Origin of the sequence: Sulfurimonas denitrificans DSM 1251 (genome assembly GCF_000012965.1) — a bacterium.
GTDB lineage: Bacteria > Campylobacterota > Campylobacteria > Campylobacterales > Sulfurimonadaceae > Sulfurimonas > Sulfurimonas denitrificans.
Genome location: NC_007575.1, coordinates 1,153,432 through 1,210,844, shown reverse-complemented (window position 1 = coordinate 1,210,844; position 57,413 = coordinate 1,153,432). Strand labels below are relative to the sequence as shown.

General features: G+C 34.3%; 63 protein-coding genes (2 of these 63 only partly in view). 35 read left to right on the top strand and 28 right to left on the bottom strand.

The genetic code is table 11. The features are described 5' to 3' along the window. Window positions 1-2,547: the 5' portion of an EAL domain-containing protein gene (locus tag SUDEN_RS11085; RefSeq protein ID WP_011372784.1), read on the bottom strand. Its footprint begins 24 nt before the window's first position; the window shows 2,547 of its 2,571 coding nt (coding positions 1-2,547); its start codon is at window positions 2,545-2,547; the stop codon falls past the left edge of the window. A 55-nt stretch (window positions 2,548-2,602) separates the two neighbouring features. Further along, on the bottom strand, window positions 2,603-3,109 hold the full coding sequence (locus tag SUDEN_RS06040; protein ID WP_011372783.1) for a flagellar basal body-associated FliL family protein: 507 nt from the start codon (window positions 3,107-3,109) through the stop codon (window positions 2,603-2,605). A 146-nt stretch (window positions 3,110-3,255) separates the two neighbouring features. Here SUDEN_RS06040 and SUDEN_RS06035 point away from each other — a divergent pair, with 146 nt between their 5' ends. From SUDEN_RS06035 to SUDEN_RS06010, 6 genes are read left to right on the top strand one after another with little or no spacing between them, the layout of a single operon-like run. Continuing rightward, on the top strand, window positions 3,256-3,504 hold the full coding sequence (locus tag SUDEN_RS06035; protein ID WP_011372782.1) for an RNA-binding S4 domain-containing protein: 249 nt from the start codon (window positions 3,256-3,258) through the stop codon (window positions 3,502-3,504). Further along, window positions 3,501-4,487: an anthranilate phosphoribosyltransferase gene (trpD, locus tag SUDEN_RS06030; protein ID WP_011372781.1), complete on the top strand. Its 987-nt coding sequence runs from the start codon at window positions 3,501-3,503 to the stop codon at window positions 4,485-4,487. Before SUDEN_RS06035 ends, trpD begins: the two co-directional genes overlap by 4 nt. Continuing rightward, window positions 4,484-4,897 carry a tRNA (adenosine(37)-N6)-threonylcarbamoyltransferase complex ATPase subunit type 1 TsaE gene (gene tsaE, locus SUDEN_RS06025; protein ID WP_011372780.1) on the top strand — a complete coding sequence of 138 codons (414 nt, stop codon included), beginning with the start codon at window positions 4,484-4,486 and terminating at the stop codon, window positions 4,895-4,897. Before trpD ends, tsaE begins: the two co-directional genes overlap by 4 nt. Continuing rightward, window positions 4,885-5,607, top strand: coding sequence for an LPS export ABC transporter ATP-binding protein (gene lptB / locus SUDEN_RS06020; RefSeq protein WP_011372779.1), 723 nt, complete (start codon window positions 4,885-4,887; stop codon window positions 5,605-5,607). The genes tsaE and lptB overlap by 13 nt, the downstream gene beginning before the upstream one ends. 15 nt (window positions 5,608-5,622) lie before the next feature. Further along, a complete protein-coding gene (locus SUDEN_RS06015) occupies window positions 5,623-6,891 on the top strand; it encodes an RNA polymerase factor sigma-54 (protein WP_011372778.1) in 1,269 nt (422 codons plus the stop codon). After that, the gene (locus SUDEN_RS06010) at window positions 6,860-7,630 is read left to right on the top strand and encodes a TIGR02757 family protein (protein ID WP_011372777.1); all 771 of its coding nucleotides are present in this window, start codon (window positions 6,860-6,862) and stop codon (window positions 7,628-7,630) included. Before SUDEN_RS06015 ends, SUDEN_RS06010 begins: the two co-directional genes overlap by 32 nt. 11 nt (window positions 7,631-7,641) lie before the next feature. On the opposite strand, the gene SUDEN_RS06005 is transcribed toward SUDEN_RS06010, so the two are convergent. Further along, window positions 7,642-8,289, bottom strand: a complete 648-nt coding sequence (locus SUDEN_RS06005) for a helicase-related protein (RefSeq protein ID WP_011372776.1) — start codon at window positions 8,287-8,289, stop codon at window positions 7,642-7,644. A gap of 224 nt (window positions 8,290-8,513) precedes the next feature. On the opposite strand from SUDEN_RS06005, the gene SUDEN_RS06000 reads away from it, so the two are divergent. From SUDEN_RS06000 to SUDEN_RS05950, 11 genes are all read left to right on the top strand, one after another. Further along, window positions 8,514-9,962 (top strand): SLC13 family permease, encoded by a 1,449-nt coding sequence (locus SUDEN_RS06000; RefSeq protein WP_011372775.1) that lies wholly within the window; start codon window positions 8,514-8,516, stop codon window positions 9,960-9,962. 66 nt (window positions 9,963-10,028) lie between these two features. Beyond that, the gene (locus SUDEN_RS05995; RefSeq protein WP_011372774.1) at window positions 10,029-10,457 is read left to right on the top strand and encodes a CoA-binding protein; all 429 of its coding nucleotides are present in this window, start codon (window positions 10,029-10,031) and stop codon (window positions 10,455-10,457) included. A 9-nt stretch (window positions 10,458-10,466) separates the two neighbouring features. After that, window positions 10,467-11,669, top strand: a complete 1,203-nt coding sequence (ilvA, locus tag SUDEN_RS05990) for a threonine ammonia-lyase (protein ID WP_011372773.1) — start codon at window positions 10,467-10,469, stop codon at window positions 11,667-11,669. 2 nt (window positions 11,670-11,671) lie between these two features. Then, window positions 11,672-13,795, top strand: coding sequence for a WD40 repeat domain-containing protein (locus SUDEN_RS05985; protein WP_011372772.1), 2,124 nt, complete (start codon window positions 11,672-11,674; stop codon window positions 13,793-13,795). A gap of 101 nt (window positions 13,796-13,896) precedes the next feature. Continuing rightward, window positions 13,897-15,594, top strand: coding sequence for an acetolactate synthase large subunit (locus tag SUDEN_RS05980; protein ID WP_011372771.1), 1,698 nt, complete (start codon window positions 13,897-13,899; stop codon window positions 15,592-15,594). After that, on the top strand, window positions 15,594-16,070 hold the full coding sequence (ilvN, locus tag SUDEN_RS05975; RefSeq protein WP_011372770.1) for an acetolactate synthase small subunit: 477 nt from the start codon (window positions 15,594-15,596) through the stop codon (window positions 16,068-16,070). The genes SUDEN_RS05980 and ilvN overlap by 1 nt, the downstream gene beginning before the upstream one ends. A 4-nt stretch (window positions 16,071-16,074) precedes the next feature. Next, window positions 16,075-17,025: a UDP-3-O-(3-hydroxymyristoyl)glucosamine N-acyltransferase gene (gene lpxD, locus SUDEN_RS05970; RefSeq protein ID WP_011372769.1), complete on the top strand. Its 951-nt coding sequence runs from the start codon at window positions 16,075-16,077 to the stop codon at window positions 17,023-17,025. Window positions 17,026-17,033: 8 nt separating this feature from the next. Then, on the top strand, window positions 17,034-17,990 hold the full coding sequence (gene lpxD, locus SUDEN_RS05965; RefSeq protein ID WP_011372768.1) for a UDP-3-O-(3-hydroxymyristoyl)glucosamine N-acyltransferase: 957 nt from the start codon (window positions 17,034-17,036) through the stop codon (window positions 17,988-17,990). 10 nt (window positions 17,991-18,000) lie between these two features. Then, complete coding sequence (locus SUDEN_RS05960) at window positions 18,001-18,204, top strand: hypothetical protein (RefSeq protein WP_011372767.1); 204 nt, start codon at window positions 18,001-18,003, stop codon at window positions 18,202-18,204. Window positions 18,205-18,227: 23 nt separating this feature from the next. Further along, a complete protein-coding gene (locus tag SUDEN_RS05955; protein WP_011372766.1) occupies window positions 18,228-19,922 on the top strand; it encodes an autotransporter assembly complex protein TamA in 1,695 nt (564 codons plus the stop codon). Continuing rightward, on the top strand, window positions 19,919-22,561 hold the full coding sequence (locus tag SUDEN_RS05950) for a translocation/assembly module TamB domain-containing protein (protein ID WP_041672258.1): 2,643 nt from the start codon (window positions 19,919-19,921) through the stop codon (window positions 22,559-22,561). The genes SUDEN_RS05955 and SUDEN_RS05950 overlap by 4 nt, the downstream gene beginning before the upstream one ends. Here SUDEN_RS05950 and SUDEN_RS05945 read toward each other — a convergent pair. Genes SUDEN_RS05945 through hisS form a run of 5 tightly spaced genes read right to left on the bottom strand, consistent with a single transcriptional unit; the run spans window position 22,558 to window position 29,260 of the window. Then, window positions 22,558-23,721: a pyridoxal phosphate-dependent aminotransferase gene (locus SUDEN_RS05945; protein WP_011372764.1), complete on the bottom strand. Its 1,164-nt coding sequence runs from the start codon at window positions 23,719-23,721 to the stop codon at window positions 22,558-22,560. The two genes, SUDEN_RS05950 and SUDEN_RS05945, sit on opposite strands and share 4 nt — an antisense overlap. Before the next feature lie 47 nt (window positions 23,722-23,768). Further along, the gene (cysE, locus tag SUDEN_RS05940; protein WP_011372763.1) at window positions 23,769-24,470 is read right to left on the bottom strand and encodes a serine O-acetyltransferase; all 702 of its coding nucleotides are present in this window, start codon (window positions 24,468-24,470) and stop codon (window positions 23,769-23,771) included. 9 nt (window positions 24,471-24,479) lie between these two features. After that, entirely contained in the window at window positions 24,480-26,309 is a 1,830-nt protein-coding gene (gene speA / locus SUDEN_RS05935; RefSeq protein ID WP_011372762.1) for a biosynthetic arginine decarboxylase, read from the bottom strand. A 9-nt stretch (window positions 26,310-26,318) separates the two neighbouring features. Continuing rightward, complete coding sequence (locus tag SUDEN_RS05930; protein WP_011372761.1) at window positions 26,319-28,046, bottom strand: FMN-binding glutamate synthase family protein; 1,728 nt, start codon at window positions 28,044-28,046, stop codon at window positions 26,319-26,321. 2 nt (window positions 28,047-28,048) lie between these two features. Further along, window positions 28,049-29,260: a histidine--tRNA ligase gene (gene hisS, locus SUDEN_RS05925; protein ID WP_011372760.1), complete on the bottom strand. Its 1,212-nt coding sequence runs from the start codon at window positions 29,258-29,260 to the stop codon at window positions 28,049-28,051. A gap of 148 nt (window positions 29,261-29,408) precedes the next feature. On the opposite strand from hisS, the gene SUDEN_RS05920 reads away from it, so the two are divergent. Continuing rightward, a complete protein-coding gene (locus SUDEN_RS05920) occupies window positions 29,409-30,086 on the top strand; it encodes a superoxide dismutase (protein WP_011372759.1) in 678 nt (225 codons plus the stop codon). 49 nt (window positions 30,087-30,135) lie between these two features. Next, window positions 30,136-31,038, top strand: coding sequence for a protoglobin domain-containing protein (locus SUDEN_RS05915; protein WP_011372758.1), 903 nt, complete (start codon window positions 30,136-30,138; stop codon window positions 31,036-31,038). On the opposite strand, the gene SUDEN_RS05910 is transcribed toward SUDEN_RS05915, so the two are convergent. The 15 genes from SUDEN_RS05910 to folD all read right to left on the bottom strand — a co-directional run bounded on the left by SUDEN_RS05910 (window position 31,035) and on the right by folD (window position 42,237). Next, complete coding sequence (locus SUDEN_RS05910; protein WP_011372757.1) at window positions 31,035-31,589, bottom strand: HPP family protein; 555 nt, start codon at window positions 31,587-31,589, stop codon at window positions 31,035-31,037. The two genes, SUDEN_RS05915 and SUDEN_RS05910, sit on opposite strands and share 4 nt — an antisense overlap. Window positions 31,590-31,681: 92 nt before the next feature. After that, entirely contained in the window at window positions 31,682-32,257 is a 576-nt protein-coding gene (gene tmk / locus SUDEN_RS05905) for a dTMP kinase (RefSeq protein WP_011372756.1), read from the bottom strand. Further along, window positions 32,242-32,733 carry a pantetheine-phosphate adenylyltransferase gene (gene coaD, locus SUDEN_RS05900; RefSeq protein ID WP_041672255.1) on the bottom strand — a complete coding sequence of 164 codons (492 nt, stop codon included), beginning with the start codon at window positions 32,731-32,733 and terminating at the stop codon, window positions 32,242-32,244. The genes tmk and coaD overlap by 16 nt, the downstream gene beginning before the upstream one ends. Further along, on the bottom strand, window positions 32,733-33,260 hold the full coding sequence (locus SUDEN_RS05895; RefSeq protein ID WP_011372754.1) for a UbiX family flavin prenyltransferase: 528 nt from the start codon (window positions 33,258-33,260) through the stop codon (window positions 32,733-32,735). The genes coaD and SUDEN_RS05895 overlap by 1 nt, the downstream gene beginning before the upstream one ends. Further along, window positions 33,257-34,126: a flagellar basal body P-ring formation chaperone FlgA gene (gene flgA, locus SUDEN_RS05890; RefSeq protein ID WP_011372753.1), complete on the bottom strand. Its 870-nt coding sequence runs from the start codon at window positions 34,124-34,126 to the stop codon at window positions 33,257-33,259. Before flgA ends, SUDEN_RS05895 begins: the two co-directional genes overlap by 4 nt. An 87-nt stretch (window positions 34,127-34,213) precedes the next feature. After that, window positions 34,214-35,314: a redox-regulated ATPase YchF gene (gene ychF / locus SUDEN_RS05885; protein ID WP_011372752.1), complete on the bottom strand. Its 1,101-nt coding sequence runs from the start codon at window positions 35,312-35,314 to the stop codon at window positions 34,214-34,216. A gap of 79 nt (window positions 35,315-35,393) precedes the next feature. Beyond that, window positions 35,394-35,912: an RNase H family protein gene (locus SUDEN_RS05880; protein ID WP_011372751.1), complete on the bottom strand. Its 519-nt coding sequence runs from the start codon at window positions 35,910-35,912 to the stop codon at window positions 35,394-35,396. A 7-nt stretch (window positions 35,913-35,919) separates the two neighbouring features. Further along, window positions 35,920-37,335: a leucyl aminopeptidase gene (locus SUDEN_RS05875; protein WP_011372750.1), complete on the bottom strand. Its 1,416-nt coding sequence runs from the start codon at window positions 37,333-37,335 to the stop codon at window positions 35,920-35,922. A 9-nt stretch (window positions 37,336-37,344) separates the two neighbouring features. Further along, window positions 37,345-38,544 carry a tryptophan synthase subunit beta gene (trpB, locus tag SUDEN_RS05870; protein WP_011372749.1) on the bottom strand — a complete coding sequence of 400 codons (1,200 nt, stop codon included), beginning with the start codon at window positions 38,542-38,544 and terminating at the stop codon, window positions 37,345-37,347. Further along, window positions 38,544-39,092 carry an adenine phosphoribosyltransferase gene (locus SUDEN_RS05865; RefSeq protein WP_011372748.1) on the bottom strand — a complete coding sequence of 183 codons (549 nt, stop codon included), beginning with the start codon at window positions 39,090-39,092 and terminating at the stop codon, window positions 38,544-38,546. The genes trpB and SUDEN_RS05865 overlap by 1 nt, the downstream gene beginning before the upstream one ends. A gap of 10 nt (window positions 39,093-39,102) precedes the next feature. Next, window positions 39,103-39,435, bottom strand: a complete 333-nt coding sequence (locus SUDEN_RS05860; RefSeq protein WP_011372747.1) for a hypothetical protein — start codon at window positions 39,433-39,435, stop codon at window positions 39,103-39,105. Window positions 39,436-39,458: 23 nt separating this feature from the next. Continuing rightward, entirely contained in the window at window positions 39,459-39,896 is a 438-nt protein-coding gene (gene rpiB, locus SUDEN_RS05855; protein WP_011372746.1) for a ribose 5-phosphate isomerase B, read from the bottom strand. Between the two features lie 13 nt (window positions 39,897-39,909). Further along, complete coding sequence (locus SUDEN_RS05850) at window positions 39,910-40,587, bottom strand: site-2 protease family protein (RefSeq protein WP_041672253.1); 678 nt, start codon at window positions 40,585-40,587, stop codon at window positions 39,910-39,912. Continuing rightward, entirely contained in the window at window positions 40,574-41,383 is an 810-nt protein-coding gene (gene lepB / locus SUDEN_RS05845) for a signal peptidase I (protein WP_011372744.1), read from the bottom strand. The genes SUDEN_RS05850 and lepB overlap by 14 nt, the downstream gene beginning before the upstream one ends. Continuing rightward, window positions 41,380-42,237 carry a bifunctional methylenetetrahydrofolate dehydrogenase/methenyltetrahydrofolate cyclohydrolase FolD gene (gene folD / locus SUDEN_RS05840; protein WP_011372743.1) on the bottom strand — a complete coding sequence of 286 codons (858 nt, stop codon included), beginning with the start codon at window positions 42,235-42,237 and terminating at the stop codon, window positions 41,380-41,382. The genes lepB and folD overlap by 4 nt, the downstream gene beginning before the upstream one ends. A 59-nt stretch (window positions 42,238-42,296) precedes the next feature. Here folD and SUDEN_RS05835 point away from each other — a divergent pair, with 59 nt between their 5' ends. Both SUDEN_RS05835 and SUDEN_RS05830 read left to right on the top strand, forming a co-directional pair. Further along, complete coding sequence (locus SUDEN_RS05835; protein WP_011372742.1) at window positions 42,297-42,629, top strand: c-type cytochrome; 333 nt, start codon at window positions 42,297-42,299, stop codon at window positions 42,627-42,629. Beyond that, entirely contained in the window at window positions 42,626-43,558 is a 933-nt protein-coding gene (locus tag SUDEN_RS05830) for an HpcH/HpaI aldolase/citrate lyase family protein (protein ID WP_011372741.1), read from the top strand. Before SUDEN_RS05835 ends, SUDEN_RS05830 begins: the two co-directional genes overlap by 4 nt. A gap of 8 nt (window positions 43,559-43,566) precedes the next feature. Here SUDEN_RS05830 and SUDEN_RS05825 read toward each other — a convergent pair whose 3' ends face one another. Then, window positions 43,567-44,451, bottom strand: coding sequence for an energy transducer TonB family protein (locus tag SUDEN_RS05825; protein ID WP_148153544.1), 885 nt, complete (start codon window positions 44,449-44,451; stop codon window positions 43,567-43,569). Window positions 44,452-44,544: 93 nt separating this feature from the next. Between SUDEN_RS05825 and hemL the strand changes: the two genes are divergently transcribed. The 3 genes from hemL to SUDEN_RS05810 are packed head-to-tail and all read left to right on the top strand — an operon-like array spanning window position 44,545 to window position 46,655. Then, complete coding sequence (hemL, locus tag SUDEN_RS05820; protein ID WP_011372739.1) at window positions 44,545-45,837, top strand: glutamate-1-semialdehyde 2,1-aminomutase; 1,293 nt, start codon at window positions 44,545-44,547, stop codon at window positions 45,835-45,837. After that, window positions 45,830-46,153 (top strand): AtpZ/AtpI family protein, encoded by a 324-nt coding sequence (locus tag SUDEN_RS05815; protein WP_011372738.1) that lies wholly within the window; start codon window positions 45,830-45,832, stop codon window positions 46,151-46,153. Before hemL ends, SUDEN_RS05815 begins: the two co-directional genes overlap by 8 nt. Then, entirely contained in the window at window positions 46,137-46,655 is a 519-nt protein-coding gene (locus SUDEN_RS05810) for a hypothetical protein (protein ID WP_238374791.1), read from the top strand. Before SUDEN_RS05815 ends, SUDEN_RS05810 begins: the two co-directional genes overlap by 17 nt. On the opposite strand, the gene SUDEN_RS05805 is transcribed toward SUDEN_RS05810, so the two are convergent. Together SUDEN_RS05805 and rpoD are read right to left on the bottom strand one after the other, a co-directional pair. Then, window positions 46,639-47,322, bottom strand: coding sequence for a hypothetical protein (locus SUDEN_RS05805; RefSeq protein WP_011372736.1), 684 nt, complete (start codon window positions 47,320-47,322; stop codon window positions 46,639-46,641). The genes SUDEN_RS05810 and SUDEN_RS05805 overlap by 17 nt on opposite strands. 11 nt (window positions 47,323-47,333) lie before the next feature. After that, the gene (gene rpoD / locus SUDEN_RS05800) at window positions 47,334-49,205 is read right to left on the bottom strand and encodes an RNA polymerase sigma factor RpoD (RefSeq protein ID WP_011372735.1); all 1,872 of its coding nucleotides are present in this window, start codon (window positions 49,203-49,205) and stop codon (window positions 47,334-47,336) included. Window positions 49,206-49,340: 135 nt separating this feature from the next. Here rpoD and SUDEN_RS05795 point away from each other — a divergent pair, with 135 nt between their 5' ends. From SUDEN_RS05795 to SUDEN_RS05750, 11 genes are all read left to right on the top strand, one after another. Beyond that, complete coding sequence (locus SUDEN_RS05795; protein WP_011372734.1) at window positions 49,341-50,171, top strand: flagellar hook-basal body protein; 831 nt, start codon at window positions 49,341-49,343, stop codon at window positions 50,169-50,171. Between the two features lie 12 nt (window positions 50,172-50,183). Then, window positions 50,184-50,972, top strand: a complete 789-nt coding sequence (gene flgG / locus SUDEN_RS05790; RefSeq protein ID WP_011372733.1) for a flagellar basal-body rod protein FlgG — start codon at window positions 50,184-50,186, stop codon at window positions 50,970-50,972. Window positions 50,973-51,119: 147 nt separating this feature from the next. Next, entirely contained in the window at window positions 51,120-51,623 is a 504-nt protein-coding gene (locus SUDEN_RS05785) for a 3-isopropylmalate dehydratase small subunit (RefSeq protein WP_011372732.1), read from the top strand. 2 nt (window positions 51,624-51,625) lie between these two features. Then, window positions 51,626-52,693 (top strand): 3-isopropylmalate dehydrogenase, encoded by a 1,068-nt coding sequence (leuB, locus tag SUDEN_RS05780; protein ID WP_011372731.1) that lies wholly within the window; start codon window positions 51,626-51,628, stop codon window positions 52,691-52,693. Continuing rightward, a complete protein-coding gene (locus SUDEN_RS05775; protein ID WP_011372730.1) occupies window positions 52,690-52,938 on the top strand; it encodes a hypothetical protein in 249 nt (82 codons plus the stop codon). The genes leuB and SUDEN_RS05775 overlap by 4 nt, the downstream gene beginning before the upstream one ends. Next, complete coding sequence (locus SUDEN_RS05770) at window positions 52,929-53,264, top strand: CiaD-like domain-containing protein (protein WP_011372729.1); 336 nt, start codon at window positions 52,929-52,931, stop codon at window positions 53,262-53,264. Before SUDEN_RS05775 ends, SUDEN_RS05770 begins: the two co-directional genes overlap by 10 nt. Next, the gene (purU, locus tag SUDEN_RS05765) at window positions 53,261-54,097 is read left to right on the top strand and encodes a formyltetrahydrofolate deformylase (protein WP_011372728.1); all 837 of its coding nucleotides are present in this window, start codon (window positions 53,261-53,263) and stop codon (window positions 54,095-54,097) included. The genes SUDEN_RS05770 and purU overlap by 4 nt, the downstream gene beginning before the upstream one ends. Beyond that, window positions 54,097-54,567, top strand: coding sequence for a tRNA (cytidine(34)-2'-O)-methyltransferase (locus SUDEN_RS05760; protein ID WP_011372727.1), 471 nt, complete (start codon window positions 54,097-54,099; stop codon window positions 54,565-54,567). Before purU ends, SUDEN_RS05760 begins: the two co-directional genes overlap by 1 nt. Beyond that, complete coding sequence (locus SUDEN_RS11370) at window positions 54,564-54,722, top strand: hypothetical protein (protein ID WP_169302053.1); 159 nt, start codon at window positions 54,564-54,566, stop codon at window positions 54,720-54,722. The genes SUDEN_RS05760 and SUDEN_RS11370 overlap by 4 nt, the downstream gene beginning before the upstream one ends. Before the next feature lie 226 nt (window positions 54,723-54,948). Continuing rightward, the gene (locus tag SUDEN_RS05755) at window positions 54,949-55,608 is read left to right on the top strand and encodes a LexA family transcriptional regulator (RefSeq protein WP_011372726.1); all 660 of its coding nucleotides are present in this window, start codon (window positions 54,949-54,951) and stop codon (window positions 55,606-55,608) included. A gap of 9 nt (window positions 55,609-55,617) precedes the next feature. Further along, a complete protein-coding gene (locus SUDEN_RS05750) occupies window positions 55,618-56,946 on the top strand; it encodes an NlpC/P60 family N-terminal domain-containing protein (RefSeq protein ID WP_011372725.1) in 1,329 nt (442 codons plus the stop codon). A gap of 107 nt (window positions 56,947-57,053) precedes the next feature. Here SUDEN_RS05750 and SUDEN_RS11485 read toward each other — a convergent pair whose 3' ends face one another. Further along, a complete protein-coding gene (locus tag SUDEN_RS11485; protein ID WP_011372724.1) occupies window positions 57,054-57,359 on the bottom strand; it encodes a hypothetical protein in 306 nt (101 codons plus the stop codon). 27 nt (window positions 57,360-57,386) lie between these two features. Then, window positions 57,387-57,413 carry the 3' end of a tetrahydrodipicolinate N-succinyltransferase N-terminal domain-containing protein gene (locus SUDEN_RS05740; protein WP_041672250.1) on the bottom strand. 1,170 nt of this gene lie beyond the right edge of the window, so 27 of the gene's 1,197 nt are visible here — the last part of the coding sequence; the start codon falls outside the window, past its right edge — the gene reads right to left on this strand; it ends in the stop codon at window positions 57,387-57,389.

The window sequence follows — 57,413 nt, the reverse complement described above, 5'->3', positions numbered from 1 at the left end:
TCTAGCCAATAGATAGCCTTGAAAGTAGTTACATCCAAGCTCTTTTAGGATTTCAAACTGCTCTATCGTCTCTACACCCTCAGCTATAACTTCAAAGTTGAACTCTTCACCAAGCATTATTATGCTATTTACTATTGCTCTGTCTGAGCTGTTTTGACCCAATCCAAAAACAAATGACTGGTCTATTTTAAGCTCATCAATCTGTAGATTTTTTAAATATGATAGATTTGAATAACCTGTTCCAAAATCATCTATCGAAGTTGAGATTCCAAAGTTTTTAAGGTCTCTAATCTTATCTATGGCTTTCTCCTTGTTCTCTATCAAAACGCCCTCCGTGAGTTCAATTCTTAATTTTGAAGGGTCTAAATTCTTAGAAGTTATCAACTTATTTATTGTATCTACAAAACTGCTTTCTTTAAATTGAAGCGGGCTTACATTTACAGAGATTCGCCACTCTTTTTTTATTCTATCACTCTTCCAAAGAAGAAGCTCTGATGTTGCACTCTCTAGCACAAAAGCGCCTATCTCTTTTATGATTCCAGACTCCTCTGCAAGAGGTATAAACTCCGCAGGAGAAACTAGTCCAAGGGTAGGGTGATTCCATCTTACAAGAGCTTCAACACCTACAACATTCTTATCTTTATCGAACTGTTTTTGGTAGTTTAGGAAAAGCTCATTTTTCAAGATAGACTCTTTTAGATATTGAATCATTTGAAATCTCTGTTTTGTCATATCTTGAAGAGATTCATTATAGAAACGGACAGTATTTTTTCCGTCTCTCTTTGCTGTTCTCATAGCGTACTCTGCTTGATTTAAGAGCTTGTTTGCGGATGTATTATCTAAAAAAAGAGCAACACCAATACTACATGTAAGGTACATAGAGTTTTCATCTACAATAAATGGCTCTTTTGTTATCTCTTGAATTTCAATAACACTTTTTTTAACTATCATGGCGCTTTGATTTTCATCTTTTGAGATATTTTCTAAAAGAATTAAAAATTTATCACCGCCATGTCTTGCAATAAGGGAGGCAGTTTTAGCTTTTTTTATTAACCTTTGAGAGATTTCTTTTAAAACAGTATCGCCTGCACCTTTGTTAATTAGGTCATTTACATCTTTAAAGTTATCAAAATCTATAAACAAAACAGCACCATATTTTAGATATTTTTCACTATCCATAAGTGACTGCTCTAAATGATTTTCAAATAATTTTTGATTTGCAAGATATGTGAGTGAATCATAAAAAGAGAGTTGGTTAATTGCCTCTTTTTGATGGAATGAGTTCATGGCAAAACCTATATCGCCCGAGAGTTCATTTATCATATCCTGTTCTTCTTTACTTAAGCCATCTATTTTTGTAGTGCTGATACTAAGAACACCAATAGCCTCTTTAGAGTGGCTGTTTTTTCTAAGAGGTGTTATATATGTCTCACTTATACTGTTTTGTTGCATCTCATCTCTGCACTCCTTAGAGAGAGTATCATCAAAGGCATTTAATTTCAAAGGGGCATTCTCTTTTAACACAACTCTTTCATAGGGAAGGACTATAGGCTCCACATCTACTCCCATAGACGCCTTTACAACAAGTTCGCTATTTTCAATAACCAATATTTTTACAGCTTTAAAAGTGCTATTTGAGTGTATAGACGCTGTTGTATCTTGAATAAGCTCATTAATATCTCTTGCTGTTATGAGTATCTGATTACAGTCAGCAACCGTTCTTAATATTGAAAATAGCTCTTTTTGATTTTTGTTTGCAGCTTCAAGCTGATTTTTTTGCTCTTGTAAAATAGCTGTTTTTTTTCTAACTTCATTTTGTAAAAATATCTTTTGCTTTACTTCTTGAGTTGTCATTTTTTTAATAGTAAAGTAAATTATCAAAAGAAGTATAAATATAATAGACCAATTAAAAACAGTAGTTCTATAAAAGTTATTTATTGCCACCTTTTCTAAATTTTCTATAGGAATTTTAATACTTGTAACTCCCCTTACATCACCAATCTTATAGTCATAAGCAGAGTCATATCTACTCTTTATAAATGGCAATACATCCTCTTTTTTTCCATGGCATGCTATACAATAACCCTCTATAATAAGTGGGACTGTGTAGTGAAAAACCTCTTTATTGTTCTCTATAATTTTTTCTACTTTTGATTCTGCTTTTGGATTATTTTTGAAATACTCCATCGCCCTTAATTCAAAATTATCAGCCATATTTTTAGGGTTTCTTGGTCTATCCGTAACATTTCTAATGGTAATTTTGTCTTTTGAAATTTCTGAGAATTTATTGCTTATGAATGTGGAAGCATGGGCTGGGAGGAAACCTACAGTTGAGTCATTTAAGTCTATGTTGCTATTAATAAATTGTTTATGATAAACATAGCGCATAGCGACAAAATAGTCTTTTAGTGACTCAGCTCTCTCCAAAGCTCTTATTTGGATGCGCTCATTAGTCTTCTGATATGTATAGAGAGTTAAAATTGTATTTGAAATTATGATGAGAAAAGAGACTATCCAGAAGATTTTTTTATTAAGATGAATTGCCATCAATAGCTACCCTTAGTTTGCATTGTTTCAATATTATAGCAAAATTTTTTACCTATTATTGAATAATAAATTTATTGAAATATACCTCTTCTACACTACTGTTTTGAAGATTTTTATTTAGTCTGTTTTTAATCGCATCTTTTATTTTGTTATTGTTAACACTCATATCAAAATTTTGACTATCTAGCATGGCATTAATGGTGGCATCTCTAAGAATAGCCCCTTTTTCTATAAATTCATCTCCTGAATTATCCATAAAAGTTTTACCGTTTTTTGGTTTATGAATAATAGAGATATTAGCTATTAATTTTTTATCTCCCAAAACATTAAAAACAAAGTCTCCTAAATTAACCTCACTTTTGTTAACTATACTAACCTCCATAGAGTCGCTTTTAGAACTACTGACTTGTTGTAAAAAACCATTTGATGATTTACCAAAATCATATTTTTTAATTTTTGAAAAATCAGAACTTTGTACTCCCAAAATTAATAATAAAACAATAATAATCAAAATAACAGTGACTACTATATTCTTAAGCACATCTCTTTTGGTATGTTTCATTTTTGCCTCAATTATAGAAATTTTATATTATTTAATTATACACAAAAAATAAAAAAAGTACTTCTACGCAAAAAATGTTCCACTTCTTACATTATTTTCAGTTTTATTACTCTACAATATACGAAAAAATTCAGGGTATATCTTAAATGAGAATAGATAAATTTTTAAATGCGGTAAATATTACCAAAAGACGCTCAGTTTCACAAGACATGATAGCAAATGGAGTAGTTTTAATTGGTGGAATAGTTGCAAAAGCTAGTAAAAATATTGAAGCTGGTTCAATAATTACAATTAACTACTTAGAGTCTTCAAAAAAGTACAAAGTTCTAAAAATTCCAACTACTAAATCAACACCAAAAAGTTTACAAAGTGAGTATATCGAGGAGATAGTATGAGTTATGAGGAGGCAAAAAAAGTTTTCAACGCACTTTTTATGCATGAAATGAGTGATGATGAGATGCTTAGGTTTTTGTTAAGCATTAAACTAGATGAGGAGACTCAAACAGAGGTTATCGCTGCTGCTGCTGAAGTTATGCGCTCTTTTGCCATAAAACTTCCAATCTCTGATGAACTTTGTTCTGAGGTAATAGATGTGGTAGGAACAGGCGGAGATAAGATAGGAAGTTTTAATATCTCATCAACCGTTGCAATACTTTGCGCATCATGTGGAAGTATGGTTGCAAAACATGGAAGCAGATCTGTTACTTCAAAATCTGGAAGTGCAGATATGTTTGAAGAGCTAGGAGTTAGACTTGATTTGAGCCTCAAAGATAGCGCAAAACTCTTAGAAGAGAGTGGTTTTACTTTTATGTTTGCACAAGCACATCATCCAGCTATGAAATTTATTATGCCAATTAGAAAAAAAATACCGCAAAAGACAATATTTAACATACTAGGACCTCTTACAAATCCAGCAGAGAGCAAAAAATCTCTTCTTGGGGTTTTTCATAAATCGTTTGTTTCAAAAATAGCAGAAGCTCTTCGCATAAACGGGGCAACTTCAACAATGGTTGTAAGCTCTATTGAGGGAATGGATGAGATAAGCATAAGTGATATTACATACGCTTCACAATTAAAGGGCGGAGCCGTGCATGAATTTATAATTGACCCACAAGAGTACGGTATAAAAAAAGTCCCATTAAAAGCAATTATTGGCGGAGATGCAAAAGAGAACTCTCTCATACTACATAATATCTTTAATGGCAGAGCAACAGATGCTCAAAGAGATATTGTTATGATAAATACAGCTTCAGCTTTAATGGTTGATGGCTTGGCTCGTGATATTCAAGATGGATTGGAGATGGCACAAAGTGCTATAAAAACAGGAAAAGCCAAAGAAAAGCTAAAACAAATCATTGAAATATCAAATAAATTATGAAAATATATACTTTAGCCCTTGATGAAATAGATACTATTGTTAAAGATATTGCAAAAGAGTTTAAGAGTGGAGTAATTGTTTTGCGAGGTGATTTAGCAGCTGGAAAGACAACATTTGTAAAAAAAATGGCTATATATTTGGGAAGTGATGAAGAGGTGACTTCTCCCACTTTTTCTCTGCAACAAGCATACTCCAAAAATATATTTCATTATGACATGTATAATCATGGGCTTGATCATTTTATCTCTTTGGGAATGTTAGAAGAGCTTGAGAGAGATGGACTTCACTTTATAGAGTGGGGTGATGAGAGACTTATTGAAATTTTAAGAGAAGCTGAGATTGATGTGATGAGTATAGATATAGAAAAAATTTCTAATAATAAAAGAGAGTATAAAGTATGCATATATTAAAAGCTGTAAATTTACAAAAAAGAATAAAAGATTTAGAGATAGTAAAAGGGATGAGCCTAGAGGTAAAGAGTGGTGAAGTTGTAGGACTCTTAGGACCAAATGGAGCTGGTAAAACAACTACTTTTTATATGATTTGCGGACTTGTAGAATCAAGCGGAGGAGAGGTGTTTTTTGATGATGAAAACCTCTCTGGAATGCCTTTGCATCAAAGAGCTCTAAAGGGCATAGGCTACCTTCCTCAAGAGGCATCAATCTTTAAGGATTTAAGCGTTGAAGAGAATCTTTTAATAGCCGCAGAGGTAAAGATAAAAGATAAAGATGCACAAGAGAAAAGGATTTTAGAGCTTTTAGATATGTTTAACATTGAGCCGATTCGTTATCGTAAGGGTGTAAGTTTAAGTGGTGGAGAGCGCCGTCGTGTTGAGATAGCACGCGCACTTGTAAATGAGCCGAAATTTTTGCTTCTTGATGAGCCTTTTGCTGGAGTTGACCCAATAGCTGTTATGGATATCCAAACAGTTATAAAACAGCTTGTATCGTACGGTATAGGAGTTTTAATAACTGATCACAATGTTCGTGAAACGCTTAGTGTTTGCGATAGAGCTTATGTTATAAAAGCTGGCTCACTTCTAGCAAGTGGAACAAGTGATGAGATAGGGCAGAATGCTGATGTTAGAACGCACTATTTGGGTCAGGAGTTTAAGCTCTAAGAGGCTTATAAAATCATGGCTCAACTAAGGCAGACGCAAAGCGTAGAAAACAGACATAAATTATCAAATACTCTACGTAACTGGTTGCCTATTTTACACTCAAGTCTAAGCGATTTAGGTGAGGCTATGTCTCCTTTCATTGATGCAAATCCAATCATAGAGATAAGCTCTGGATTTGAGGATAGTTTTGAGAAATTAATTCCAAAAAAGATAGGAAATAGCTCAGTTGCCAATACAAGAACTGAGCAGATAGAAGCACTTACTTTTGTTAAAAAATCACTCTATGATGTTTTGGATGAGCAGATAGAAGCACCACTTTTTCCAACTCCAATTTCGCAAAAAATCGCCTCTTTTGTGGTTTGCAACCTTGATGAGAATGGCTATTATGAGGGAGATAGTGAAGAGTTTTGTAAAAATAACGCTATTACTATAGAAGAGTTTGAAAAGGTGCGTTTACGTTTTGCACACGTTGAACCAGTTGGAGTATGTGCTAAGAATCTCTTAGAGTCATTTCTGTTTCAGTTAGACAGTTCAGATATAAGTGATAAAGTCTATCCACTCGCCATAAAGGTGATAAAAGATTTAGAAAATATTTATGATTATTCAAATGAGGCTGGATTTTCTGAGGTTATGCGGGTGCTTACAACATTTAAAAACCCTCCTGCTATTGAGTATCTTGAAGAGTCTGCACAGGTTATTCCTGATTTGATGATTTTTTTTAATGACAATGACTCAATTGAAGTAAAACTAAATGATGCGTTTTATCCGATTATAAATATAGATACAAGCTACTCAATAGAACATGACTATGTCTCACAAAAAATAAAAGAGGCAAAGAGCTTAGTTGATGCCCTTGATATGAGAAAAGCGACACTTTACAAAGTAGGGCTTATGATAGTTGAGTATCAGTATGAGTTTTTTACAGGTGGCGCTATTATGCCACTCACGTTAAAGACATTGGCGGATGAGTTTGGACATAATCCATCAACCATATCAAGAGCTATTGCAAACAAGTATATCGCCTGTGATAGAGGTGTTTACGCTATGAAAGAGTTTTTCACAACTGCTATTGATGAAGATGTGTCAAATGCAGCAATAAAAGAGTTTGTAATAGGTGTAATAAAAAGTGAAAATAGAAAAAAGCCACTAAGCGATATGAAGCTCTTAGAACTTATCCAAGATAAATTCAAAGTCCAAATGGTACGCCGTACTATTGCAAAATATAGAAAACAATTAAACATAGCAGGTTCAAGTGAGCGAAAAAAACTCTATCATTTACATTAAAGAAAAACTAGACGCAGAGGTTATAAAACGCAACTGCGAGGGCGAGATATGCGAAGAGCGACTAGACCCCATTATGGTTGCACACAAGTATAAAGACCCAACTATATCGCTTATTTGCGCACTCTTTGCGTATGGAAATGTTAAGCAGATTGTGAAATTTTTAAACTCTCTTGATTTTGAACTGCTTAAAAAAAGTGACGAAGAGATAAATGAGGCTCTAAAAAACCATTATTACAGGTTTCAAAAAAGTGAGGATGTTATAGCTCTTTTTATAGCGCTTAAGAGAGTAGAAGAGAAAAGTACACTAAGAGATATTTTTAAGAGTGGTTACGACAACAATAGAGATGTTGTAGAGGGGATAAATGCACTTATAAAAGCTCTCCAAGAGATATATCCACATTCATCTATGGGATATAATTTTTTAATTTCGCAAATTACGTTAAAGACAAAAGGTTCAGGTGCTCTAAAGCGCTGGATGATGTATCTTAGATGGATGGTAAGAGAGGACAATATTGACATGGGGTTGTGGAGTGGAGTTGATAAAAGTGACCTTATTATCCCACTAGACACACACACTTTTAATGTCTCAAAAAAGCTAGGATTACTAAATAGAAAAAGTTATGACTTAGAAGCCGCAATCGAGCTAACTGCTAAGCTTAGAGAGTTTGATGAGAGCGACCCTCTAAAGTATGATTTTGCACTTTATCGAATCGGGCAAGAAAAACTTTTGATAGATTAGATAGGATTGCTTTATTTGCTTGGCACCCATTTAGACTTTATTTCAGCCTTTTTCTTTGCTCGTTGCTCTACTTTTTTGTGACGAGGTTTGTTTATTCTCTCTTTTGGAGTTGTTGTTTCACGGGCTGTATGCTCAAAATGTTTCATCTCAACTTCAGCCATTTCACACTTCATCATTAGCTCAATTGTAGCTAGCATTCCCTCATCTTCTGGGTCTATTAGTGATATTGATTGACCAATTTCATCAACTAAAAGCAGAGCTTTAAAGTAATCAGATGCCTCTAGTGGAAGGTCATAATTTACAACTACATGTACTTCCATAGGTGTTAGTTTTTCCAAGATTCTATCTGTAGTTATTAATATTTTTGTCTCTTTAGAATTAAACGATTTTTGTGCATCTTCTATTTGAGCAACTCTGTGGTTTCCATGAACTGATATAGATTTGATTTCTTTGGTATTTAGATATCTCATGATCTCATCAGCATTTCGCTTACTCTTTACAAGAACAATAATTTGCATGTTTTGTAGAGTTTTTAGTAACTCTTCAAACATTCTGTTTTTGTCATGTTGTTGTACAAAATATGCCATTTGCGCAGTTCGGTTACCAACACTCACATAGTCATAATATTTTTTAGTTGTTTTAATGCTTTTTTCGCTCATTTGTAATTGTATCCTTAAATATAGAAGCGAATTATAGCTAAAGTCTATTTTGTATAACTCCATTAAATTTTACATCTAAAATAATCTTATCTTAGCAGAGCGTTACTCCTTTTTGGGGAGTAATAAAATTGATAATTTTTATCTATGATATAATTCTCAAATAGTACTACAATAGCTAAATAAGGCTCTTGAGAGCCATTTTTTGTTTAAAATAGAGAGAATACATGTTAGATACAAGAAGACATCTTGAAAGATTTATAAATGGTGAATATAAAATAGCGCTTCCTTATGTTTTTATAGCATTTTTGTTATCGTTTTTATTTGCTTACTTCGTGGCTTTTTTGCCAACATATCAGCTATCACAAAAGGGTGTTTTTACTCTATTTATACTTTTATTTGCAGCAGCATTATGGGCTAGCGAAGCGATTCCCGCATTTGCTGTTTCGCTACTTGTCATTGCACTAGAGATTATTCTGCTTGGCTTTGATGATTTTAACTTCTCCTCAAACTCAAAAGAGTGGCAGTACTACTTAGAGCCTTGGTCATCTCCGTTGATATTTCTTTTTTTAGCTGGATTTATTATGGCAGAGGCTGCTTCAAAAACTAAACTTGATCTTTGGTTTGCAAAGAGAGTGCTTTTTTTCGCAGGAGAGGAGCCCAAAAATATTATAACAGCAATTATGTCGATAACATTTATTCTCTCCATGTTTGTCTCAAATACAGCTACAGCAGCTATGATGATGAGCGTCCTCTCGCCACTTCTTCTAAGTATAAAAAGTAACAATCCTTTGAGAAAAGCTCTTTTGCTAAGTGTTGTTATTGGTGCAAATATAGGTGGAATGGCGACAATTATTGGGACTCCTCCAAATGCCATAGCAGTTGGTATGTTAAAAGATAACGCTCCATCTTTTATGGAATGGATAATAATAGCGATGCCACCAGCGGTGATGATGGTTTTTTTGATGCGCCTGTTGATAATAAAATTTTACCCATCAAATCAGACATATATAAATCTTGATGCACTCGATGGTATCGAAGATGATGATGGCACTGCAAAAGAGAGCGCTAAAGATTTACTACCAAGCTGGAAAAAACAGATTGTAATCTTGATATTTTTTATCACAATTTCTCTTTGGCTTACATCTGCTCTTCATCATATTCCAACAACTGTAGTATCGCTTTTGCCTATTGTGGCATTTACTCTTTTTGGAATTATCGACGCTGATGATATTCGCTCAATTAGATGGGATGTAATCATTCTCATAATTGGAGGTTTGAGCCTTGGTTTGGGAGTATCAAAATATGGTCTTGATGTTTGGTTTGCTTCTTTGATAAGCAGTGATGGACTCTCTGTGTTAATGGTTTTAGGAGTTTTTAGTTATATAGTTGTAGTTATTTCAAACTTTATGAGCAATACAGCAGCAACAAATATTATGCTCCCTATTGTTATAGCTATAGTCACAACACTCTCAAGTGATAGTTCTCAAATTGCAGCTATAGCAGTTGCACTTAGCGCCTCTTTTGCAATGAGCCTTCCTGTTTCGACTCCACCAAATGCCATTATTTACGCAAGTGGTATAGTAAAATCAAAAGATTTTCTTTTTATTGGAGTAGTAACTGCGCTCATTGGACCTATTTTTGTGCTTGGATGGCTTAGTATCTATTTTGGGTAGCAAATCATTTATATCCGATAAGCTCTTTTTTGCTATAATCGCTATCAAAAAGTAAAAAGGTCTTGCATGGAGTGCGAATTTCCAACAATCAATTCAAATAAGAACGAGATACAAGAGATATTTAAGATGGCTAAAACTATAGCAGTTATTGGACTCTCTCCTGATGAGACTAAGGCAAGTCATAGAGTTGCAAAGTATCTTCAAGAGCAGGGTTTTAAGATAGTTCCTATCTATCCAAAAGAGGAGACTATTTTGGGCGAGAAAGTTTATCGCTCACTTCTTGAGATTCCTTTTGAAGTTGATATGGTGGATATTTTTAGAAAGCCAAAAGAGCTTGAAAATGTTGCAAATGACTGCATAACTCGCGGTGATGTAAAAATATTTTGGGCGCAAAAAGAGATAGTAAATAATGAAGCTGCTGCAAAAGCAAAAGAGCATGGAATGAGAGTTGTACAAAATATGTGTACGATGGTAGAACATCGCGCTCTTAGTTAGGAGTTCTTTTTGTTTGATGTAAAAAAAATCTATGAAGCAAGAGAGCGTATTAAAGGCGTTGTTGTTGATACTCCGCTCTCTTATGCACCGCATCTTAGTAAAGAGAGCGGATGTGAAGTCTATCTCAAAAAAGAGAATCTTCAAGTCACTGGTGCCTTTAAAATTAGAGGTGCATACAACAAGATAGCAACTCTAAGTGACGCTCAAAGAGAGTGTGGAGTAATTGCTGCAAGTGCAGGAAATCATGCTCAAGGAGTTGCATTATCGGCTTCAATCTTTGAGATAAAAGCGGTTATAGTTATGCCAGAAGCGACACCGCTTACAAAGGTAAATGGTGTTAGAAATTATGGAGCAGAAGTTATTTTACATGGTGCAAATTATGATGAAGCGTATGCTCACGCACTAGAATATGCAAAGAAAAACTCACTTACTTTTGTTCATCCATTTGAAGATGAAGAGGTAATTGCAGGACAAGGTACGGTAGCGCTTGATATTTTAGATAAGTGCCAAGACCTTGACGCTGTTGTAATACCAGCGGGTGGAGGCGGACTTATCTCTGGAATGGCATGTGCGATTAAGAGTGTAAACCCTAATATCGAGGTAATTGCAGTAAGTGCGAAGGGCGCACCTGCTCTTAAGAACTCTTATGATTTAAAATCACCAATAGATAGCCTTAGTGTAAGAACTATCGCCGATGGTATAGCTGTTCGTGATACTTCCGCTATCACTTTAGCCTACATGCTAGAGAGTGTTGATAGATATATCAGCGTTGATGATGAAGAGATTGCAAGTGCTATTTTATTTTTACTTGAGAAACAAAAACTTGTAGTTGAGGGTGCTGGAGCTGTTGGAGTCGCTGCACTTTTACATGATAGGCTCTCTCACTTAAAGGGTAAAAAAGTAGCCATTGTTTTAAGTGGCGGAAATATGGACGTAACGCTTCTCTCTGTAATTATAGAAAAAGGACTTCTAAAGTCTGGCAGAAAGATGAAGCTAACCGTTACACTTGTAGATAAACCAGGCTCACTTATGCGCTTTACTCAGATACTCCAAGAGCTAAATGCAAACATAGTTCATATCGCTTATGACAGGACTTCTATCTCTTTAGATTATGGTGATGCAAATGTTATGGTACATGTAGAGACAAAAGGTGAAGAGCATCAGCAACAGATATATAGAGTGCTAAGAGAAGAAAACTACATAAGAGATTAAAAATGGTACCTACTAAAAAAAGCAGTTTTGAAGAAGCAATAATATATTTACAAATGCTAGATTCAAAAACTCTTCTTAGTGTAGATGCTTTTACTACAATAAGAGGCTTGAATATAACAACTCTAGGTGTTGAAGATGAGCATAGAATGTCTATCTTACATCAAAGATACTCCACAAAAATTCTCTCATTAAGCTCAGATGGCTTCTATTTAGCTTATATTACCCAAGATGCAAAAGAGTCAAAACTTTATGATTTAAAAAATAAAAAAACTCTAGCATCTATAGATAGACATCAAGGTAATGTCTCATGTGTTAGTATTGATCCCAAAGATAGATACATGTTCTCTTGTGGTGATGATGGGGGCATATTTGGAGTAGATATTAAAACCGCAGAGTTATCGCTTACCCTTCCAAGGCACTTAGACATAGTCAATGATATAGCATTTAGTAGCGATGGCAATTTAGTAGCAACTGCTAGTTATGATAGAAATATATCTATCTTTAATTTAGTTATGAAGTCACCAAAGGCGAAGTTAAAAGTTCATCCAGCTCCTGTTCTTAAAGTAGAGTTTATAGATAATAACAGACTCTTTAGCTTTGATAAAAATAATAATGCTTATATATCTGATATAAACACGCTAAGAGTTATCACTAAATTCTCAGAAGTACATGATGATATTACTCAAATCGTAATTGGCTATAAAAATAATTTCATCTTTTTTGGTACAAAGCTTGGTTATATTTTAGTATATGATTTGAATACGTATGGGCTTATCTCAAGAAGATACATAAAGCTAGAACACTCTATAACAGCACTCTGTTTTAATGAGGAGACAAATGAGTTAATCATAGCGGCAGAAAATGGAGAGCTTCTTTTTTACAATATCTTTGATGATGAAGAGAGTTTTAGTAAAATTATCAGAGATAAAAAATATGACCTTATGCTCTTACATGTAGATAAAAATCCTATATTAAAATATACAAAAGCTTACATCGCCTTTGAAGCTTTATGGAAAAAAACACTAAAGGGTGCCAAAGAATTTCTTGAGAGAAATGACAAAGTAGGTGCAGCAAAGTTATTTGAACTATTTAATACAATACCTTCAAAGCGAGCATTTGCTCAAAAATTTATTCAAGAGTACTCAGAGTATGATAAATTTTTAATGCTTATAAAGCATAATAAACTCGCCCTTGCATATAGTTTGGCAAATGCACATCCTATCTACAAAGAGTCAAAAGCCTATAAAAACATGGAGATGGAGTGGGAGAAAACATTGGCACTAGCAAAAAAATATCTACTTGATTCAAAATTAAGTTACAAAGCGCAAGAGATATTAATGCCATATAGAGGAATAAGTGAAAAAACAGCGCCTATTCAAGAGTTAGTTTTAAATATGAGAGTCTATACAAGATTTAAAGCTTCAATTATTCAAAAAGAGTTTAAAGTATCTTTTGAACTTATAAAACAAAACCCGTTTTTAAAAAATTATTCGGAGTATAACGCATTGATTCAATACTCTGATTCGCTATATATCAGAGCACAAATGCTTCTCAATAGCGGTGATACGCATGGAGCTATAAAAATATTTCGTATTTTACTAGATTTTGATGATTTTAAAAATGAGGTAAAAGATATCATACTTGATTTAGAGAGCAGACATAGGTTTTTTAATGCCATTGAGGCAGAAAATTTACCCTTAGCTTATAATATTTTAGATATATCTCCCTCACTTAAAGATACAGAAGATGGAGTAAAACTCCAACAACAGTGGGATAATGACTTTGCTCAGGCAGAAATATATGCAAAAGAGGGTAATGTAGAAAATATTAGAAAAATTTTGGCTCTATATATGAAAACAAGAAGTAAAAATGGTTATATAGCAGAGATTTTCTCTACTTTGCATTTGACACAAATTAAAAATGCAATAAATGAAAAAATAGATCAAAAAATACTAGAAAATGGATTAAAAAATTATCTATTATATTACGGAATAACAGAGCCGATAAAAGAGCTTTTTATACTATTTCAAGCAGAGTATCCAGAGTCAAAACTAAACATAGATTCGCAAGTGTATGGCGTTATGAGTAGATGGAGACCATCTATGGCTGTTGATGCGATTTTGTGATTAAATGAACACTTGGTAAAATCTTTTATATACCATTTTTAAACTCCGATATAGTTCATTTTTTATATAATTGGCGAATTTTTTAATATAGGAGACTTTTCATGCAGATAAGTGGCGCACAGATAGTCATTGAAGCTTTAATTGCAGAGGGTGTAGATACAGTTTTTGGCTACCCTGGCGGAGCAATTATGAATGTCTACGACGAGATTTATAAACAAAATAACTTTAAACATATATTGACTAGACATGAGCAAGCGGCTGTTCATGCTGCGGAGGGCTACTCAAAAGCGAGTGGAAAAGTTGGTGTTGCTATGATAACGAGTGGTCCAGGTTTTACAAATGCTGTAACTGGACTTGCAGACGCTTATATGGACTCAATTCCATTAGTTGTAATCAGTGGTCAAGTTCCTATGAGTTTAATCGGAACGGATGCATTTCAAGAGATAGATGCGGTTGGAATAAGTCGTTCATGTACAAAACATAACTATTTAGTTACTGACGCTAAAGATTTGGCACGTGTCTTAAAAGAGGCGTTTTACATAGCTTCAAGCGGTCGTCCCGGTCCAGTTCATGTTGATATTCCAAAAGATGTGACTGCTCAACTAGCTGAGTTTGACTACTCAATAGAGCTTGATTTAGAGACTTATAAACCTCATACAAAGGGAAATCCACGTCAGATTAAAAAAGCAATGGAAGCAATCTCTAAGGCAAGAAGACCTATCTTTTATCTAGGTGGAGGAATTATAAACTCAAATGCAGCTTATGAAGTGAGAGAACTTGTAAAAAAAACAGGTATTCCAGCGGTTGAGACATTTATGGCAAGAGGTACTTTAAGCCACGATGATGAGCTGCTTATCTCCATGCTTGGAATGCACGGGAGTTACGCAGCGAATATGGCTATGAGTGAAACTGATTTAGTAATCGGGCTTGGTGCTAGATTTGATGACAGGGTGACTGGAAAGCTATCAGAATTTGCAAAAAATGCTGGAGTTATACATGTAGATATTGACCCAGCAAGTATCTCAAAGCTTGTTATTGCAGATTATCCAATAGTTGGTGATGTAAAAAATGTTGTAAATGAGATGATTGAACTCTCATCTTCTATAAATCCAGCAAAATATGCTTCATGGAGAGAGACTATTAGAAATTTTGATGAGCTTCATCCTCTCACGTATCATGAAGATACTGATAGATTGAAACCCCAGTGGGTTATACAAAGAGTTGGAGAACTTCTTGGGGATAGTGCAAATATCTCAACAGACGTAGGGCAACATCAGATGTGGAGCGCACAGTTTTATCCATTTACTCGTCCTCGCCAGTTTATTAGTTCAGGCGGTCTTGGAACTATGGGCTTTGGTTTTCCAGCTGCTATGGGTGTAAAAGTTGCTTCACCAGATAAAATCAGCATAAATTTTACGGGAGATGGTTCAATTTTAATGAATTGTCAAGAGCTTATGACAGCGGTTGAGAAGAAGTTGCCAGTTATAAATATTATTTTAAATAACAACTATCTTGGAATGGTTAGACAGTGGCAGACACTTTTTTATGACAAGCGCCATAGCGAAACTGATTTAAGTGTTCAACCAGATTTTGTAAAACTAGCAGAAGCTTTTGGCGGAATAGGTTTTAGAGTAACAACAAAAGAGGAGTTTGATGCGGCATTAAAAGAGGCAGTTGAGAAAAATATTGTTACTTTTATTGATGTTGTTGTTGAGAGACTAGAAAACGTTATGCCAATGGTTCCAGCTGGTGGAAGTTTATTTAACATGATGCTATTAGAGAAAAAGGAGAAAAAATAATGCAAGATGAAAACGCAAGAAGAGTTATCTCTGTTATCGTGGTAAATGAAGCTAGTGTGCTATCTCGCATAACAGATCTCTTCTCTGGACGTGGATACAATATTACGTCTCTAACAGTTGCTCCTATACCTGAGAGCAAATACTCAAGACTTACAATTGTAACGTCTGGATCAATTAGAGTGATAGAGCAGATAACAAAACAGCTCCACAAACTCATACCAGTTTTAAGAGTTTATGAACATGCGGATTTGGTAGAAAAAGAGATGGCTTTGATGAAGTTTCCAGTCTCTGAGAATATTACGGAGATAGCAACTCTTTGTGCTGCATACAATGGCAAAATAGTTAATGTCGGCGATAACGTTATTATTGCCATGGTTGCGGATGAGCCAAAGAGAGTTGATAATCTTTTAAAAATCATAAGCAGATATAATCCAAAAGAGATTGTAAGAAGCGGTGCTGTAGCACTAGAGAGATAAGGCGATGCTCCTTAGCAGTATTGCACAACACTTAAAACTTCCATTTTTTGGCGAAGATTTAGAGCTTGATTCTATGAACGAATTAGCCCTATCTTTGCCTTCACAACTTACTTTTGCGATAAATAAAAAATACTCCCAAGAGCTAGAATCTTCAAAATCAAAAGCTTTTTTAATAATAGATACATTAGTAGAGAACCTTCCAAAAGAGTCTTCGTACATAATCTGTCCAGATGTCTCTATATCAATGGCACAAGCGACAAAACTCTTTAATAAAAGACCAATAGAGCCACAACTACCATCTGCTACTATTGGAGAGGGCTCTATGATTGATTCCATGGTAAGAGTAGAAAATGGTACATGTATTGGCTCAAACGTTATAGTTATGGCTGGTGCTTATATCGGTGCTAATTGTGTTATTGGAGATGATACTACCATATATCCAAATGTAACTATTTACAGAGATACTATAATAGGAAAAGAGTGCATTATACATGCAGGAGTTGTAATAGGAGCGGATGGTTTTGGTTTTTCTCATACAAAAGAGGGTGAGCATATTAAAATATATCAAAATGGAAATGTTATCATAGAAGATTGTGTAGAAATTGGTGCCAATTGTGCTATTGATAGAGCAGTTTTTAACTCTACTATAATTAGACGTGGTACAAAACTTGATAACTTTATACATATTGCACATAATTGTGATATTGGCGAGCACTCTATCTTTGTGGCTCAAACTGGAGTAGGTGGTTCAACAAAATTAGGGCGAAATTGTGTTGTCAGTGGGCAGAGTGCTTTTAGCGACCATCTAAACATTGCACCATTTTCGACCTTTAGCGCAAGAAGTGGTGTTACAAAAAGCATAGAAAAAAGTGGTGGAGTTTATAGTGGCTTTCCACTAATGAATCATAAAGAGTGGAAAAGGCTTCAAGTAAAGATAGCAAGGCTAAACGATTAGGAGTGAATATGAATTTAAAAGATATTGCAAAAATAATAAATAGTGATTTTAGTGGTGAATATTTTGAGATAACAAAGATGAATACGCTCCGTGATGCAACAAAGAGTGAAATATCTTTTGTAGCAAATGCAAAATATATCAAAGAGATACAAAACTCAAATGCAGGTGCAATAATAGTAAGCAAAGATACTAAAGAGTTCGTTCCTTCTGGATGTGTGGCATTAGTAGTTGAGAATCCATACTGGGAAATGGCCACACTATCGAAATATTTTGCACCAAGCATTGAAGATGAAACTTTGCCAGAGCCAAAAATAGGCGAAGGTACAACTATCTCGCCAAGAGCAGAGATAGCTCGTGGTGCAATAATTGGTAAAGGTTGTACAATCATGGCACATGTATATATTGGAACAAACGCTGTAATCGGAGATAATACCATAATATATCCAAGTGTAACAGTCTATAGAGATTGCAGAGTTGGAAGTGAGTGTATAATACATGCAAACACGACAATTGGAAGTGATGGCTTTGGTTTTGCTACAAACAAACAGGGCGAACATAGAAAAATTTATCAAAATGGTAATGTTGAGATAGAGGATAATGTAGAAATTGGCAGCTCAACTACAATAGATAGAGCGGTATTTGGTACAACACTCATAAAATATGGTGTAAGAATTGATAATCTTGTTCAAGTTGGACATAACTGTGTTATAGGAGAACACTCTGTTTTAGTTGCTCAAGCTGGAATCTCAGGCTCTACTACAATGGGTAGAAATGTTGTTATGGGCGGACAGAGTGCAACGGCTGGACATCTCAGCATCGCTCCATTTACTACAATGGCTGCTAGAAGCGGAGTTACAAAGAGTATTGATAAGAGCGGCTTAACATTCGCTGGTTTTCCACTGCTTGAACACAGATTATGGCTGAAACTTCAGGCTAAAATAGCTAGACTAATAAAACAAAACTAAAAGGAAAAATATGTCAAAAACAATCGCATTAAATGGAACAAAAAAAGGTGTTATTTCAGTAACTAAGATAGATGAGCCTTATGGAGCTGGCAGTCATAGCGTTGCTAGCATAGGTATTTCACTTGCTGGAAATGCAAATGAACCTGAGTGGAAAGTTCATATTCCATTAGAGAATTTAGATGAAGTTATTGAGGCATTAAAGAGTTTAAAATAGTAAGTTCTTAGATTGGAGTAAGTTTGAGAGGAAAGTTTTTTTTATCTCTTTTAGTCTCAACTCTCCTTTTTGGGCAAAAGCTAGAGCTCCATTTTGATGGAAACAAACATATAACATCTAGTGAACTTTACTCTTCGCTAGATTTGCAAGAACCGCATTTTTATGAATTTTACAAACTACCTTCTTCCATTGATTCAAAAATTGTTGATTTAAGCATACAAACGCTCAAAGACTATTATAAAACTAGAGGTTTTTTTAATGCTGTAATTGAATCAAAAATAGATAAAGAGAGCCTATTTTTAAACATACAAGAAAATAATCCAATTATTATAAAAGATATATCAAATATCTCAGATTTTAAAATTGATGAGGCTGTTTTTTTTAAAATTGGTGATATTTTTGATTCGCAAAGATTTACGCAAAGCAAAAAAGATATAAAACTCTTTTATGCAAACAACCATTTTTGTAATCCTATAGTTGATGCAAAAGCGTGGATAGATACAGATAGTAATGCAGCATATCTAACTTATGAATCGAGCAAAAATAAAAAGTGTTATTTTAGAAATATAGAGATAAAAACCTCAAAAAATATAGATGAAAAAACAGTGCGCTCTGTCTTATATCTCCAAGATGGCATGGAGTTCTCTTTAGGTGCAATTACTAAGAGTTATGAGGAGCTATACGCATATGAGGGCATTTCAAAAGCAATAATAGATACAGAGATATATCAAGATGAGTTTGTAGATGTAAGCGTTAGTGTAGTTCAAAATGAGAAACCGCTGCGCTTTGAATCTGGTATTGGGATAAGCAGTGATGAGGGTGTTATGGCTTCAGTTGGACTCTTGAATAGAAACTTTTTAGGAAATCTAAAGACACTTAGCCTAAAGAGTAGAGTCGCTCAAATCAAACAAAACGTAAAGCTAAATTTTGATATGCCACTCTTAAATAGAAACTTTACAGGTTTTGAAATCGGTTTTGAAAATGAAGAATTTTTAGGATTTAGTGAGTCTAAATTTTATCTAGATGGATATTTAAAGCAAAGACGAGATAAACATACTTTTAAAGAGAGTCTTATTTTTGATAAAGTAAATACATACAGAAGCAATGACAGAGAGCTTTTTCCCATAAATCAACTATTTGTTTTATCTTCAAAACTAGAATATAGCTATGATACAAGAGATAAAATATTAGACCCAAGTAGTGGTTATTTTGTTAAAAGTGAGCTTATGGGCTCAATAAAATCAAGCGTCTCTGATGCAACCTACTATAAGTTTAAGACAACTATAGGGAGTATTAAGAGTGTAGAAAAAGTTACTCTTGGCTTAAAGGCTGATTATGGATTCTTAAAGCTTCTTGATGGAGAGCTCCCAACTTCTTATGGATTTTTCTCTGGAGGAATGTATAGCAACCGTGGATATAGCTATAGAAAACTAGGTCCACAAAATAGCATGGGTGATCCAATCGGTTTTAACTCTATTTTTGAAACAACTGCTGAACTTCGTTTTAAGATTTATGGTGATTTTAAAGGAGTGATTTTTAGTGATAATAGTTTTCTCTCACAAGATAGCACTCCGAATTTTAGTAGTGGTTATTACAGTGTCGGTTTTGGTTTTCGTTATCTAACTCCAATTGGACCTATTGCTATTGATATTGGTTTTGATACAAAAAATCCAAAAGAGCACTATGCTATACATTTTCACATAGGAGAGCTATTTTGATAAAGAAACTTCTCTCATTTGTGCAAATAACAGTTCTAATTTTAATAGTGACTCTATTATTGGCTCTGTTTGTTTTTTTTCAAAAAGATATAGCTCCTGCGTTGGCTGAAAAATATTTAAAAGAGTTTAACATCGAGTATAAAGAGCTAAGAGGAACTCTATTTAGCGGGGTTGAAATTTACGGGTTTATTTATGAAGACAGTTTACATGTAGATAAATTGAGTATAAAATACAATTTTTTATCTCTTTTAAACCCAACACCAAGAGTTGATTATATAGCTGCATCTGGAGTTAAAATAGATTTAGATAAGCTACTTTTATCACTGAAAAATAGCGATGAATCATCACATATAGCATTTAATATCTCAAAAATAGAAGTTAATAATGGAGTTTTAAATTATCAAAAAGAGAAGGTTCTATTTGATTTAAGTGCAGATGAACTTAGCTTTAGAGATGCACTTGATATAGAAAAAATATCCTTACATGTAAAGACAAAATATGCAGACGCAGAATTTTTGGGTTATTTTAAAGATGAAACTCTAAGAGGAGCTCTCTCTTTTACTCTAGTGGATTTTATAGAAAAAAAATATATTTCTACTTTAGCTTATAAGCCAAAAAAAATAGAAGCTGACATTTGGATAAACTCTCAAGAGATAAATCTCGTAACTACTCTAAAAGAAGCAACTCCAAAATATCTCCCAGATTTTTTGATAAAAGATATAAAACTTAAGCTCAGATACCTCTTTGAGAGTAAAGATTTGACGCTCAAAGCAGACTATAGCGCCACATATAAAGAGTTTGAAGTGGCAATTATACAAGATGCTAAGATGGATAAAAACCTACATGTAAGCTCTCAAATAGCAGCAGAGATAATTACCAAAGATATTGATATTGCATTTGATAGATTTGTGATAGATTTAGAGCACAATCCAGATGAGAGCTATGCAAAGTTTAGTGCAAAAGATATTGAAGCTGACTTTAAAACGCTTGATTTTATAAAATATACAATTAACGCAGATACAGCCTATGCTAAATTTGATGCGAATCTCTCACTTGAAAACAATGAGACTTTGCTAGAATCAAACATATATCCAAAAAAAGAGTTTTTACATTACAAAGAGTACGATTTAAAGAGATTCTCAAAAGTAACTCTTATGGCACGTGAAAAAAATTCTAACATCTCTATGTTTGTAAAATCAGATATTGCTTCTATTTCGATGTTGGCAAATGAAGAGGGGGCAGATGGTTATGTATATATTGGTTCAGCTATTTTTGATTATAGAGTTGATTTGAAAAACAAGATAGCTGTAGTAGAGAGTAAAATTAACTCCATAGATAAATTTCTAAAAGAGCTCCAAATTCCTCCATTCAAAGCTTTTTTTGATGCTAAAGTAGAAGCAAAGTCTATTATAAATTTTAAAGACTCCCTAGAAGTAACTTCTAGTGTAAAAATTCCATTTTATACTTTAATACTTGATTCAAAAAGAGACTACTCTGGCAAAGATAATAGTTTTAATTTTGTATATAAAGATAAAGAGCTGATTTTAAATAGATATGACGTAAGTGTAGAAAATCAAAGAGTAACATCAAGCAAACCATCTAAAATTAGCTTCAATGATGATTTTGATATTGAGTTTAAAGAGTTTTGGATATATGAGAATATTCTTCTTAGGGGAGTTTTAAAAAGTAGTGATATGAGTGGAGATTTTTCTCTCTTTAGTGAGAGTTACCATTACAAATCAAAAGAGGCTGATGTCATGTTAAAACTTGATTTACATGCAATAATTGATGCACAAGGAAGAGAAAATATTAGTGGAGATATTGAGATAAAGAGTGGTTCTATTATGTACAAACTTAAAAAAGATTATGCCATCAGCGATAAAGACATCATAATCATTCAAGATATGAAAGAGTCAAAAAATGAGGATGCAAGAGCTATAAACATAGCAATAACATCATCAAAACCTATAAAATATGAGGTAGAAGATATCTCTTTGCTAATTGAGCCATCTTTGATTCTATATAAAGATATGGATTCCAACTTAGAAATTTTTGGTGCTTTAAGTATTAAGAGTGGAGTGGTAAATCTTGAAGATAGAGTATTTGAGTTTGATGAGAGTGAGATATATTTTTATGGAGGTGATGAGATAGATCCATACCTTAATCTAAACCTGCACTACTATACGACTGATTATATAGATATAGAGATATATGTTACAAACAGAGTTAGCTCTCCAGTTGTGCTTTTCTCCTCAAAACCAGCTATGAGCCAAAACGACATACTCTCTTACATACTCTTTGATTCAAGCGCATCTTCTCTCTTTGATACAACCTCAGAGTCAAAAACATCTCTAAACACGCTTCTTCTGGGGAGTGGAATTAAAAAAATAGTAAATAGTTCAGGAGTTCTAAGGGTTGATACCCTCAATATTTTGACAAATAAGGAGGGAACGCTTGGTTATGAAGTTGGAGCCAGATTTAACAAAAATATTCGTATAGTCTATAAAAATGATGAGATTTCAAGTTTGATACTACAGTACTCTTTGAGTAAATCACTAAGAGTTGATGTTGACGTAAAAGAGACGGGGCAGGGGGTTAGTATTATCTATATAAAAGATTTTGATATCCACACACCTTAGCGTGCAGATACAAACTCTTCGATTCTTTTGATGCCTTTGCGGATACTCTCTATATCAGTTGCAAAACTAAATCTTGCATAACCTTCGCTTCCAAAGCCAACGCCTGGAACTAAAGCTACACCCTTTTCTTCTAATAGCTCTTTACAAAATTTCATGGAGTCCTTAGATACTTTTTTGATGTTTATAAAGAGATAAAATGCACCATCAGGCTTATAAACACTAAGTCCATCAATCGCATTTATAAGCTTTACAGCCTCATCTCTGCGCTCTTTAAAAGCTATTCTCATCTTCTCGATATCAGCATCAGCTTCACCATTTAAGCCAACAATCGCTGCTTTTTGAGTAATAGAGTTAATGTTTGAAGTACTTTGGCTCTGAAGTTTTTTAGTTGCTTGGATAATCTCTGTTTGGTGCGCAGCCATATAACCAAATCTCCAACCTGTCATTGCCACTGATTTGCTAAGACCATTGATAGTTATGGTTCTTTTATACATGTCATCACTAACTGCTGCAGCAGACGTGAACTCCCCATCATAAATTAGCTTTTCATACATCTCATCACTTGCAACTAAAACATCAGTTCCTTCTAAAACTTTACCAAGTGCAGTTAATTCATCTTTTGAGTAAACTGAACCAGTTGGGTTTGATGGGGAAGTTAAAACTATCATCTTAGTCTTTGGAGTAAGAGCATTTTTTAACTGCTGTGGTGTAATTTTAAATGAACTTTCATCATTTGTTTCAATCTCGACAACCGTTCCGCCATGATAGAGAACAAGCTCAGGGTATGTAACCCAATATGGAGCTGGGATAATTACCTCGTCACCTTTTTGAATAACTGCTGCAAAAAGATTAAAAAGAGAGTGCTTTGCACCGTTATTTGTAATGATTTGGTTTGGCGCATAAGTTAAACCATTATCTCTTTTTAGTTTATTTGCGATTGCAGCTTTAAGTGTAGGAATCCCCTCAACAGCTGTGTATTTTGTGAAACCTTCATTAATCGCAGCTATTGCAGCATCTTTAATAACTTGAGGAGTGTCAAAATCAGGCTCGCCAGCTGAGAAGCTAAGAATGTCTTTACCAGAAGCTTTTAATTCTCCTGCGAGTGTTGAAATTGCAATTGTAATTGATTCAGATAGTGTATTTACGCGATCACTAAGCATGAAGAACCCTTTATTGAAAATATTGGGCGAATTATACTGAAATATATTTAATTTTTCATTGCTCTGATGAATGATTCATAAATATTTTCTAAGTGTAAATCTTGCTCTAGAAGTTCTTTGTTGTCTTCAACTAAAATATGCTCCAAAACTGCAACACGTTTTAGTAGATACTCAAACATCTCTTTGTTTATATCTGGAAGAAGGTTGTGCATAAGAGGGTCTTTGCATCGCCCTTTTTCTATTACATGTGCTGGGATTCCAATTGCAGTAGCGTTGTCTGGAACAGCTTTTACTACAACAGAGTTGGCACCTATTTTTGCATACTCTCCGATTACTATATTTCCAAGTATTTTTGATCCTGCGCCTAAAACTGCACCTTTTTTTACTGTTGGATGTCTCTTCCCTTGAGTAAGTGAGACTCCGCCAAGAGTTACACCTTGATAGATAAGTACATCATCTTCTATTACTGCAGTTTGACCAATCACAACACCAGTTCCATGATCTATAAAAACTCTCTTTCCAATAACAGCGCCAGGGTGAATATCTATATTTGTTAAAATTTGAGTTAAACCCATTATGATTCTAGCTAAGCTTTTAAAATTAGACATGTAGAGTTTGTGTGCTACTCTATACCATGCAACAGCCCAGACTCCTGGGTAGTTAAACAAAAAATCCAATTTAGAATTTAAAGCAGGATCATTTTTGTATGCGTTTGAAAAGTCCTCTTTTATTTCAGCAAAAAGTCCCAAAGGTAACTCCTAGTTCGTGGTTCTTAAATAACCGTTTTGTTGTAAAAATAGTTCTAATTTTGCAAGTGTATCACTTTTTTCTTTCTCTGTAATAAAGCTAGAGTTTGATAAATCATTTTTAAGCTTTTTTGATAACTCTACTGCATCGTAGCCAAGAGAGTCTAAAATATCTAAAATACTCTTTGATTCAACAGCATTTTTAATCTCATAATCATTTTCACCTATGATAATTGTATATTCACTTGGATGGGTAAAGAGGTTGTGATTCATCCCCAATGTCTCTTGATATGCACCAACATTAAAAAAGCCTAAGAAATAATCCTCTTCATCAAGATTTACATCATGAAGATATAGAGGTTTATCTGGATTAAAACCAATTTCACCATCACTATCACATGTAATATCCCAAAGTGATGCTGCTCTAAGAGGTGTTGTATTTAGATGATGCAGTGGCATAACTGGAAAGTGCTGATTTAAACCCCAGTAATCTGGCAAACTTTGAAATATTGAAGCATTTATAAGGTAGCGCTCTTGAAGCTTTACTTGAAGTTGCGCTAACTCATCTGTTGGATTAGATGATTTTAAATAGAGTGCTCTTTTGATAATATTGTGAACTAAAATTTCTGCATTTGAGCGGTCTTGAAGATCAATGTAACCTAAATCAAAAAGTGTAAGAATAGACTCTAAATGGTCTAGAGCATCGTGAAGGTACTCTATACAGTTTGTGTTGTTTAAGAGTTTGTTTAGCTCTATTAACTCCTCTATTAGAGGTGGATTTACAGCTTTAAAATTGAGGAGTTTTTCTTGAAAATCTTGTGTAAAAAGTTCTAAAACAGGTGTAATTAAAACTGCATGAGAAGCGACAATAAATCTGCCCGATTCTGTAAAAATATCTGGATGAGAAACATTTTTTGCATTCATAATTTCTCCAAGCAAGAAGACAACACTGCTTGAGAACTCGTCTATTGAGTAGTTGCGAGAGTTTGAGTGTGTGTGTTGGTCGTACTCAACTGCAAGCCCTCCACCGATATTTATGCTGTTTAGTTTTGTTGCACCCATTTTTTTCAGCTCAGCATAGATGTTTCCAGCTTCACGAAGAGCTTTTTTAAGCGGAGCAATATCAGACATTTGAGAGCCTATATGAAAGTGAATCATGCTCAAATAGTCTAAGAGATCTGCTTCTCTAAGTAGCGTAATTGCTTCAATAATTTCTGTGGAAGTTAGTCCAAATTTTGCATCCATTCCACCGCTTTTAGCCCAGATGCCGCTTCCTGCGCTGTGAAGCCTTACTCTTATACCAATATTTGGGACTTTTAATTTACACTCCTTTGCTACTTCTATGATTGTCTCAAGCTCACCTAAACCTTCAATAGTGATAGTAATATTATGTCCGCTTTGAGCTGCTATAAAACCAAGAGTTATCATCTCTTTGTCTTTAAAACCATTAACGGTAATATTTGCGCCGCTTGGAGTCTTACTCATAGCAAGAATCAACTCAGCTTTACTTCCTGCTTCAAGTCCATAGTTAAATTGAGCTCCTTGAGATGTTATAGCTGCAATTGCATGTGGAAACTGATTTACCTTTAGTGGAAATACAGCATTAAAAGAGCCTTGATAATTATTTTGTTGTATAGCTTTGTCAAAATAGTTATAGAGCGTTCTTATTTGACTCTTGATTAGATGTGGAAACCTAAGAAGTATTGGTCCTCTAACATCGTCTGAACGAATCTCCTCAACAATCTGAAGAAGTGAAGGCATACATTTGTAGTTTAATCTGATTTGTCCATCTTCTATTATAAAGTTATTATTTGACCAGATAGCAAGACCAAAGTTATTCATTTATCCATCCTATATATTTAATTTTTTATGAAAATATTTATCTATATCAAAATATATCTCACCACTTCTATTTTTAAAAGTAAGATGCGCTTTACTTAATTTGCTAATATGGTTAATTCCCATAACTGCAAGAACAACTTTCATCCCTTTTATTAAATTGACATGATAGTTTCCTATCTCTTTTCCCTCTTTTATAACGAGGTAAGATGCTCTTTTCTTCTCATCTTGAGTTGCCATTCCAACAGGACATACATGTGAGCCAAAACCAGAACACATTCTAGCTCGTATGCATCCTCCACTCATCATAAAACCTCTTGCAATTCCAACTGCATCAGCGCCCATGCACATAGTGATAATAATATCATCAGGCGTTAATATTTTTCCACTTGCAACTATTTTTATCTCATCTCTTAGATTATATTTTCTAAGCATTGTATCTAAGATATAAAGGGCGTTATTTGTAGTTAATCCAACTGATTCCATTAGCTCTAATGGTGCAGTAGCGCTTCCGCCTTCACCGCTATCTATTGATATAAAATCTGGAATGTTCTCACCCCTTGATTTTTTCTGAACTATCTCTCTTACTAGATCTTCAACGCTATTTAAATCAGATATTACTATTTTAAAGCCAACTGGTTTTAGGGATAGTTTTTGGAGTGTTTCAACAAAGTCAAGCAGATGAGACGTAGTGTCTGCATAAGGAAATCTATTTGGCGAAAAAACATCTTTGCCCTCAGGAACACCTCTATAATATGCGATATCTGCAGTAACTTTAGCACCTGCTAGTTTTCCACCTGTCTGTTTTGCACCTTGAGCGATTTTTATCTCAGTCATACGACAAAAAGTCATCACTTTTTTATACTTTTGGGCATCAAATGCTCCAAATTCGTCTCTAACGCCATAAAGACCTGAACTCATCTGAAATATCATATTTGGTATATCTTCTGGAGGTTTTTTTGGAAAACTCTCTAAGGGTGCACTCCAATTTACACGAAAGAGAACATGTGATGTTTTGTCATAAATATATGTATTTTGTGTCTTTTTATTTAGAAGTATGGTTCTGTATAATTTTGTAGCTAAAGAGCCATTAAATACTTTTTTTACAATTTTAAATACAACTTCTGCAAAAAAAGAGCTTTTAACTATCTCTAAATAACCACAATCTTTTAAATTAGGACTATGTGTAAAGAGATGGTTTGATGTAAGTGAGCCTTCTCCTGTATTTATGGTTAAGTTTGTAGTAGCACCTGCAATTGAAAAAGCACGAATTGCTTCAGGACTAAGTGCTCCATCACTCATAGCAGAGCGAATAATAGGCGTATGAGAAATAAAAGGAAACTCTCTGTCTTTTCCAAATACAACTGAAGTATCTTGACTTACCTCGTTGTCATTTAGTACGCTTGATGAGTGCTTTATGATAAATCTTGAGCCTGAAAATGGTTGTGAAACAGAAAATGATTTATAGTTTGGCACATCTTTTGCCGCTTTATAAACCCAATCAACTTTATCTTTTGATTCATAAAAAGTCTCATCCGCAAAGTATTGACGAAGAGGTTCTCTTAGAGCCTCAAAAAAGTATCTAAATCTTCCTATTACTGGGTAGTTTATAAGAAGGGCATGTTTGCGTTGAATATATTTGTCATATATGTATAAAAATATAATACCAGAGACTATGAGTATAATAAAAAACTCAATAAAATCTATGAAAATACTCCAAATAAAATGTAATGTATCCATATTTAAAATAGCTCGCTTAAGATGGTTTTTTCTGTTTTGTCTTCTAAATTCTTTACCCAGATAGTTCCATCTTTAATCTCATTTGAGCCTATAACTGCGCAATATTTCGCATTTGATTTATCAGCAGCCTTTAGATGATTTTTAAGGTTTTTTGTTTTGTACTCAAGTATGACAATATCACTTTTTCTCTTTTTTTGTGCGATTTTTACAATCATATCAAGAGCTTCATCGTCCATTGCGCCTAAATAATAGCCATCTTTTTTCGCTTCAGGCATTATTATTAGTTCCATCAATCTCTCAATTCCCATAGCAAAACCAACAGCTGGGGTAGGGCGACCATCTAAAAATTCTACAAGTCTGTCATATCTTCCGCCACCAGCTATCGCACTTTGGCTTCCTATGTTGTCACTTACAAACTCAAAAGCTGTTTTGGAGTAGTAGTCAAGTCCACGAACTAGATTTGTATCTATTTCAAAATCGATTTCGTTTTGTTTAAGAATCATCTTAAGTGTAGTAAAATCACTCTCACATGTAGAACATAAACAGTTCAAGAGTTTTGGTGCTTCTGTGTAAATGCTTTGACACTTCTCATTTTTACAATCAAGCACTCTAATAGGGTTTGTTTCTACTCTTCTAGTGCAATCTTCACAAATCTCATCTTTGTGTTTTGTAACAAAGTTAATCAACTTCTCTCTATATGGTGGCATACACTCATTGCATCCAAGAGAGTTTAACTGAAGTCTGTAACCAATGCCAAGCTCTTTTAAAATATCACTCGCCATCATAATCATAGAGGCATCTTCATAAACACTTGATTCACCAAAACTCTCAACGCCAAACTGATGAAACTGTCTTAAGCGTCCCTTTTGAGGTCTCTCGTATCTAAACATAGCTCCATGATAAAAAAAGCGGTGAATTCCGCCAGCACGGTCAAGCTTTTTTTGTACAAAAGCACGCACAACTCCAGCTGTTCCCTCTGGACGAAGGCAGACATCATTCTCACCTTTATCTACAAACTGATACATCTCTTTGCCAACAATATCGCTAGATTCGCCAACAGAGCGTTTAAAAAGAGCAGTCTCTTCCAAAAGAGGAGTCTCAATAAAATGAAACCCATATCTCTGAGCAATCTTTGTAGCGACAGTTATGAAATGAGTAAATCTCTCATAATCCTCACTTAAAATATCATTCATCCCTCTTAGTGAACTGATCATCTAATTCCTTTACATGTAACATAGTTTTTAAGTTTGAAAGAATACCATTTTTTTATTCTATATATAGAATTTTATTTTAAATAAACTTTAAAAATAGTATCTTGTTGCTGTACAAAAATTGTAAATTGAAAAAAGTGAGGATATGACCATGATAGAGTTAACAAAGTTGCCTTTTACGCACGATGCGTTAGAGCCGTTTATTTCAAAAGAGACAATAGAGTACCATTATGGTAAGCATCATACTGGTTACGTAAATAAGCTCAATGAGCTTATAAAAGATAGTGAGTTTGATAAGATGTCTCTATCTGCAATCATACGTGATTCTGATGGGGCGGTTTTTAATAATGCGGCGCAGGTGTTTAACCACTCATTTTACTGGAATTCACTTGCTTCTTCAAAGTCAAAACCTAGTAAAAAACTACAAGAGAAGATAGACAACGATTTTGGCTCTTTGGATAAGTTGAGAGAAGAGTTTATAAAAGCTGGAGTGACGCTGTTTGGTTCAGGGTGGGTGTGGTTATGTAGAGAACCAAAGGGGATGTTGGTGCTAAAGCAGACAAGCAATGCACATACGCCACTTGCTTCAAATTTGATTCCTATTTTTGTTTGTGATGTGTGGGAACACGCCTATTATTTGGATTATAAAAATCTGCGTCAAAAGTATTTAGAAGAGTTTTGGGAGCATATAAACTGGGAGTTTGCAACACAAGCGTATGAGAAAACAGACAATAATGTTTTTATAGGCATAGAGCCTTGTAACGACATCCACGACCCATTTTGCCAAGTTTTAGATGAGCTTCAAAATCAAGATAGAGTGACTAGTTAAAATAGATTTTTTTGCGTATAATTACAAAATATGAACAAAAAGGTTTATGATGCAACAACATGATAGTTTAAAAGCAGACTATAAATTTAGTGAAGAAGAAGCTCGTATTTTAGCGACTCTTCAACCAAAAATGAGTGAGCTTTCAGATAAGTTTATAAATGAGTTTTATGATTATATTTGGGGCTTTGGCTCAACTGCAAAATTTCTTAAAAATCAGAAAATTATCGATTATCACAGAACTAAGATAAAAGCTTGGTTCATAAACCTATTTTGCGGAAAATATGATTTACAGTACTTTATGTATCTATATAAAATTGGTGAAATACATGTAAGAATAGGACTTCCTACCCACTATGTTAACTCAGCTTTTACTTTTGTAAGAACGTTTATAATCAAGAATATACAAGAGAGCATAGAAGATGAAGAGAGTCGTTTAAAGGCGATTCAAGCAGCTGAAAAAATTGTAGATATAAACCTTGATACGCTTACTAGTTCATACAGAGAAGAGGAGTTAAGTAAGTTTTTATCACTCTCTAAATTTGAAAAGACAATTTTAGGCGGGCTTAAAAAATTTAACTCATATATAAACTTCTTTTTAGCAGGTTCACTCGCTCTTGTCGCTTTTTTTGCTATTGGACTTTTTGTATATGATATTTATCTACTCTTTTTCTCAGACATAGGAATAGAGAAGGGGATTTTGACAGTTCTTGGAAGTTTGCTTGTTTTATGGGCAGCTATAGAGCTTATTCATGAAGAGATAAATCATCTTCAAGGCAAAGGTTTTGCGATAGGCGCTTTTATAATGCTTGCCATGGCAGCACTTATCAGAAAAGTACTTATCTACTCGCTCTCTTCGGAGAAAGGCAATGACCTTTTAGTTATAGGTGTAGTAATCGTTGCATTGGCTTTTTCATACTGGTTGGTTAATGTAAAAAACAAAGCACCTCTTTAATACCAATAAAGAGGATAGTGTCTTTTTGAATTATTTGACATATTGTTAACTACAAGAGCTATCACAAGCATCATAAGCGTTCCTAACCCAATCGGAGTAAAAGGGTATAGCCATCCAAGTGATTGAATATGCTCACTTCCAATTACATATAAAAGAGCGGTCGCCCCTCCTGGAGGATGCATAGTGAGAGTGAGATGCATAGCTAAAACAGAAAGAGCCACACTAAGTGAACATAAAATTTCCAGACTTAATACATCTCCTAACATCTTGACCAAAAATACTGATATAAAAGCAGAGATTATATGTCCGCCTATTAAGTTTCTAGGTTGTGAAAAATGTACTTCTGGAGCACCATATACCAAAACCGCAGATGCTCCAAATGAGCCAAGAAGAAAAAAACTATCTTTTGCCGAAAATAGGTTACTAAAAATTGACATTACATATATACCGATAAATGCGCCTACAACAGACCATATTATCTTAGTTAATGGTTTGCGAGAAGGGCGAATATCTTTTGTTTTCATTCTATTAAAGTAGTTTCTAAGACGCATAAAATCTCCATCTGTTATATAACAATGACGAATAATAGAGACTTTTTAAAGAGGAGGTGTTGATATAAATCAACATTATAAAAAAAGACAAGTTAGATATTTATATTGTTTAATATCTCTTGCGTGATAGAGTCAATATTTTTTGTTGCATCAATAAGTACAAGTTCTATATTTAAGAGGTTTGACGCTTTTATGAGTGCGTCTTGAATTTTTAGAAGGTATTCAATGCCTCTTAACTCAATTCCATCTAATTTTTTTTGCGAAAGCCTAAGAGAGAGCTCCTCATTTGTTAGTTGAAGTAGAAAAATCTTTTGTGGATATATTCCACCAGTTGCAAATCTATTTAAGTGTAGTATTGCCGTTTCACTGATTTCACCTTGAACTAAAGCATAAGCTACACCACTCACTACACTTCTATCAGAGATAATCATCTTAGATAGATTTGGTTCAATAACCTCTTGTATATGCTCTGCACGATCAGCTAAAAATAGTAAAAATTCTGCTTTTTTACTCTTTATTTTTGCGTTTAAAACTATCTCTCTTATCTCTTTACCAGCTTCTGTTCCACCAGGCTCTTTAGTGATTATTGCATCACTAAAATGCTCTTGGAGCTTTGCTATCTGTGTACTTTTCCCAGCAGTATCAATCCCCTCTATTGCAATATACATGATTTTTTCTCCGCTATAATTTTTTGAACCTCTTTTGGAACTAAATGCTCTGTTTTTGCATTAAATTTGAGAAGATTTCTAACAATAGAAGAGCTTATAAAAGCGTGTTGAAGTTTTGGCATAAGATAGACAGTCTCAATTTCCTCGTCTAAAGAGTTATTTAGGTATCCAAGTTGAAGCTCATACTCAAAGTCGCTAACAGCACGAAGACCACGAATTAAAACAGTAGCATTATTTGATTTTGCTAACTCTACAGTTAAGTTGTCAAAACCTACAACGGTTACGTTTTTTAGTCCCATTAGGGCAGCTTTTACCATCACTATACGCTCATCAAGCATGTACATGGGCTTTTTATCAGCAGAGAGTGCAACTGCTACTATCACTTCATCAAAAAGATTCAATGCTCGCTCTATAATGTCAAAATGTCCGTTTGTAATGGGGTCAAAAGTCCCTGGATAGAGCGCTATTTTCTTCATTATTCCCATCTTTTATATAGACTATTTTCAATTCCAAGCAGATCAAACCACTTTCCAATAATAAAGTTTTCCATATCATCTAAAGTCTGCTGTTTTGAGTAGTAAGCCATAACAGGAGGAGCTATTATAACTCCTAACATTGAGAGTTTATGCATATTTTCTAGCGCTATGGCAGAAAAAGGCATCTCACGTGGAGCTAAGATAAGCTGTTTGCGCTCTTTGATCATGACACTTGCACAACGTGTGACTAGATTATCAGCAATCCCGCATGCAATCTTAGCAAGCGTATTCATACTGCATGGCGCAATTATCATAGCATCAACACCAAACGAGCCAGAAGCTATACTTGAGGCTATGTTTTCATTTTCATGAATTGTAATATGCAGCTCTTTATCTAAAACAACCTCCGCATGTTGTGTCATTATAAAATGTTTCTCTATCTCTTGCGGAAGAAGTTCAAGTATTTTTATACCCAAATTTACTCCACTAGCACCGCTTGATGCTACTACGATTTTTCTCTCTTTCACTCTATCTCCGCTGAGTTACTACCTGTAACTTTTACTTTTAAAATTTTTCCACTGCTGTTTTGAACATTTATTATATCATTTACTTTAGCGTCTTTTTGAGCTTTTGCACTAAAAGTAATATCCATTCCATCTCTGTGCATGGTTACGTTGATGTTAGAGTCTCTCTTTACCACATCTGCGATTTCTACGTCTCTTATCGTTAAAATTGCATCTTTTTGAATATGTCGCTTTACTTGAAGGGATGTTTTATAGATATTTTGAAGAGGTTTATCTCTAAATCTATCTAGTCTAACGCTCTTTTTGAATGTGTTTGATGGAGAGAGATTTGTATCTTTTTTTAAACTATCTTTGCTTTTGTAAACTTCAACGTTGGCAATTATATTGTAGTCAAAAAAAAGCTTTTTATTATCATCTGTTTTTATGCTTATTACGCCTCTGTCTGATAAAAAATCATCATCTCTTAGCTGTATAGTATAAACTTCAGGAAGCGAGGATAAATACCCACGTGGCTCTACATGTATAGATTTTATATCTATATTTTCATAACTTTTTTTATAATACTCTTCTAATCTCTGCTCTAATTTGGATGTGTTGATTGGACTCTTTAGGATAAAATTTATATAACTGCTCTTTGAGGTGTAATTTTTATATCCATGCTTTGATAAAAGTTCAATAAACTCTTTTGATTTGATTCTTTGCGAATATCTATTCTCTTCTATAGTAAGAATTGAAAAATCACTTTTTACATGTGGAATCACTGTTGATATTTTTACATCTTTACTATCAACATAATAGACACCCTCAAGTGCATTATTTGCGTAAAGATTTAATAAAATTAGAGGTAAAAACAGTATTTTGATAAACATAAAATAGACTCTTTAGTAGTTAAGTTTTTATATTTTAGCATAAATATTGCTTTAACATATTGGCACAATAGATAACAATAACTTTAATTATAAATTAAACCTAAAGTGCATAATGTCGCCATCTTGAACTATATACTCTTTGCCTTCTAGGCGCATTTTTCCAGCCTCTTTTGCCTTATTTTCGCCACCACATGTAACAAAATCACTATAAGCAATAACTTCTGCTCGGATAAAACCTTTTTCAAAGTCATTATGGATAACTGCTGCTGCTTTTGGTGCTGTTGTGTTTTTGCGAATAGTCCATGCACGAACCTCTTTTACTCCAGCTGTAAAGTAGCTCATAAGACCTAACTTGTCAAACCCTTTTTGTATGATTTGGCTAAGTCCTGACTCTTCTACTCCGAGTGAAGATAAAAACTCCTCAGCTTCATCATCGCTAAGTCCGATTAACTCCTCTTCAATTTTTGCACAAAGTTTTATAAGTTCACAGCTGTTTTTTGCAGCATGTTCTTTTAGTTTGATAACAAAATCGCTATCTTCTAGCAGACCATCTTCATCAACATTTGCTCCATACATTATCTCTTTACCTGTTAAAAGTCTTACTTCGTGGTTTAGCTGTTTGTACTCTTCGCTATCACATTTGTGAAAGTTTCTAGCTAAATTTCCATCTGCTAAATACTCTAAAAGTTCCTCTGCTAGAGCTAAAAGAGCAGCCGCAGTTTTATCTGTTTTTGCCTGTTTTTTTAGTCTGTCTGCTCTGTTTTGTAAAACTTCTATATCAGCTAAAATAAGTTCGCCCTCGATTATTTCAACGTCTCTTAAGGGGTCGATACTAGCTTCTGTATGAACTATATTATCATCCTCAAAACATCTAACTATATGTAGAATAACTTCTGTCTCACGAATATTTGATAAAAATTTATTTCCTAAACCCTCACCCTTGCTAGCACCTTTTACTAAACCTGCGATATCGACAAAATCTAGTGTTGAGTACTGTATTCTCTCTGGATTTACTATCTTTGCAAGAGCTTGAAGTCTGCTATCTGGAACAGGAACTACTGCTTTGTTTGGCTCGATTGTACAAAACGGGTAGTTTGCCGCTTCTGCATTTTGCGCTTTTGTGAGTGCGTTGAAAGTTGTTGATTTACCTACGTTTGGAAGTCCTACAAGACCGATGCTTAAACCCATAATTGACCTTTTTATATTATTAATTAGTTTGTATTTTAGCCAAAATTAGCATAGAGAGTGATAAGGTGGGATTTGGCTTCTATATTTTATGAGATTTTTTTCGTAATTCTGCTCTTAGTGCGTCTCTTGAGGCTCTATCTACGAGTGTAAAAAGTTTATCAATACTATCTTTATCTTCGCTCTTTTTATGACCTTTTACTTTTATAAGATCACAATCATTACATGTAAGGAGTTTATAAAATCTTTTGTATAGTTTGTGGTTTTTGAGGAGTTCTTCTTTTTTGTTCATGAAGCCATTTTTGATAAGCTTCTCTTTTCTAGCAAGAAGTGAGATGATATTTTGAGAATCTGTATAGATTATAATCTTGCGTTTTTTAAACTTTATCTTGCCAAGCGCCCATATTAAACTTTGCAGTTCGAGTTTTGATGAAGTTGTATTTATAAATCTTCTTATTAGGATTTTATCTTGAGGGTATGGAGTGTTAAACTCATACTCGGCTAAGAGCAGATACGCTCCATAACCGATATTTGTTTGCGGATTTGCACTTGCATCGGTAAATAGAAAAAATGTTGGTTTTATTCTATCTACATAAAGCATTAATAATTTATTTTATCTCTTTTATAAACTCACACATAAGACGCACTCCAGCGCCAGTTCCACCATAAACGTTACAATCCCACGCAGCTTCTGTATAAGCAGTTCCAGCTATGTCAAAGTGCATCCATTTGTTCTTGTTCTCATCCCTTATAAATTTATCTAAAAACATACCCGCTGTAATTGCTCCACCGTAAGGTTTTGAAGCCGTATTGCTGATATCTGCTATTTCGCTCTTTAGAAGTTTTTTAAGATGCTTGTTAAATGGAAGTGAACTTATCATCTCTCCTGCATCGCTTCCTGCGCGAGAGATATCATGCTTTAGTTTATGAGAGTGCCCCATTAAACCTGTTGTGTATTGACCAAGAGCTATCATACATGCACCCGTAAGTGTGGCAAAATCAAAGATATAATCTGATTTAACTGCATCTTGTGCATAATCAAGAACGTCTGCTAAGACCAAACGACCCTCAGCATCAGTGTTTCTAATCTCAATTGTAGTTTTACTTCTTGAGACTAAAACATCATCAGGCTTGTAAGCATTTCCACCTATCATATTTTCAACTGCGCCAATAAATGCATGAACTTCAACATCAAGCTTTAACTCGCTTACCGCTTTAATGATTCCTAAAACTGCACATGCACCAGCCTTGTCCATTTTCATAGTTACCATAGAAGTAGCAGGTTTTAGACTAAGCCCGCCGCTATCGTATGTTAGACCTTTTCCAACAAGTGTGATGATTTTTTTAGGGTTTTGTGGTTTGTATGCTAAATGAATCAGTGCACTCTCATGAACAGAAGCACGACCAACTGCAAGCATTGCACCCATTTTTTCTTTCTCCAATGCGCTCTCATCTAAGATAGTACACTCTAGATTGTTCTGTTTTGCCAGCTCTTTTGCAACACCGCTCAGCGTTTGAGGGTTAATCTCTTGCGGCGCTTTGTTTACTATGTCACGAGTAAAATTTGTAGCATTTGCTACTATTAGAGCTTCAGCAAAACTCTCTTCTACTTTAGTGTAATCCAAATCATTAGAGACTAGAAAAATATCTTCAAATACTGATAGCTTAGGCTCTGATTTATAATCATTAAACTCATATCCGCCAAGAACAACACCCTCGACAAGAGCACTTATAACTGATTTGCTTAAGATTGAAATTTTTGCTGATTTGAAGTTTGAACTCTTTAATGTTTTTATAACAACAGAAGTTGCAGCTCTTATATCATCACTTTTTTTACTATCAACTCCACAAAAAAGCAATCCCTTCTCATATAAAAAGCAGATACTCTCCTGTTCGGCTTTAAATCCAGCTTTCTCTAAGATATCTACATGTAAACACTCTGCTAACTCATCTTTTTTTACAAATATAACATTTACATCCGCTAAAACTTCACTTAACTCTTTTTCAATTAGTTTAATATTCACTATCTATCCTTAGTTATCAAAATTTAATATATTTTTTGCTTGAATCATATCTTTGTCGCCTCTGCCTGAAAGGTTAACAATGATAAGTTTATTTTTTATATTTGGCATTTTTTTAAGGTAAGCTACTGCATGTGCGCTCTCAAATGCGGGAATAATTCCCTCCTTGCGTGAGAGCCAAACAAATGCATCTAGAGCTTCTTGATCTGTTGCATGATTATAACTTACGCTTTTATTTTCAAAATGAAACGCATGTTCGGGTCCAATTCCAGGATAATCAAGTCCAGCTGAGATAGAGTATGCCTCTTGAACCTGCCCATCTTCATCTTGAAGAAGATAGCTCATCTGCCCATGAAGTACTCCAGCTCTGCCTTTCTCAAGTGAGCATCCATGCTCCAGTGTCTCTATACCATGACCGCCAGCTTCTATACCAATACACTCAACCTCTTTATCTTCTAAAAAGTGTTGAAACATACCAATAGCGTTGCTTCCTCCGCCTATACATGCTATAACATGGTCTGGTAAACGACCCTCTTTTTTAAGTATCTGTGCTCTTGCTTCATAACCGATAATAGCTTGAAAATCTCTAACCATCATAGGATATGGATGCGGACCTGCAACTGTTCCGATAATGTAAAAAGTATCTCTTGCATTTGTTACCCAGTGACGGATTGCATCATTCATAGCATCTTTTAGAGTTTTGCTTCCGCTCTCGACACTATTTACTTTTGCACCAAGAAGTTTCATACGAAAAACGTTAAGTTCCTGACGAGCTACATCTTTTGCACCCATAAATATCTCACACTCTAAATCTAGAAGTGCGCAGATAGTAGCAGTTGCTACTCCATGTTGACCAGCTCCAGTTTCAGCTATGATTTTTTTATATCCAAGACGTTTTGCCATAAGACCTTGAGCAATAACGTTATTAACTTTATGTGCCCCTGTATGGTTTAAATCTTCTCTTTTTAGATAGATTTTTGCACCAAGTTCATCAGATATATTTTTTGCATAGTAGAGCGGGGAAGGGCGACCTACATAATCTACAAGATAGTAGTCCACTTCACTCCAAAAATCTTTGTCAAAGCGGATACTTTCATACTCTTGTTCTAGTTTTAAAAGTGCAGGCATAAGAGTCTCAGGTACATATCTACCGCCAAAGATGCCGAAGTGACCATTTTTTGGATCAAATTTTGAAGCTGATGGAATGTACATTATTTTACCTCCACTAAAGAGTAAACTTCAGTTAACTCTTGTAATTTTTTATATCCGTCTAAAAAACTAAGACAGAGTATGAAACAAGCCTCTACACATAAAGCACCAGCTTGATTTATAAGTTTTACAGAAGCAGCCGCTGTCCCACCAGTAGCTATTAAATCATCAACAAGAAGTACTCTAGCGTTTGGAATAGCACTAAAAGCATCAAGATGAATTTCAACTTCATCAAAACCATATTCAAGAGAGTATTTTTCACTAATAGTAGTGTAGGGGAGTTTTCCTTTTTTTCGAATTGGAACAAAACCGACTCCAAGCATTTGAGCTAACGCCGCACCAAATATAAAACCTCTTGCATCTATTCCTGCAATATAGTCTAAGTTGTACTCTTTATATTTTTCATAAAGATGGTTCATAGTGACACCAAAAGCTTTTCCATTATTTAGCAGCGTCGTAATATCTTTAAATACAATACCTGGTTTTGGAAAATCTTTTATATCTCTTATTGCACTCTCAATTATAGCTCTCTCAGTATTACTCAATGTCATAACTTATCCTCTAAAGTAGAGCGTCTATACGACTCTCTAATGCTTTAATTTTATTGTTGAGACGATCAGTCTCTTGTCTGTGTTTTGTATTTCTCTGTTTTAAAACTTTGAGTTCATTTCTTAGTTTTGTTAACTCATCACTTAAAATATCAACATTACCTAATGCACGTTGAAGTTGAATCTGATATTTTCTTATAAGTATCTCAGCCTCTTGAAGAGTAAGTTTCATCAAGTCATTACTTCTCTTTTCTTTGTTTGTAATGCTTTTAAAGTAAAACATCTTTACAAAAAAGTAAAAAGCCGCCATTGATAATATTGTTAAAAGTGACCATTCAAAAAACATGTTTTTTTCCTTAAGTAGGCAGTTTAAGTATTTATCGCTTCTATTTTCGCAACTCGTTGCTCATGACGACCGCCCTCAAAGCTCCCAGCAATCCAAGCATCTATAATAGACTCGGCTACACCTTTTCCTATAATTCTCTCACCAAAGCAAAGAACATTTGCATCATTATGCCCACGTGCAACTGAAGCGGTATATGCGTCATGACAAAGTGCTGCGCGTATGTTAGAGTAGCGATTTGCAGCCATGCTCATACCGATTCCTGAACCACATATTAAAATTCCAAATGCTGAGTTGTCTTTTAAAACAGCTTCACACACTTTAGTAGCATAATCAGGATAATCGACTCTATCTTTACAAAATGGTCCAAGATCTACAACCTCATGACCTTTATCTTTTAATAACTCAACTGTATAATCTTTGAGGTCTAATCCAGCATGATCTGTTGCGATATAAAATTTCATTATCTTCCTTGTTTTATGGTAGTAGCATAGCTAAAATAGTCTGTACTGGTAGCAGTAGTACAAAGTTTTTAATCGGTGTCATAAGAATTATTAGAACTATAATTATTCCATATCTTTCATATTTGTAAAAGAATTCTGCAACAAAATCAAGTCTATATTTCATACTAAGATGCATGATAAAGTGCGCACCATCAAACTGAGGTATCGGAAGAAGGTTAAATACTCCAAGAACTACATTTATAACTAGGAGTTGTAAAACTAACATGTAAGAAAAAATATAGATTAAAGAGTCTTCACTTGTTGGTTGATTCATAGCAACTATGGCGATAGAAGCAAATGCTGCAAGTGTAAAGTTATATACTATTCCAGCCAAATCAACTTGCATAGCAGCGTTGTATCCGCCATTTTTTATAACAGTTGACATGTTGATTGGTACAGGTTTTGCCCAACCAAATAAGAAACCGCTATCTGCTCCAAGAAGCATCGGCAAAAAATACATAGTTGCAGGAACGATAATTGTACCAACTAAATCAACATGCGAGATAGGGTTTATAGATAATCTTCCAGCGTTTCTTGCTGTTGTGTCACCATACATGTAAGCAACCCAGCCATGCATTATCTCATGTCCTATAATAGCTATTGCTAGAGCTAAGACAGCAGTTGATATCTTTAATAAATCAATAGATTCCATGATCATCTTTATCTTGTTTTATTCTCTCTGCAACAGCTTTGCTTAAATGAGAAGCATCTTCTAAATCGGTTGGTGTTTTTCCGATTCTATCCCATCTAATCTCCCAGTTGTCATCAATACTGAAATAGACAAACCAAGGAGTTCCTTCAATATTTTCATAAGGAACTGCACCCCAAAAACGGCTATCGTTTGAGTGGTCACGATTATCACCCATCATAAAGTAGAAACCTTCATCAACTTTAATTGGTGCAAAGTGAAAAATCTCCATTGGGTATCTTCCATTGTTCACGATTTTTTCATCATGATGAATCCCTGGATGCTCTTTTGTATATGGATTTTTCACCCAAAGCTTTCCTGCGAAAGTAATTATCTCATGCTCTTTAAAATTATCCTCTATCCATACATCACCCTCGCTATGATGAAGATACAAATCTTTATTTGATATAAAAAGTTCATCATTAGGAAGGGCTACACATCTCTTTACAAAGTGCTGCTTGGTGTTGTGAGGAGGTCTAAAAATAACTACATCACCACGCTGAGGTTTATCGCCATCTACAAGACGCAATCTATCGCTCCATGGCATAATAGAGACCTCTAAAAATGGAATATGTGGCATAGAGACACCATAAGCAAATTTTTTAGCAAAAAGGTGGTCTCCTATCAAAAGGGAGTCTTTCATTGAACCGCTTGGGATTTTAAAGGCTTGGGCGATAAAAAATATAACAAAGAGAACTATTATTATAGTTCCCGTCCATGAGTTGGAAAATCTGTATGTTTTGTATAAAAATTCTTTCATTCATTCTCTTTTGCATGTGCTTTTGCGGCTTTTAGTGTGTTGCTTAGGAGCATGGCGATTGTCATAGGACCAACGCCACCGGGAACAGGAGTTATAAATGAGCATTTTTTTGCTACATTTTCAAAATCAACATCTCCAACAAGTTTTCCACTCTCGGCACGGTTTATGCCAATATCTACGATAATAGCACCACCTTTAACCATATCTTCTTTTATAAGATTTATAACACCAGCACCTACAAAAATCATATCTGCGGCCAGTGTATGTTTTTTCAAATCATCTGTAAAAATATGGCAAATTTCAACTGTTGCATTTGCATTTAACAGAAGTGCAGCCATAGGCTTTCCAACTATATTTGATGCACCAACAACAACACAATTTTTACCTTTTACATCTATTTTGTACTCTTTTAAAAGCTCCATAACACCAAGAGGAGTACAAGGGACAAATCCATCAAGTCCAGTTGTAAGCCTTCCTACATTATATGGATGAAAACCATCAACATCTTTGCTTGGCTCTACAAGCTCCAATATTTTTGTTGTATCTATCTGAGTGGGGAGTGGAAGTTGAATCAAAATACCATCGATATTTGGGTTGTTGTTCATCATAGTAATCGTATTTTCTATTGCACTTTGGGATATATCGCTTGGCATTTCATGTGTTACAGAGTAAAAACCGACTCTATCACATGCCTTTTTTTTCATATTTACATAAGCAGCACTTGCAGGGTCTTGCCCTACTAAAATAACTGCAAGTCCAGGAACTAAGTTAGTGCTGTTTTTTAACTCTTTTACCTCTTTGGCTACAGTTGTTTCTATCTTTGCAGAGAGTGCTTTTCCATCAAGAAGTTGCATTTAAACCTCATAATATTATTTTTTTGTTATTATACCTTTATATATTAAAAGGTCGCTTTATGAGAGATATGTTGTTACTTTTGTTACCATTGTCTCTTTTTGCACAAAGTAGTTTTATAACTCCGATGGAGTACTCTTCGTCACTATATAAAAACCCAAGAGGAATTGGTTGCCATAAGTGTCATGGTGAGTTTGGAGAGGGTAAAATTGTCGCAAGGTATGAACATAATAAGGAACAGAAAACATTTTTTGCTCCAGGTATTAACAGTATGGATTTTAATGATTTTTATAGAGCTCTAAATGTTAGAAAAAATGGTATGCCAAGGTACTTTTTAACACAAACAGAGATTAAAGCACTCTACTTTTATCTTCAAGAGAAAAAGAAAAAGTGATAAATAATTTACAAGAGATAATAGAGGCTTATGAAAGTAGAGATTTAAAAGCTCTTAATTTGCTTGCTGTGCCTACATGTAGAACTCTAAATAAAAGAGCAGATTTTCGCTCACTCTTAATGCTCTCTTGTAACAACTTAAAACATTTAACAAAAATTGACACTCTTGAAGCCGACGCTATAATCTTAAACCTTGAAGATGGTGTAAGTAAAGTGGATAAGCCATTTGCGCTTGTTTTGTGTGCTATTTTTCTCTCATACTACAAAAGGTGCGATAAAAAATTAATAGTTCGTGTAAATGCCCTAAATGAGGGCGGATATGATGAGATAGCATATCTAAAGAATTTTATGCCAGATGCTATAAGAGTCCCAAAAATCAGAGATAAAAAAGAGGTAGAGTCTGTATGTGAACTCCTAGATGAGAAGATAGAGCTTCACCTCTCAATCGAGACAAAAGAGGCATGGAATAGTATGCTAGAGCTAAGAGTTGATAAAAATGTAACTACCTTTTATCTAGGGATTTTGGATATTTTTGCTGATATGAAGTTATCCCAAACTCTTATTTCAAGAGAGAATCCAGTAGTTTTGTATATGCTTTCTCATTTTTTGATAAGCTCTAAATCAATAGGGGTAAAACCCGTCTCTTTTGTATATCAAGAGTTTAAAAAACTGCCTGAATTTGAGATGTGGCTCTCTTTGGAAAAAAGTATGGGCTACGATGCAAAAGGGTGCCTCTCTCCCACTCAAGCCTCTATTGCAAATAGAGTTTTTACTAGCAGTGAAGCAGAGATAAAACGTGCAGAGATAATTGTTAAGCTATTTGAACTAAAACAAGAAGAGGGAATTAGCGGTTTTGAGGATAAAGAGTTCGGTTTTATAGATGAGCCAATTTACAAAGGCGCATTGGCAACACTCAATAAAAACGTTTAAATAGTTCTCTATCTTGCTAGATTATAAAATACGTTGTATCTTATAAGAATCTTCTCTTTAGGTCTTGGATATCTGCTATATGCAAACTCTATTGTCTCTTGAGTAGTTGAGTCAAGTATATGATAACCGCTATTTTGTAAAAATTTAAAGTCACTCATATCTCCATTTGGATGAAGATAAAACTCAACAATATTTACTTTATTTACATTCATCTCTTGTCTTAGATTTACACTCGCAACTCTATTTAGTATCTCTTGAGTAATTCTTCTCATAATTTCTTGATTATCAATGAGGTATTTCTGTTGCCCCTCTGTAAACTTAGAGAACTCATCTCCATAAAGCTCTCTTAAATCAGAGTTTCCAACACTGCTTCCTGAGGCTTTTTTTACTTTTTCATCTTTACTCTGCTCTTCTGATTTATCTTCTCTCATCCAAGCAAGAGGATCGCTGCTTTTTTCTTTCTTCTCTTCTACATGTGGTGGTAAAAGCGGAATATATGGTTTAGTTGGAGGGAGAGGTTCTGTCTTTGGTTTAGGCTCTTTTGGCTGAGGCTCTTGAGATTTGTTTAATTGTGAGGTGTTTTTTTGCTCTGAGATTTTTTGCTCATCATACTTAATAGGCTCTTTTTTTGGAGCTTTTGTTATCTCTTTTAACTGTTTTCCTCTTTGCATTTGTGGAGCGATATCTGGTGTTTTTTCTATAACTTTTTTTTCACCATCATCATCCTTTTGCACTTTTTTTTCAATCTCTTTAAGTGAGAGCTTTATTTTATTCTCTTCTGGTTTTTGAATTTTTTTTATTTCAGGTGTGATGGTTCCTAATAGCCAAAAAAGAAGCATCAACAAAACATGTACCAAGATGGCAACAAATAGAGAGAAGTATGAGCGATTCAAGCAGTTCCATTTACATGTAAAGTTTTGCGAGATTATAACTAATGTAGATTAATACAACTTCGATATAATTACAAAAAAACAGAAGGTCATTTTATGAGCATAGATAATTCATTAAAAGCTTTTAAAGAAGCACAAAACTTAATTCCAGGAGGCGTAAACTCTCCAGTTAGAGCTTTTAAAAGTGTTGGAGGAACGCCCCTTTTTATAGCGAATGGCAGTGGTGCATATTTAACAGATATAGATGGAAATAGATATGTTGATTTTGTTCAAAGCTGGGGTCCTCTTCTTTTTGGACATAGAGATGAGAGCATTGAGAGTGCTGTTATAGAAGCTGTCAAACATGGTCTTAGTTTTGGCGCTCCAACACAAGCTGAGAGTGATTTGGCTGCGCTTGTTATCTCCATGTTTGACTCAATTGAGAAGATTAGATTTGTAAGCAGTGGAACAGAGGCTGTAATGAGTGCTATCCGTCTTGCTCGTGGATATACTAACTGTGATGATATTGTAAAGTTCACAGGGTGTTATCATGGACATAGCGATTCACTTTTAGTTCAAGCTGGAAGTGGCGCTGCAACGTTTGGAAACCCAAGCTCTCCAGGAGTTCCAGCTGATTTTACAAAGCATACACTCTTAGCAGAGTATAACAACATAGAGAGCGTAAAGAAGTGCTTTTCTGACTCCAAAGATGTAGCTTGCGTCATAATAGAGCCAATTGCTGGAAATATGGGACTTGTCCCAGCTGATAAAGAGTTTTTACGTGAGCTAAGAGAACTTTGTGATGCAAATGGTGCCTTGCTTATCTTTGATGAAGTTATGAGTGGTTTTAGAGCCTCTGTACATGGTGCGGAATCTATCACTGGCGTAAAGCCAGACATAGTAACTCTAGGAAAAGTAATCGGTGGTGGAATGCCAGTTGGTGCTTTTGGAGCAAGAGCCGAGATTATGGCTAAACTCTCCCCCGAGGGACCAGTATATCAAGCAGGAACACTGAGCGGAAATCCAGTTGCTATGGCAGCAGGTCTTGCAGCTATTACAAAACTCAAACAAAATGGACAAATCATCTCTGTTTTAAACTCTCGTGCAACAAGACTTGTTGAGGGTATGCAAGAAGCTGCAAAAACTTATGGCATAGCAATGCAGATAGACACAAGAGGAAGTATGTTTGGATTTTTCTTCAACGAGAAGCCAGTGAAAAACTTTGCAGATGCGTGCAACTCCGATGAGAAACTATTTGCCTTATTTCACTCTAAGATGCTCAAAGAGGGCTTTTACTTTGCATGCTCACTCTATGAGACAGGTTTTATCTCAACTGCTATTACTGATGAGATGATAGAAGATACTATTAAAGCAAGTGCTAAAGTCTTTAAGGAAATTACAAATGTCTGAAAAAGAAGAAAAAACTCCCAAAATAAAGCCAATAATAGAAGCTGCAGATAGCCTTTCTCTAGGAATCTCTATAGTTGTAGCCGTTTTAATGGGAGTTGGAATAGGTTTAATACTAAAAAATATGACAGGAGCGGCTTGGACGCTTTGGATAGGTGTTTTCTTAGGTATTGCAGCAGCAATCTTAAATGTTTACAAAGCTTATTCAAAACAGTATAAAGTCTTTGAAGAGTTGGCAAAAGAGCCAAGATATGCCGTTAAAAAAAAGCTTGATGATAAAGAAGATGACGAAGAGGATTATAGTGAAAAAAACTATTAAAAATCTCTTGATTCTTGAGTTTTTAATATTAGCAACCGCTTTAGTATCTTTTGATTTTTTTATAAATATGCAAATAGCCTCACTTAGTAGCTTTTTAATTATTGCAGGCTCTTCTTATGCTTATAAAAAGATGATTAATGCACAAGTAGAGCTAGAGAATATAGATGAAAAAAGAGATTTTTTGGATGAAGTAGAAGATCCTTATGAGCTGTATGATGAAACACCAATAAATGATGCTCCTGCTGAAGAGCTTGATTTAAAAGCTATTGTTAAAGAGGAAAAAAAAAGGATAAAAATCTTAAATTTAAAAGATATTAAAAAAGGCTCAAGAGCGTCAGTTTCACTCTTTAGATTGGCTCCGTATCTATTTTTAATTTTAGGATTTGTTGCACTTAGAAATAATGAAATATTAGATATAAAAATCTATCTCCCATCTCTTTTTATTGGCATACTAGCGGGATATTTTATCTCAAGAGATTTAAGTTTTAAGATAAAATCATAGGAATATTTATAGTTATCTTTTTTTGAATATCAATGAAAAAGTTACTCTTTGCACTCAAAGCTTTTAACTCATTTAAACTCTCTTCATCTACTTCACTTGCACTTATTTCTATGGAGAATATGGAGTATTTTTTATCTTCAAATTTTAGATGTTCACCAACTCTATAAAATATTTTTGTGGTAATCTTTTGGCTTTTCTCATAGCATGAGTAAACTTTGTTTAAAATCCTTATGAAGCCATTTGAATCAATAATAATTTCTGGAATAGTAGGATCAAAAATTTTTTCAAAAATTATTTTTGAGTTTATAGAATAAGTTAAAATACATAAGTCAACGAGAGCATAGATATTTGCAACTTCACCTATAGGTTTAGGTTTGTTTATTTTAAAGGAGGGTGCTTGGTAGAGTTTAATACCGATTGTTTCATCATTTTCATAACCAACAGTAATGGCAAAAAAATTGTAACGACCAAAACCTAACTCAAGAAAAGTTGTTTTAAATCCAAAAGAGATATTTGCATAAGTGGTTGCAAGGTTGAAAATCTCTTCCGCACTTGCATAACCAAGCAAAAATTGTGCTTCAGCATTAAGCGAGAGTATCTTCATGGAAGAGTTAAAGAGTATGAAAGGGTTGTAATCATACTCTATCCATTGCTGTTCAAAAGTCATCTTTAAATCTACTACTCTTCTATATAATTTTTAAGTTTTCTTCCAACTTTAGGATGTTTTAATTTTTTGATTGCACTTGACTCGATTTGACGAACTCTCTCACGAGTTACATTGAGCTCTTTTCCAATCTCTTCTAATGTTCTATCAGACTCATCATCCATAATTCCAAAGCGAAGCTTGATAACCGCTTTCTCTCTCTCATTTAGCTGCTCTAAAACACTCTCAATTTGAACTCTTAAGTCATCTTTTAAGATAGCATCAGAAGGAGATAGCGATGTTTTATCTTCAATAAAATCGCCAAAGCGCCCATCATCTTCACTTCCAATAGGTGCTTCAAGACTTATAGGCTCTTTTGTGATTTTAATTACATTTTTAACTTTTTCAACTGAGAGACCAACTTCTAGTGCAATTACTTCAACATCTGGCTCTTTACCATGTTCTTGAAGGTGTTTACGCATAATCTTGTTAATACGATTTATAGTCTCTATCATGTGAATAGGGATACGAATAGTTCTTGCTTGATCTGCAATTGCGCGAGAGATTGCTTGGCGAATCCACCATGTAGCATAAGTTGAGAATTTGTAACCTTTTTGATACTCAAACTTGTCAACAGCTTTCATAAGCCCTATATTTCCCTCTTGAATAAGATCAAGGAAAGGTAATCCTCGATTTGTGTAGCGCTTAGCAATAGATACAACAAGTCTAAGGTTTGATTTAGCCATTTTTGTTTTGGAGATTTCAGAGATATTTTTACCGCGTTTAATCTGTTCTAAAATATCTGCTAACTTTTCTGGATCCATATCAAAGCTATTTTTTGAAGCCTCTTTTGTTTGAACTAACTTCTTAATCTCCATGTATGTGCTAACCATGGTGGCTTCAGGCACCATAGTAGCTATATCCTCTTTTGTTAAATCACAAATCTTATCAACTAGTATTCTATGATTTGCTTTAAGTGTTGCATTGAAAAGAGGTAGTTTATACTCTAATCTTTTTAACTCTTTATCATAACCTTCATCACTCTTTAGTGCGGTCTCCATAGCTTTTACAAGCTCATTTATGAGCTTTGAAGTAGGTCCTAGATCTAATAGCCTCTCTTTTAAAACCCCTTTTTTATAAGTAGCGCTTAGATAATGCATGACGAGATCAGCTGTGAGTTCAGCATCAGTATTTTCAGCTAATTTTTCAGCAAGTTTTATCCACTCTTTTTTAGCTTTTTCTAAAGCTTTAAAGCTTATAGTTACTTTTTCTACTCTACTTTTATCTTTAGCAGTTAATGTTTTTTCAACTACATTTTCTTCATCACTATCTTCTACATCATCATCGCTATCTTCACTATCATCACTCTCGTCTTTTTCATCTTCAAAGCTCTTAAAAAGCTCTTTAACTCTTCTTTCTCTGTTTATCAGAGGCTCTCTATAGTCAAGTATAAAATCTATTAGGTATGGAACAGAACAGATTGCATCAATGATAATACTCTCTCCGCCTTCTATTTTCTTACTTATCTCAATCTCTTCTTCTTTTGTAAGCAGTGGAATTTGACCCATTTCACGAAGATACATACGAACAGGCGAATCAGATCTTGACCACTCAAGCAGTTCATGCTCTTTTAATATGTCAAAGCTGTCTGTCTCGTTATTCTCAATCATCTTTCTTTGAGCACTTCTTCTAGCTTCTGCTTCTTTGTCATTAAGCAATTTCGCATGTTCTGATGATGTATATATGCAAGCTTTATGCTTCTGTATTAGTTTAAAAATATTTGCAGCTTGTGCAGCTGTTGGTTGTTTGTCAAAAAGTTCTATAAGTGATTCGTAAGTGGAACACTCTTTTGGCTTTTGATTGGCGAAAAATGTTTCAATAGCCTTGTTGAGTTCTTTTGCTGTCATATTCAAAGTACACCTTGTTTATCTATGATAAGATTTTTTAAAGGTGGATTATACCGAAATAGGCTTAAGGAGTGCTTGTTTAAAAATTGGAACACGTTTTGCTTTTAATTTAAAATATTTTGACAAAGGTGCTCTATGCAAAGCGGATATTACAGTTCAGCTGCTGGAATGGTTACACAGTTTAACAGGCTTGATACTATCGCAAACAATCTTGCCAATGTAAACACAGTAGGCTTTAAAGAAGACAATCTTATTGTTGGTGACTTTATGCGTCTTTATAAAGAGGCCAGAGATGAGCTTCCAAATGCAAATCATACAAAAGAAGCAGCACAATTTTTAAACAGAGCTATGAATAAAGCTCCTCAAGTTGTTGATGCTTACACAGACTTCTCATTGGGAGTTATGCAAAAGAGTAATAACTCATTGGATATGGCTCTATCTAAAGAGGGACTATTCTTTTTAGTAAAAACTCCAGAGGGCATTCGTTTAACAAGAGATGGAACATTCACTAAAGATGATGAAGGAAAATTAGTTACAAAGCAGGGATATGAAGTATTGCCAAGTGACTATTTTATATCAAAACAACCCATCATCTTTAATCAAGGTGATAGTGCAATTGAGATAGATAAAAATGGGCAAATTCTTACAAACATCCCAAATTCTATGACACTTAATCAACTTAACAGGCTATTTATTGCGCAGCCAGACAATATTGATTTTCTCAAAAAAGAGGGAGATGGTCTTTATAGATATGATGGTGCAGGCGGTGTAGAGGGACTTGTTAGTTTTGATGGAAGCGAAGCTGTTTTGCAAGGGTTTATTGAGAAGAGTAATGTTAATGCTGTAAAGATGATGACGCAGCTAATAGAGACAAATCGTTTAGTTGGCATGTATCAAAAAGCTATGGATACACAAATGAACGATATGAATCGTGATGCAATTGAAAAACTTGCTAAAAAATCTTAAGGAGAATAGGTCATGATGCAATCACTTTACACTGCTTCTACTGGAATGATAGGAATGCAGACGCAAATCAATACAACGGCAAATAATATTGCCAACGTAAATACAATAGGATTTAAAAAATCTCGTGCGGAGTTTGCTGATCTTATGTATAAAGTAATGGATTATGCAGGAACTTCAACGAGTGACGTTACTAAGAGCCCTACTGGAATAGAGGTAGGTCTTGGTGTTCGCCCAACTGCGATTAACAAAGTATTTTCAGAAGGAAGTCTTAAGCAGACAGACAATGAGCTTGATGTGGCTGTAACTGGTAAAGGTTTTTTTAAACTTGAGCTTCCAGATGGTAGTGAAGTTTACTCAAGAAATGGCGCATTTAAAGTAGATGAAAATGGCTCAATTGTGAATAGTGATGGTTACAGATTGGTTCCAGAGGTTGTTATTCCACCTGATGCAACAAACATAAATATTGGTACAGACGGAACAGTAAGTGTAGTACAAGCAGGACAGGCGCAAGCAACTCAGATAGGTCAAATGACACTTACAAATTTTATAAATCCAGCTGGACTTCACTCTATGGGAGATAATCTCTACATAGAAACTGATAGTTCTGGTCAGCCAGTTGAGGGAACTCCTGGTCTTGATGGACTAGGTGTTTTAAGACAGGGTTTTGTTGAGCTTAGCAATGTTGAACTTGTTGTTGAATTAACGGATTTAATTACTGGTCAAAGAGCTTACGATTCAAACTCAAAAGTGATTACTACAAGTGATGAAATGCTTCAAACTACTAACAACCTTAAGAGATAGTAGTTCAGCAATAGCGGCATGATACCATTTAATATGATGTCGCTACTCTCCTTTATTCTAGTTACAAAGCCTCTCTTTTTATAAAACTCAAACAACATTTTAGCTATAATCGCAAAAATTATTTAAAAATAGAAGTTGGGGATTAAAATGCAAAAAGCAAATATTGACGGAAAAGTTTGGAGATTTGGAAAAGATATTGATACAGATTTAATTATAGCAGCACGCTATTTAAGCACTTCAGTTCCAGAAGAACTTGCAAAGCATGTTATGGAAGATGCAGATCCTCAATTCGTTAAAAAAATGAGTAGTGGCGACATTATAGTTGCTGGTGAGAATTTTGGTTGTGGAAGTTCTCGTGAACACGCTCCAATAGCACTAAAAGCTGCTGGAGTTGCTGCAGTAATTGCTCCTACATTTGCAAGAATTTTTTATCGTAATGCTTTTAACATGGGACTTCCAATTTTTGAACTCCAAGAGAGTGCGGAGATAGCTGAGGGAGATGAGATTAGTGTTGATATGAACAATGGAACAATTACAAATAAAACATCATCAAAAGTATATAAATTTATTCCAATTCCACAATTTATGCAAGAGTTAATAGACGCTGGCGGACTTATGAATTTTGCTCAAAATGAAATTAAAGGTAAATAGTTATGAAAACATATAAAATAGCACTTATTAAAGGTGATGGAATTGGCCCTGAAATAATAGATGAAGCGGTAAAAGTTTTAGATGCTGTGGCTTCATGCTGTGATTTAGAGTTCTCTTACGAAGAAGCTTTAATGGGTGGATGTGCTTACGATATCACAGGTGATCCGCTCCCTCAAGAAACAATCAATATCTCATTAAACAGCGATGCTGTACTCTTTGGTGCAATTGGTGGAGCTAAATGGGACAATTTACCTCGTGAGAAGAGACCTGAGAGTGGACTTTTGAGATTTCGTAAAGAGCTTGGTGTTTATGCAAATCTCCGCCCTGCTAATGTTTTTGACGAACTTATAAATGCTTCATCACTTAAAGCTGAAGTTATAAAGGGTGTAGATTTGATGGTTGTTCGTGAGCTTATTGGTGGAATCTACTTTGGAGAGCCAAAAGGTAGAGATGAGAACAGAGGTTGGAACACGATGGTTTACACACGTGAAGAGATTGTAAGAATCGCTCATCAAGCCTTTAAAATTGCAATGAGTAGAAGCAAAAGAGTTTGCTCTATAGATAAAGCAAATGTTTTAGATGTTTCACAGCTTTGGAGAGAGGTTGTGATAGAGGTTGCAAAAGAGTATCCTGAGGTTGAGTTAACTCACATGTATGTTGATAATGCAGCTATGCAGTTAATAAGAGATCCTAGACAGTTTGACGTAATGCTCACTGGAAATATTTTTGGCGATATCTTAAGTGATGAAGCAAGTATGCTCTCTGGCTCTATCGGACTTCTTCCATCAGCTTCAGTTGGTGCTAAGATAGGTGTATATGAGCCAATACACGGCTCTGCACCAGATATTGCAGGGCAAGGAATAGCAAATCCAATTGCCACTATATTATCCGCTTCAATGATGCTTAGATATGCTCTAGGTGAACATGGAGCAGCGGATAAAATAGATGCCGCCGTAAAAAGAGCGCTTAAAGAGGGTTATAGAACAAAAGATTTAGCTCAATATGACGCTAAAGAGGTTTGCTCAACTAGTGAAATGGGTTCGATAATCGCTAATTATGCGGCAAAATGAAAACACTTACTCTAGCAAATATTTACGAACTTCAGGGCCTAAAAGAAGAAGCCCTTGAGATTTATAAAGAGATTTTAAAAAAAGACTCCTCAAATAGTGATGCTAAAATTGCTATACGAAGGCTCTCTGGTATGAGAAAAAAATTTTTAAATGTAAATACGCAGATGAAAGAGTACTTTGTAAAAATGGAAGAAGATATAGAGTTTAATGAATTTGAAAGGTGGCTATTAAAACTATGGAACTAAAAGATATGATTCTCTCAACTTTAGCAGAACTTGAAGATATGAAACCTGATATTGACAACCACCAGATAAGCAAAAATGAATTTAAACTAAAAATTAAAGAAGATGTAAGAGCAGAGATAGAACCTGAGCCTGAGCAAGTTCTTAGTAATGAGATGATGTTTTTGACATCCATGAGAGAGAGACTTCTCGTACTTTTTGAGGGATTTCAAGCACCAAATAACACAAATATAGAAGCTAAAGTAGATATGACACTAAATTTTTTAGAGTATGTTTTAGTAACAATTGATTCAAGAGTAGAAGAGTTAGAGCGAGGAAGCCGCAGATGAGCCAATACAGAGTACTTATAGATGCAAATGATGAAAAAGGTTTGGTACACAAAGTATCAACTGTTTTTTATCAAAATAGTTTTAATATTCTCACAAATAGTGAATTTGTTGATAGTGAAAATAATAAATTTTTTATGAGAAGCGTTGTTGAGGGAGATATGCCACTTGATGAGTTATATCAGTCAATTGTTAGTGTAATGCCACCTAGTGCAAATATAGATGTAATTGCACCAAAAAATAAAAATATAGTTATTATGGCTACAAAAGAGATGCACGCACTTGGCGATATTTTAGTACGACATGAAGCAGGAGAGCTTGAAGCAAATATTTTATGTGTTATTTCAAACTACGCAGAATTAGGTTCTTTTGTAGAGAAGTTTAATATACCTTTTATTGAAATCTCACATGTAGGATTAGATAGACAAGAGCATGAAGAGAAGATTATAGATACTCTAGCAAAGTTTGATAATATTGACTATATTGTTTTAGCAAAATATATGAGAATTTTAACACCAAAATTTGTAGAAATATATGAAAACAGAGTTATAAATATACATCACTCTTTTTTACCAGCATTTATAGGTGCAAATCCATATAAACAGGCTTATGAAAGAGGTGTAAAAATCATCGGTGCTACATCACACTTTGTAAATAACAACCTAGATGAAGGTCCAATTATCGCTCAAGAAGTTATACATGTAAACCATGCCAATGGCTGGAGAGATATGCAACGCATGGGCAAAGATGTTGAAAAAATTGTATTATCACGCGCACTCAGACTAGCGCTAGAAGATAGAATTTTTGTATATGCAAATAAAACTGTAATTTTTTAATGTTTAACCTAGTCCTTGTAAATCCGCAAATCCCAAATAATACTGGCGCAATAGGAAGACTCTGTGTAAATGCTGGAGCCTCTTTACATATCATAAAACCTATAGCTTTTGATATAGATGAAAAAGCAGTACGCCGAGCAGGACTCGATTATTGGCATAAGTTAGATTTACATGTATGGGAGAGTCTTGAAGATTTTTTCAAAAATAATAATATAATAAATAATGCTCATTTTGCAACTACAAAAACTGATAAACCATATTTTGAAGCAAATTTTAGTGATGGAGACTATATTTTTTTTGGAAGTGAGACTGCTGGGATTCCAGAAGAGATACTAACTAAATATAAAGAACAAAACATAACTATCCCTATGACAAAAGAGGGTAGAAGCCTAAATCTTGCAATAAGTACAGGTATCGTTTTGTATGAAGCTATAAGACAAAATTACACTATTTTTTTGGAGAATGTATGAGCACTTTTATGGATATATTTATGTCAATTCTCTTTGTCTTTTTTATGATTTTTATCTTTGGCGGATACCATAAAAATAAGTCAGCTCAAAGAGAAGCACAAAGAGAAGCTGATGAAAAAAAAACCAAAGAGCAAGAGAGTTCTATTTTAAAATAATATCTTTGCCCATCTCTCTAATTTTTCTTCAAATTTTTCAAATAAGTTTTTTGCGCTATTTACTACGATTTTCATCTTTTATCCCTATTTTTATCATTTTATTTGTCAAATAGTACACATTCTTTAAAAGAATAATAAAAAATATTGCATTCTGTCATATTTTTTTGACTAAATTTTTAAAAACCACTATAATTTTGCATAATTAAACTATCAATTGGAGTTTTAGATGAAAAATTTTCTTGATATTGTTGAAGAGATAAAAAGTATTGTTTCTAGTCAATACAGTGGGAAAAAAATATATGACAAAGATGTCGCTGATATACTTGGAATCTCTCAGATGAATTTTGCTACGATGAAAAAAAGGAACAAAATTCCATTTGGAGAACTTTTAGATTTTTGTGCCTTAAAATCTATATCTATAAATTGGCTTCTTTATGGGCAATCACCAGAGAGCCTCGTGGAAGCTACGAATAGATTTTTTATGATTAAATATTTTAGCGATGTAAGTGCTTCTGCTGGTGGTGGGGCTGAACTTGAAAATGAATCAAACGAGATGATTAAAATTCCTCAAGAGTTTGTAGCAATGCTAGGCGGGGAGAGAGAGCTTAAACATATAGAGGCTATAAACGTCTCTGGAGACTCTATGGAGCCAACTTTTAGCTACAACGATATAGTTTTTATCAATAGAGATAAAAAGGATCTTCAAAGAGGTGGGATTTTTACGATTAGAACGGAATCTGGGCTATTTATAAAGAGAGTTCAAAAAAGAATAGATGGAAAAATAGATGTAATTTCAGATAACCCAATTTACTCAACACAGACATTAAATCTTGGTGAGATAGAGGTAATAGGACGAGTGGTAAGTAGATTTGGAAATGTTGACTAAGGGAGTTAGATGAGATATTTTTTTATAATTTTTTCTATATTGTTATTTGGCGGATGTTCACTATATGTAAGTAAACCTGAGCTTAAAAAAAGTATCTCAAAGCCATCAGAGATATATGATTTAACAACTATTCCTCAAGATGCAACATATTTTTCTAAATTTATAGAGAATAACAACTCTTTTTATGAGATTCAACAAAAATATAGTTCTAAGTACTTTAGTGTTTGGAATATGGATAAGCCAAGAGAGAGTATAGAATCTATTATATGGCCTTTTATTGTGTTTACTCCAAAGAGAAGTTATGGAGAAAATTTACAACCCCTAGAGCAAGGTTTCTTTGATGAGATGATAGAGAGTGCCTCATTTGAAGATTATGCAACATTAAATAAAAAAGGATTAACTCTAAGAGAAGTTGATCTAAGAGCATTTCCAACCATTAGACCATTATTAAAAGACCCATCTCTTGCTGGAGAGGGTTTCCCTTTTGACTACCTTCAAAATAGTACAGTACATGCAAATAGTCCTATTTTTATCTCACACTACTCAAAAAATAGGGATTGGGCTTATATCTTTAGCAGTTTTGCATCAGGCTGGATTAAAGCTAATGAATTTGTAATCTTAGAAGAAGATGATAGAGATTTTTGGCAAAATGCAGAGCAGATTTATATAATAAAAGAGGGTGTAGCTATTTATGATGCCGAGAGAGATTTTTTGTATAAATCAAAAATAGGTATGAGTTTTGCGGTTGTATCAGAAGATGAAATAAGCTATAAGGTATTAACCGTTGCTTCGCATATAGGCACAAGAGCTATTTATTCAACCTCTATAATTTCTAAAGAGATAGCGACAAAAGAGGTTATGAGATTAAATGTAAATAACCTGCCAAACATAGTAAAAGAGGTTTCAAAAACAAACTATGGGTGGGGTGGAATGTACGAGCAGAGGGATTGCTCTTCTATGCTTCGAGATATGTTTGCTCCCTTTGGTATATGGCTGCCAAGAAACTCATATCAGCAGAGTAGAGTAGGGAGAGTTATCTCCCTAAAAGATATGAACGAGGATGAGAAAATTAGAGTTATAAAAGAAAAAGCAGTTCCATTTCAAACCCTGCTTTATAAAAAAGGGCATATAGTTTTATATGTGGGAACATATAACGAAAATATAGTAGTTTTTCATAATACATGGGGCATAAAAACAAAAAAAGATGGTGTTGAGGGCAGATTAGTTATTGGTCGGGCAATTTTTAGTACTTTAAAACTTGGAGAAGAGCTACAAAGTTATGATAATGATTCAGAGCTTTTAAAAAATATAATAAGTATGAATATCATAACAGAGTAGTTTTTTTTAAAAAAACAACTTTAAGCAAAATAACAAAGCAATACATTAATTGTGAAGTTTCTATAATGAAGTAACTAAGTGAGAAGATATCTTCTCACTCAAGAATTTTATGCTTTTATATCTAAAAGTGAACCTAACATCTCATCTTGTGTTTTAACTGTAGTGACATTTACGGAAGTAGCATCTACAGATACGATTTGATTAGTTATCTCATTAGCTAAATCTGTCTGACTTCTTTTTGAGCCATTATTGTCTGCTTTTGAATTTTCTGCTTTGACGTAATTCTCGCCACCATTAATCTTAGTATTTGTAGGGATAAAACCATCTGTATTTATATTTGCAACATTATGCGCACTGTTATTTAACATACTCTGGTGTGCTTGAATTGATGAAATATTATTTGATATATTCATTTTTAAACCTCTACTTTAAAATAGTATTTAATGTAAATCGGTATTTAGCTTAAT

Bases quoted from the DNA above. Each gene is read 5' to 3' on its own strand.
- SUDEN_RS05795 (WP_011372734.1), top strand. From the start codon at position 49,341: ATGCAAAGCGGATATTACAGTTCAGCTGCTGGAATGGTTACACAGTTT.
- rpoD (WP_011372735.1), bottom strand. From the start codon at position 49,205: ATGACAGCAAAAGAACTCAACAAGGCTATTGAAACATTTTTCGCCAAT.
- SUDEN_RS05960 (WP_011372767.1), top strand. From the start codon at position 18,001: ATGTCAAAAACAATCGCATTAAATGGAACAAAAAAAGGTGTTATTTCA.
- ychF (WP_011372752.1), bottom strand. From the start codon at position 35,314: ATGGGTTTAAGCATCGGTCTTGTAGGACTTCCAAACGTAGGTAAATCA.
- speA (WP_011372762.1), bottom strand. From the start codon at position 26,309: ATGAATAACTTTGGTCTTGCTATCTGGTCAAATAATAACTTTATAATA.
- trpB (WP_011372749.1), bottom strand. From the start codon at position 38,544: ATGTACATTCCATCAGCTTCAAAATTTGATCCAAAAAATGGTCACTTC.
- SUDEN_RS05920 (WP_011372759.1), top strand. From the start codon at position 29,409: ATGATAGAGTTAACAAAGTTGCCTTTTACGCACGATGCGTTAGAGCCG.
- SUDEN_RS06000 (WP_011372775.1), top strand. From the start codon at position 8,514: ATGTTAGATACAAGAAGACATCTTGAAAGATTTATAAATGGTGAATAT.
- SUDEN_RS05750 (WP_011372725.1), top strand. From the start codon at position 55,618: ATGAGATATTTTTTTATAATTTTTTCTATATTGTTATTTGGCGGATGT.
- folD (WP_011372743.1), bottom strand. From the start codon at position 42,237: ATGCAACTTCTTGATGGAAAAGCACTCTCTGCAAAGATAGAAACAACT.
- SUDEN_RS05850 (WP_041672253.1), bottom strand. From the start codon at position 40,587: ATGGAATCTATTGATTTATTAAAGATATCAACTGCTGTCTTAGCTCTA.
- SUDEN_RS06040 (WP_011372783.1), bottom strand. From the start codon at position 3,109: ATGAAACATACCAAAAGAGATGTGCTTAAGAATATAGTAGTCACTGTT.
- SUDEN_RS05995 (WP_011372774.1), top strand. From the start codon at position 10,029: ATGGAGTGCGAATTTCCAACAATCAATTCAAATAAGAACGAGATACAA.
- SUDEN_RS05835 (WP_011372742.1), top strand. From the start codon at position 42,297: ATGAGAGATATGTTGTTACTTTTGTTACCATTGTCTCTTTTTGCACAA.
- SUDEN_RS05985 (WP_011372772.1), top strand. From the start codon at position 11,672: ATGGTACCTACTAAAAAAAGCAGTTTTGAAGAAGCAATAATATATTTA.
- SUDEN_RS05805 (WP_011372736.1), bottom strand. From the start codon at position 47,322: ATGACTTTTGAACAGCAATGGATAGAGTATGATTACAACCCTTTCATA.
- SUDEN_RS05980 (WP_011372771.1), top strand. From the start codon at position 13,897: ATGCAGATAAGTGGCGCACAGATAGTCATTGAAGCTTTAATTGCAGAG.
- SUDEN_RS05860 (WP_011372747.1), bottom strand. From the start codon at position 39,435: ATGTTTTTTGAATGGTCACTTTTAACAATATTATCAATGGCGGCTTTT.
- SUDEN_RS05770 (WP_011372729.1), top strand. From the start codon at position 52,929: ATGGAACTAAAAGATATGATTCTCTCAACTTTAGCAGAACTTGAAGAT.
- lpxD (WP_011372769.1), top strand. From the start codon at position 16,075: ATGCTCCTTAGCAGTATTGCACAACACTTAAAACTTCCATTTTTTGGC.
- purU (WP_011372728.1), top strand. From the start codon at position 53,261: ATGAGCCAATACAGAGTACTTATAGATGCAAATGATGAAAAAGGTTTG.
- SUDEN_RS11485 (WP_011372724.1), bottom strand. From the start codon at position 57,359: ATGAATATATCAAATAATATTTCATCAATTCAAGCACACCAGAGTATG.
- flgA (WP_011372753.1), bottom strand. From the start codon at position 34,126: ATGTTTATCAAAATACTGTTTTTACCTCTAATTTTATTAAATCTTTAC.
- SUDEN_RS05755 (WP_011372726.1), top strand. From the start codon at position 54,949: ATGAAAAATTTTCTTGATATTGTTGAAGAGATAAAAAGTATTGTTTCT.
- SUDEN_RS05760 (WP_011372727.1), top strand. From the start codon at position 54,097: ATGTTTAACCTAGTCCTTGTAAATCCGCAAATCCCAAATAATACTGGC.
- tsaE (WP_011372780.1), top strand. From the start codon at position 4,484: ATGAAAATATATACTTTAGCCCTTGATGAAATAGATACTATTGTTAAA.
- SUDEN_RS05930 (WP_011372761.1), bottom strand. From the start codon at position 28,046: ATGGATACATTACATTTTATTTGGAGTATTTTCATAGATTTTATTGAG.
- SUDEN_RS05915 (WP_011372758.1), top strand. From the start codon at position 30,136: ATGCAACAACATGATAGTTTAAAAGCAGACTATAAATTTAGTGAAGAA.
- SUDEN_RS06005 (WP_011372776.1), bottom strand. From the start codon at position 8,289: ATGAGCGAAAAAAGCATTAAAACAACTAAAAAATATTATGACTATGTG.
- SUDEN_RS06015 (WP_011372778.1), top strand. From the start codon at position 5,623: ATGGCTCAACTAAGGCAGACGCAAAGCGTAGAAAACAGACATAAATTA.
- ilvN (WP_011372770.1), top strand. From the start codon at position 15,594: ATGCAAGATGAAAACGCAAGAAGAGTTATCTCTGTTATCGTGGTAAAT.
- lpxD (WP_011372768.1), top strand. From the start codon at position 17,034: ATGAATTTAAAAGATATTGCAAAAATAATAAATAGTGATTTTAGTGGT.
- leuB (WP_011372731.1), top strand. From the start codon at position 51,626: ATGAAAACATATAAAATAGCACTTATTAAAGGTGATGGAATTGGCCCT.
- SUDEN_RS05785 (WP_011372732.1), top strand. From the start codon at position 51,120: ATGCAAAAAGCAAATATTGACGGAAAAGTTTGGAGATTTGGAAAAGAT.
- SUDEN_RS05865 (WP_011372748.1), bottom strand. From the start codon at position 39,092: ATGACATTGAGTAATACTGAGAGAGCTATAATTGAGAGTGCAATAAGA.
- coaD (WP_041672255.1), bottom strand. From the start codon at position 32,733: ATGAAGAAAATAGCGCTCTATCCAGGGACTTTTGACCCCATTACAAAC.
- SUDEN_RS05945 (WP_011372764.1), bottom strand. From the start codon at position 23,721: ATGCTTAGTGATCGCGTAAATACACTATCTGAATCAATTACAATTGCA.
- lptB (WP_011372779.1), top strand. From the start codon at position 4,885: ATGCATATATTAAAAGCTGTAAATTTACAAAAAAGAATAAAAGATTTA.
- SUDEN_RS06035 (WP_011372782.1), top strand. From the start codon at position 3,256: ATGAGAATAGATAAATTTTTAAATGCGGTAAATATTACCAAAAGACGC.
- hisS (WP_011372760.1), bottom strand. From the start codon at position 29,260: ATGATCAGTTCACTAAGAGGGATGAATGATATTTTAAGTGAGGATTAT.
- SUDEN_RS05815 (WP_011372738.1), top strand. From the start codon at position 45,830: ATGTCTGAAAAAGAAGAAAAAACTCCCAAAATAAAGCCAATAATAGAA.
- flgG (WP_011372733.1), top strand. From the start codon at position 50,184: ATGATGCAATCACTTTACACTGCTTCTACTGGAATGATAGGAATGCAG.
- SUDEN_RS11370 (WP_169302053.1), top strand. From the start codon at position 54,564: ATGAGCACTTTTATGGATATATTTATGTCAATTCTCTTTGTCTTTTTT.
- trpD (WP_011372781.1), top strand. From the start codon at position 3,501: ATGAGTTATGAGGAGGCAAAAAAAGTTTTCAACGCACTTTTTATGCAT.
- SUDEN_RS05880 (WP_011372751.1), bottom strand. From the start codon at position 35,912: ATGCTTTATGTAGATAGAATAAAACCAACATTTTTTCTATTTACCGAT.
- lepB (WP_011372744.1), bottom strand. From the start codon at position 41,383: ATGAAAGAATTTTTATACAAAACATACAGATTTTCCAACTCATGGACG.
- rpiB (WP_011372746.1), bottom strand. From the start codon at position 39,896: ATGAAATTTTATATCGCAACAGATCATGCTGGATTAGACCTCAAAGAT.
- hemL (WP_011372739.1), top strand. From the start codon at position 44,545: ATGAGCATAGATAATTCATTAAAAGCTTTTAAAGAAGCACAAAACTTA.
- SUDEN_RS05910 (WP_011372757.1), bottom strand. From the start codon at position 31,589: ATGCGTCTTAGAAACTACTTTAATAGAATGAAAACAAAAGATATTCGC.
- tmk (WP_011372756.1), bottom strand. From the start codon at position 32,257: ATGTATATTGCAATAGAGGGGATTGATACTGCTGGGAAAAGTACACAG.
- SUDEN_RS05775 (WP_011372730.1), top strand. From the start codon at position 52,690: ATGAAAACACTTACTCTAGCAAATATTTACGAACTTCAGGGCCTAAAA.